The sequence below is a fragment of the Streptomyces sp. NPDC053542 genome (assembly GCF_044544685.1).
Classification (GTDB): domain Bacteria; phylum Actinomycetota; class Actinomycetes; order Streptomycetales; family Streptomycetaceae; genus Streptomyces.
Genome location: NZ_JBITXL010000007.1, coordinates 385,967 through 442,390 on the forward strand (window position 1 = coordinate 385,967; position 56,424 = coordinate 442,390).

Genomic DNA, 56,424 nt, shown 5'->3' on the forward strand with positions numbered 1-56,424 from the left:
GTCGACGACGTCGGTACCGGACACCAGTCGGCTCTTGAGGTCCGGGTGGTCGAGGTCGACACCGGTGTCCACCACGGCGATCACCGTGTCGTCCCCGCGCGCGGTCTGCCACGCCGCCGGCAGCTTCAGGGCGTCCAGTGCCCATTGCTGCCCGCGCTCGGGGTCGGGCTCGTGGTCGTCACCGCAGCCCGCGACCAGGACCGAGGCGAGCGCCGCGCAGGCCAGTACGGCGGTGGGACGGGACAACGACCCGCTCATGGGCACCTCCGGCAACGTGCGGGCTCTGTCCGGTGACGCGAGGCTGTGCGGGCGTCGGGAGCCCGCCCGCACCTGCCAGGTCTCCGGTCACACGCCGTGGAGAGCGGCGATGAGTTCGTCCTCGCGTTCCTTGGTGAGCGAGGTGTGCAGCACCGTGGGGTGGAAGGGGCGCAGCGCTTCCCGTACCCGGTCGGGAGTGGACCGCCGTACGAGCGCGAAAACCGCGGCGCGGCCCGGCTCCAGTGCGCCGGCCGTCTCCTTGATGAACGCGTCGTTCAAGCCGACGTCCCTGAGCTTGCCGGCGACGGCGCCCGTCGCGGCACCCGCAGCGGCGCCGAAGACCGGCATCAGGAAGAGCATGCCGAACAGCGTCCCCCACAGGGCACCCGTGGCGGCTCCGGTGGCGGTGGTGTTGTGGGCCTGCTGCACGTGCACCTTGCCGTCCTGGGTACGCCAGGCCAGCGCGGCGTCCTCCAGGTCCAGCAGCTCCTCGCGGGAGAGCTGACTGCTGAGCCGCATCACGGCTTCGGCCTGCTCCTTGTCGGAGAAACCGAGCACCACGAGTCCGGTCATGGATTCCTCCTGGGCGTCGGGCCGGTCGCCGGCCCCGCGTGACGTGCCTGTCGTTTCGTTGCGCGTGTCGTCGGTGGTTTCTTCGGCGACCCGTCCCGCTGTCTCTGCTGTCTCCGGTGCCGCAGCTGTTTCTGCTGTCTCCTCGTCGATTCGTGCGGCTACCGCGAGCAGCTCCGTGGCGATGGGGGCGAGCGCTTCTTCGGTGAGGAATCCCTCTGCCAGCGGCACGCCTCCCTGCTCACGGACCGCGCCCCTCAGCTTCCTCGCCCACCGGTGCTCGAGCAGCAGGAAACCCGCGGTGGTGCCTGGTTCCAAGGAGTCCGCGAGCTGCCGGATGTCGTCGGTGGCCAGGCCGAAGGCGTGTCCCGGTGCCAGGGAGGGGAACACCTCTTCCGCTCCCCGCATGCTGCCCGGGCGCAGTCCGAGCAGCGCGCTGATCGTGTCGCCCATGCCTTCTGCCTGGTAACCGACGGCGGCGAGCTCACCGCCGGCTTGTTTCTGCACGACCAGCAGGTCGAGGACCAGTATCTGGCCCGCGGCGGACAGCTCGTCCAACTCCTCGACGATCCTCCCCTCGAACGTCGCGTCCGGACCGAAGGCGATCGCCAACAGCTGTATGGGCCCGGTCTCGGTCATCGTGTCGCCTCCCTCTGTAGGCGCTGCACGTCATTCAGCAACGGATCGGGTCGGGCGGCAACCCCGTCGGAGTGACAGCACGGCGAGAGCGGCGGCATCGCGCGGCGAACCGGCCGATGTCCGAAAGACGCGAGGACTTTCCCCTGACGGATCGACGCGCCTGGACCGCGCGTACGGTTTACTTCACCCACACGCGCTCGAACACGCTCCTGATGCAAGCGGTCTGTGCCTTCACGCGCCGGCCCACGCCGGGACGCGTCCCAGCAAAACTACGGAACTCACGACGCGACGGGTCTCAGTGTGACGACCTCACCTCTACGACGATTGCTGCTGCTGCGGCACGCCAAAGCGGCCCGTCCGCCCGGGACGGCGGACCACGAGCGGCCACTGTCCGCGCGTGGCCGCCGCGATGCGCAAGCCGCTGGGCGCCTGCTGGCGAAGACGGACCGGCTTCCGGATCTGGTGTTGTGTTCCACGGCCCGCCGTACGAGGGAGACGTGGGAGCTGGCCGCGGCGGAACTGGCGGGACTGCCACCGGTGCGTCATGAGCCGCGGCTCTATCACCCGCCCGTGCCGGAACTCCTGGCAGTGGTGCATGCGGTGCCCGCGTACGTGTCGACGCTGCTCGTGGTCGGCCACAATCCGAGCCTGCGGGACACCATCCTGACGGTTGCCGCCGACGGCATCGGCGAAGAGATCCCACAAGTCCAGGAGAAGTTCCCCACCGCCGCGATCGCCGAGCTGACCTGGCACGGGACGTGGGGGCAGCTCGGTCCCCGTACGGCGCTGCTGACGGGGCTGGCCGTCGCTCGGGGAGACCGGCGGAGGCCCTCGTGAACAGTGGTGTGGGTGCCTGCGGACGGGCTGTCAGCGCTCGGTGGTGCCGAGGTCGTCGGAGCGGCCACCGGCCTTCAGACGTGACCACTGGGCGAGGGGGCGGCCGCCGGAACGCAGCCGGCCGTCCGTGCCCGTCCACCCCTGCGGCCAGCCGGCGGGGGAGTCCTCCCAGGGCTCCTGCCGTCCGTAGACCGTCCTGTCCAGCAACGCGTAGGCGTTGTCCATGGCCTCGACGCCGCGCCCGGTCGTCCAGTACGTCTCGAACACCCGGTCGCCCTGCCGCAGATAGCACGCCAGCACGAAGGGCCCCCGTCCGGCCAGCAGCGCGTCCAGGGACTCCTGGGCCGAGTACCAGGGCATGTCCCAGCCCATGAAGTCGCGGTAGCGGACGCTCTCCTCGTACGGGCCCTGGCAGAACGTGGCGTAGGTGACGTCGCGGGAATGCACCGCGGACAGATCGCGGACCTGCGTGGTGAAGAACGTGCAGCCCTCGCACTGCTCGGCGGCGGGCCGGCCGGTGTGCCACATGAAGTAGTAGGCGATCAGCTGCCGGCGGCCCTCGAACGTCTCCAGCAGCGTGACCGGCCCGTGGGGGCCCGTCAGCGTGAGGGCCGGGTCCACCTCCACCATGGGCAGCCGCCGGCGGGCGGCGGCGATCGCGTCGCCCTCGCGGGTGTGTGCCTTTTCCCGGGTCCGCAGTGCATCCACTTCGGCTTGCCAGGTGGCCCGGTCGACGACCTCGGGTGCGGCCGCGTTCGGATCGATGATCATGAGAGTCTCCTTCGTCCCTGTGGAGCGTCGTCTCTGTGGACTGTCGTCCCGGTGGACCGTGGTCCTGATGGCTTTCACCCCACCGACGAACGGCGCCGCGCGGAATCGACATCGGCGGCACAGAAATTTCCGGAGTCTTTCAGAGGGCGCGGAGGCGGTTGGCCAGATAGCGGCGCTCGGGCGCGGTCGGCGCCAGCTTCAGGGCCTCCTCGTACGCCGCCCTGGCCTCGGCGACCCGGCCGGCCCGGCGGAGCAGGTCGGCCCGGGCCGCGGGCAGCAGGTGGTACCGGCCGAGGCGGCCCGACGCCGTCAGCTCGTCGAGCAGCGCCAGGCCGGCCGGAATCCCGTACGCCATCGCGACCGCGACGGCACGGTTGAGGTCCACGACCGGCGACGGTGCCAGTCGGCTGAGCTGCGTGTACAGCGTCGCGATCTGCCGCCAGTCCGTGCTCGCTGCGTCCGGTGCGGTGGCGTGACAGGCGGCGATCGCGGCCTGCACCTGGTACGGCCCGGCACGCCGCATCGCCAGCGCCTCGTCGAGCGTCGCCACTCCCTCGGCGATCAGCGCCCGGTCCCACCGGGAACGGTCCTGGTCCTCCAGCGTGACCAGCACGCCGTCGGCCGTACGCGTCGCGCGCCGGGCCTCGTGCAGCAGCATCAGCGCGAGCAGCCCGCGCGGCTCGGGTTCGGCCGGCATCAGCCGGACCAGGACCCGGGCCGGCCGGATGGCCTCGGCCGCCAACCCCCGGCGTACGCCGTCCGCGTCGCGGCCTTGGTCACCGCCCGCGTCGAGGTCCTCGTCGTAGCCCTGGTTGAAGATCAGGTAGAGCACCGCGAGGACGGCGGCGAGCCGTTCCGGGAGGAGCTCGGCGGGCGGTACCCGGTAAGGGATCCCGGCCTCCCGGATCTTGCGCTTGGCGCGGACCAGGCGCTGCGCCATCGTGCGCTCGGTGGTCAGGAAGGCCCGGGCGATCTCGGCGGTGCTCAGGCCGGCCAGCGTACGCAGGGTGAGCGCGACCCGGGCCGGGAACGGCAGCGCCGGATGGCAACACGTGAAGATCAACCGCAGCCGCTCGTCCGGGATGTCCTCCGTCGGATCCCCCAACGGATCCCCCATTGACGCCCCGATCGGTGGCTCCTCCGGCTCGCGGTCGCGTGCCGGCCCGGCGAGTTGGCGCAGCTTGGCCGCGCCCGCGGCGTCGCGGCGCAGCCGGTCGAGCGCGCGGTTGCGGGCCGTCGTGGTGAGCCAGGCGCCCGGCCGGCGCGGCACGCCGTCGCGCGGCCAGCTCCCCAACGCGGCGGCGAACGCGTCCTGCGCGCAGTCCTCGGCCAGATCCCAGTCCCCCGTCAGCCCGATCAGGGTGGCGACGACCTGGCCCCACTCCTCCCGGTAGGCCGCCTCGACCGCCGCGCGTACCGGGTCGCCGGGCGCGGTCATTCCCAGACGGGGCGGACCTCGACCCCGCCCCGCCGCGCGTACGGATGACCGGCGGCGATCTCGATCGCCTCGTCCAGGTGCGCGCACTCGACGATCACCACACCGCCGACGAAGTCCTTGGTCTCGGCGAACGGGCCGTCGGAGACCAGGGTTTCGCCCGCGCGGACGCGGACCGTGGTCGCGTCCACCACCGGACGCAACCGGGCACCGAAGAGCGCGCCACCACGCCGTTCCAGGTCGGCCAGCCACGCCTGGTGCGCAGGGTCCGCCGCGAGCTCCTCGTTGGTCGGTGCGGCCCTCTCGTCGTCGCAGATCAGCAACACGTACTTCATGCGTGGATTCTGCCCGACCGGCTGGCTGCCCGGTGGGAGAGTCAGCCCCCGGACAGGCGGAAGCGCAGGCGGCAGATGGCCGCGTCGGTGTCGCGGCGGACCGCGTGGGCGACCACCGCGCCGCGCTGGTTCTGCAGCATCCGCTGCCACAGGCGGGCCGGTTCGACCTCCGGGATCAGCACCGTGACCCGCGTGCCGGGTTCGGCGGCCGTGACGTCGCGTACGTACGCGGCGATCGGGCGGCCCAGCGTCCGGTGCGGGTGACGGAGGCGTACCAAGGGGACACCCGGGCTCCACAGGGCCCAGTCCCGCGCCAGCGCGTCGGCCCCGGCGCGGTCCTCCGGGGCCGCGTGGCAGACGGTCACCGCACGGACCTCGTCGCCGAGGGAGACCGCGGCGGTCAGTGCCTCGCTGGTCAGCTTCGACAGGCTCGCCACGGGCACGATCACCAACGAGCGGTCCCGGCGCGGGCACTCGGGGACCCGGCCGAGTCCGAGCCGCTCGCCGATCGCCGCGTACGTACGGTGCACGGTCTCGAACGCCGCGACCAGCAGCGGCAGGGCGAGCGCGACGAGCCACGCGCCGTCGGCGAACTTGGTGGCGGTGACCACCAGCGCGGAGACGCCGGTGAGGACCGCGCCGGAACCGTTCAGTACCGCCTTGGCGCGCCACCGCGGGCCGCGCACCGCGTACCAGTGGCGGACCATGCCGGCCTGGGCGAGGGTGAAGCCGGTGAAGACGCCGATCGCGAAGAGCGGGACGAGGGCGTTGGTGTCGCCTCCGGAGACGGCGAGCAGCACCGCCGAGACCGCGGCCAGTGCCAGGACACCGTGCCGGTGGACCTGGCGGTCGGCCTCGAGCGCGAAGACGTGCGGCAGGTGGTGGTCGCGGGCCAGCAGTTTCAGCAGTACGGGCAGGCCGCCGAAGGAGGTGTTCGCGGACAGTGCGAGCAGGGTCGTCGTGGCGAACTGGACTACGTAGAAAGCCCAGTTGTGGCCCAGCGCGGCGTCCGCCAGCTGGGCGAGGACCGTGACTCCTTCGACCGGCCGCAGCCCGAACCGCGAGATCAGTACGGCGAGGCCGATCAGCATGACGCCGAGGAGCGCGCCGAGGGCGGTCTCCGCGTGCTGGGCGCGCCGGGTCCGCGGGGCGCGGAAGGACGGTACGGCGTTGGCGATGGCCTCGACGCCGGTGAGTGCGGAGCAGCCGGAGGCGAACGCCTTGAGCAGCAGCAGGGCGCCGACGGTGGTCGCGTTGTCCGCCAGTACCGAGGCGTGTCCGGCGGCGGCCGCGGTGCTCACCGGCGCCGGGCGGAACAGTCCCACCGTGATCAGCGTGAGGACCGAGACCACGAAGACCGCGGTCGGCAGGACGAAGATCCGGGCCGAGTCGGCGATGCCGCGCAGGTTGACGGCCGTGATCAGGGCGAGGACGGCCAGGCACAGCCCGAGCCGGTCGGCGTAGAGGGCGGGGAAGGCGGAGGTCAGCGCCGCGATGCCGGCCGTGACGGCCACCGCGACGTTCAGTACGTAGTCCAGGACCAGGGAGGCGGCGGCGACCAGGCCGGTGCGGCGGCCCAGGTAGGCGGTGGCCACGGCGTACGAGCCGCCGCCGGCCGGGAACGCGGCGATCACCTGCCGGTAGGAGGCGACCAGCACCGCCAGCAGTGCGGCGATCGCCAGCGTCACCGGCAGCGTGAAGCCGAGGCCGTAGCCGCCCGCGGCGGCCAGGACGAGGACGATCGCCTCGGGCCCGTACGCCACCGACGCCATCGCGTCCAGCGACAGCGCGGCCAGCCCGGTCACCGCCGTGAGCCGGTGCCGGTCACCGGGGTCGGGCGGGTCGGCGGGCTCTTTCCGCGAGGGGGCGCTGCCGGGCCCGGGCCGTGCGGGCGTACTGCCGGGCCCGGGCTCGGGCTCCGTGGTCAGGACGGACATGCGGTTGACTCCTTACATGCGCAGGTCCGCCCAGGTTCCAGCCGTTCTCGACCGGCCGGATGCCGTCCTTACGCGGTCTTCGCGCCGACGGTCCCGGTCTTCACGAGATGTTGACGGATGGCGATCGCGTGCAGTGCCGTTTCCATGTCCGAGCGCGTCGGCAGCGTCGCGGCCACCTGCGGGCGCCTCCGGGCGCCGCCGCGCCGGATGGTGAGGGGGAGCCGTGGGGCCGTGGCGAGTACGCCCGGTGCCGCGGTGGAGGCCGCGAGCGAGGGATTCAGCAGGAGACGCGTGATGCCCAGCGGGGTGGTCAGGGCCCGCAGGGCCGGCTCCGAGAGCTTGATCCACGCCTGGCCGGGGCCGAGCGTGCTGACCAGCTGGGGCAGGGTCGTGAAGCCGACGGCGGTACGTTCGCCGAGGGGAGTGCGGAACAGGCGGGCCGCGTATCCGGCAGGCCCGGGCCGGACGGGTACGTACAGTGCTCCCGTCCGGCCCTGGCCACGCGCAGCGGGCTCTTCGGCCGGTGTGACGTCTGACATGGCATTTCCTCCTTGAGGAGCTGGGGTCCTCCGGGGCGCGCCAGAAACCATGTGCCCGCTGGAGCGGAAAAACGTACGCATCCTGACGTGTTGCTGACGGAATTCCGTTTTTGGTGACGGAATGCCGAGGAATCGCAGCGGTGCGTGAAGCCAAGGGGAGTGCTTGAGGGCTCTTCTGAGCGGCCCCGGGCACGGGCGCGTACGGTGGGAGTGCGGCAGTCCGTTCGCGGCCCGGCGCTGTCAACCCCCGGCGCTCGGCCAGAATTCGGGCGGAATGAGCCCTGCCGTTATTGTCCAGTTCATGACATGACGCGCTCGTGATCTCCTCGCGGCATGAGACCAGCCGGAAGCATCAGGATCACCGTCGCTGCCATGGCCGCCTCAGCCTTACTGGCCGCCCTCGGCAGCACCGCACACGCCGCCGGGCCCGGTGCCGGCGAGGGCGCCCGCCTTCCCGGAGTACGGGTCGACCGCGACACCGCGAAGTCCGGTACCGTACGCGCCTACTGGACACCCGAGCGCAGAGCCGAGGCCATGGCCCACCCCGCCGACGCGGGCACCGCCCACACGTCCCCCGCGCGGCAGCAGAGAACCCCGACTGACGGCGCTCACCTGCCCGATGTGTCGATGTCCGCCGGCCCGACGCCCCCGAAGGACGCCCCGAGGAGCGGTGACCACACCGCGCGGCCGGCCGCCGACCCCGAACTGTCCCGGTCCCTGCGCACGCCGTTCCCGCACCGGTGGCCGTGGCGGCAGACCGGACTCCTCCTGTTCCAGCAGGCCAACGGCAAGCCCGCACAGTGCACGGCCTCCGTCATCACGCACGAGAACCGCTCCACGCTGTGGACCGCCGCGCACTGCCTCTACGACAAGAAGAGCGGCGGCTGGACCAAGAACAGCATCTTCCTGCCCGGTTCCCGGGGCGGTGACGACCCGTACGGCGGCTGGGTGAAGGACTACTCCGTCGTCCCCCAGCAGTGGATCGACGAACCGGACTACCGCTACGCGGACATGGGCGCCATGGTCGTCAAGAAGGACGCACAGCGCGGCCACCTCCAGGACGAGGTCGGCGCTTACGGGTACGAGTTCCGCTCCAACTCCCCGGACAACGACCTCGTCTTCTCCCTCGGCTACCCCGGCCGCGGCTACAACCGGCCGGACAGCGACTTCAGCGGCGAGGACCAGATGTACTGCGCCGGGGACACCGTGGACGCCTCGGAGTGGAACCCGCTGGACGAGCGGCTCCAGATGGACTGCGACATGGGCGGCGGCGCCTCCGGCGGCCCGATGGTCAAGAACCTGGTCAGCGCGCCGCAGATCGTCGGCACCAACAGCCACCGCAACGTGGACCCGTCCGGCAACTACACGGACAACCACCTGTTCTCCTCCGAACACGGCGCCCAGGCCGCCGCCGTGTACCGGGCCGTCGAGTGACTACTTGAACTCCCTGGGCCCGTCGTCGCGCAGGACCTCCCGCAGCTCCCGCTCCGTCATCCACGACTCCCGCTCGGCCTGCGTCGGCCGCTTCACCACGGCCCCGCCGCCGTCCCCGGAAGAACGGTGAAAACCGGCGAGGACCGCGACCCCGGCGGACGCGGCCAGGGCCCCCGCGAGGAGCCGCCGCGTACCCGGTTTCCAGTGGCGCATCGCATCTCCTGTGCGTCGGATGCGTCCAGGATGCCGTCCCACGGCGGCGCCCGTGAAGGGCAGGACGTACTCGGCCTCCTCAACGCGCCGTCAAGTCCCGCAGAGCGACGTTGAGTTGGAGGACATTGACCCGCGGCTCGCCCATGAAGCCCGCGACGCGGCCCTCGGTGTGGTCCTCGACCAGCCGGGCCACCCGGGCGACCGGGAGGTGGTTGCGTTCCGCGACGCGGTGGACCTGGAGCCGGGCGTACTGCGGGGAGATGTCCGGGTCCAGGCCGGAGCCGGAGGAGGTGACCGCGTCGGCGGGGACCTGGGAGGGGTGTACGCGGTAACCGGGCACGCTGTTGTCCTTGACGACAGCGGCCTTGGCGTCCTTGACCCAGGTCAGCAGCTCCGGGTTGTCGGCTGCGCGGTTGGTCGCGCCGGAGACGAGGAGCTTGTACTGCGTGTTGACGGTGTTGGTGGCGAGGCCGTTGGCGGGGCGGGGCTGGAACCACTTGAGGTCCGGCCGTGGGGTCCGCTCGCCCTTCTTCGGCGGCAGGTCGTAACGCTGGCCGATGAGCGCGGAGCCGACGACCCTGCCGTCGGCCCTGATCTCCGAGCCGTTGGCCTGGTGGGGGAAGAGGCCCTGGGCGATGCCGGTGACCGCGAGCGGGTAGAGCACGCCGCACACGACGGTCAGGAGCAGGAGGGCGCGCAGGCCCGCGCCGACGAGCCGGGCGGTGTGGGTGACCGAGTTGTTCATGACCGTGATCAGCCGATTCCGGGGATGAGGGAGAGAAGCAGGTCGATGAGTTTGATGCCGAGGAAGGGGGCGATCAGGCCGCCGAGCCCGTAGATGCCGAGGTTGCGGCGGAGCATCCTGTCCGCGCTGGTCGGCCGGTACTGAACGCCCTTCAGGGCCAGCGGTACCAACGCGATGATGACCAGCGCGTTGAAGATGACCGCGGCGAGGATCGCGGAGTCCGGCGAGGACAGCCGCATGATGTTGAGCTTGTCCAGGCCCGGGTAGACCGCGGCGAACAGCGCCGGGATGATCGCGAAGTACTTCGCCACGTCGTTGGCGATGGAGAAGGTCGTCAACGCGCCGCGGGTGATGAGGAGTTGCTTGCCGATCTCGACGATCTCGATGAGCTTGGTCGGGTTGGAGTCGAGGTCGACCATGTTGCCGGCCTCCTTGGCGGCGGAGGTGCCGGTGTTCATGGCCACGCCGACGTCGGCCTGGGCGAGCGCGGGGGCGTCGTTGGTGCCGTCGCCCGTCATCGCCACGAGCTTGCCGCCGGCCTGCTCCCGCTTGATCAGCGCCATCTTGTCCTCGGGCGTGGCCTCGGCGAGGAAGTCGTCCACGCCGGCCTCGTCCGCGATGGCCTTCGCGGTCAGCGGGTTGTCGCCCGTGATCATGACGGTCTTGATGCCCATCCGGCGCAGCTCGGTGAACCGCTCCCGCATCCCCTCCTTGACCACGTCCTTGAGGTGGATGACGCCCAGGACCCGCGCGCCGTCCGCGTCCTCGACGGCGACCAGCAGGGGCGTGCCGCCCGCCTCGGAGATGGTGTTCGCGATCCCGTCGGCGTCCTCGGGGACCGTGCCGCCCTGTTCCCGGACCCAGCTGAGTACGGAACCGGCCGCGCCCTTGCGTACCCTGCGGCCGTCGACGTCCACGCCCGACATGCGGGTCTGGGCCGTGAAGGCGATCCACTCCGCGTGTTCCAACTCCCCCTGAGTACGCTCGCGCAGCCCGTACTTCTCCTTGGCCAGTACGACGATGGAGCGGCCTTCGGGCGTCTCGTCGGCCAGCGAGGAGAGCTGGGCGGCGTTGGCGACCTCGGCGGCGGTGGTGCCGCGTACGGGCACGAACTCGGCGGCCTGGCGGTTGCCGAGGGTGATCGTCCCCGTCTTGTCCAGCAGGAGGGTGGAGACGTCGCCCGCGGCCTCGACGGCCCGCCCGGACATCGCCAGGACGTTGCGCTGGACGAGGCGGTCCATGCCGGCGATGCCGATCGCGGAGAGCAGCGCGCCGATCGTGGTCGGGATGAGGCAGACCAGCAGGGCCACCAGGACGACCATGGTCAGGTGCTTGCCGGCGTACGAGGCGAACGGCGGCAGGGTGGTCACCGCGAGCAGGAAGACGATGGTGAGGGACGCGAGCAGGATGTTCAGCGCGATCTCGTTGGGTGTCTTCTGCCGGGCCGCGCCCTCGACCAGGCTGATCATCCGGTCGATGAAGGTCTCGCCGGGTTTCGCCGTGATCCTGATGACGATCCGGTCGGACAGTACCTTCGTACCGCCGGTGACCGCGGACCGGTCGCCGCCGGACTCCCGGATGACCGGCGCCGATTCGCCCGTGATCGCGGATTCGTCGACCGAGGCCACGCCCTCGACGACGTCGCCGTCCCCGGGGATGATGTCGCCCGCCTCGCAGACGACGAGGTCGCCCACGCGCAGTTCCGTGCCGGGCACCCGCTCCTCGGCGGAGCCGGCCAGCCGGCGCGCCACGGTGTCGGTCTTGGCCTTGCGCAGGGTGTCCGCCTGCGCCTTGCCGCGGCCCTCGGCCACGGCCTCCGCCAGGTTCGCGAAGAGGACGGTCAGCCAGAGCCAGGCGCTGATCGTCCAGCCGAACCAGTCACCGGGGTCCGTGAAGGAGAACACGGTGGTCAGCACCGAGCCGATGAGCACCACGAACATCACGGGCGACTTCACTATGATGCGCGGGTCGAGCTTGCGTATCGCGTCCGGCAGCGACTCCACCAGCTGCCGCGGGGCGAAGAGGCCCGCGCCGATGCGCCCCTCGTCCTTGTGGCCGCTGGGCACATCGATGTGCGGGGCCCGGGTGGGAGCGGTTGTGGACCTCACGTCCACGTGCTTCTGGGTGTCGAGGGTCATGACGCCAGTCCTTCGGCGAGCGGGCCCAGCGCGAGGGCGGGGAAGTAGGTCAGGCCGGTGATGATCAGGATCGAGCCGACCAACAGGCCGCTGAACAGCGGCTTTTCGGTACGGAGGGTGCCCGCGGTCGCGGGGACGGGTTGCTGCTCGGCGAGCGAGCCGGCCAGCGCGAGGACGAACACCATGGGCAGGAAGCGGCCGAGGAGCATGGCCAGCCCGATGGTGGTGTTGAACCACGGGGTGTCGGCGTTGAGTCCGGCGAAGGCCGAACCGTTGTTGTTGGCGCCGGAGGTGTACGCGTACAGGATCTCCGAGAAGCCGTGCGCGCCGGGGTTGGCCATGGAGTGCGGCGGGGTGGGCAGGGCCATCGCGGCGGCGGTGAAGCACAGCACCAGCGCCGGGGTGATCAGGATGTAGCAGGCGGCGAGCTTGATCTGCCGCGTGCCGATCTTCTTGCCCAGGTACTCGGGCGTGCGGCCGACCATCAGCCCGGCGAGGAACACCGCGATCACCGCCATGATCAGCATCCCGTACAGGCCCGAGCCCACGCCGCCGGGCGCGATCTCGCCCAGTTGCATGCCCAGCAGGGTGAGGCCGCCGCCGAAGCCGGTGAGGGAGGAGTGGAAGGCGTCCACGGCACCGGTCGAGGTCAGCGTGGTGGAGACCGCGAAGATCGAGGAACCGCCGATGCCGAACCGGGTCTCCTTGCCCTCCATCGCCCCGCCCGCGGCCTGCAGCGCCGGGCCGCCGTGGTGGAACTCCGTCCACATCATCAGCGCCACGAAGCCCACCCAGATGACGCCCATCGTGGCGAGCAGCGCGTAGCCCTGCCTGAGCGAGCCGACCAGCCGCCCGAAGGTGCGCGTCAGCGCGAAGGGAATCAGGAGGATCAGGAAGACCTCGAACAGGTTGGTGAAGCCGTTGGGGTTCTCGAAGGGGTGGGCGCTGTTGGCGTTGGCGAGGCCGCCGCCATTGGTGCCCAGCTCCTTGATGACCTCCTGCGAGGCATACGCGCCGCCCTGCCACTGCTGATGACCGCCCAGGAACTGGCCGACCTCGTGGATGCCGGCGAAGTTCTGGATCGCGCCGCAGGCGACCAGGACGACCGCGCCGAGCACGGAGATCGGCAGCAGGATGCGGACGGTGCCGCGGACCAGGTCGGCCCAGAAGTTGCCCAGTTCGCCGGTGCGGGACCGCGCGAAGGCGCGTACGAGGGCCACCGCGACGGCCATGCCGACCGCCGCCGAGACGAAGTTCTGCACCGCCAGGCCGCCGGTCTGCACGACATGGCCCATGGCCTGCTCGCCGGCGTACGACTGCCAGTTGGTGTTGGAGACGAAGGAGGCGGCGGTGTTGAACGCCTGGTCCGGGTCGATCGAGGCGAAGCCGAGCGAGCCGGGCAGTGAGCCCTGGAGCCGCTGCAGCAGGTAGAGGAAGAGGACGCCCGCGGCCGAGAAGGCCAGGACTCCGCGCAGATACGCGGGCCAGCGCATCTCCGTGTCCGGGTGGGCGCCGATGCCCTTGTAGATCCACTTCTCCACCCGCAGGTGGCGGGGCGAGGAGTAGACCCGGGCCATGTAGTCACCGAGCGGGCGGTACGCGAGCGCCAGCGCGGCCGTCAGTGCCAGCAGCTGGAGCACGCCGGCAAGTACGGGGCTCATGTCTGTGCTCAGAACCTCTCGGGATCGATGAGGGCGAGGACGAGATAGCCCAGCAGGGCGACGGCCACGATGAGGCCGACGATGTTTTCGGTGGTCACAGCTGTGCGACCCCCTTGGCGACGAGGGCCACCAGCGCGAAGACCGCGAGCGTGGTGACGACGAAGGCCACGTCGGCCATCGAGAGCTCCTGAACGAGTGGGAGGGAGGAACGGACAGAGAGAGCAAACCGCCGTTCCGAGCCCCCGCACGCGCCGTTGACGGCTCCCATACGGGAGCGGGCCCGCGCTTGACGGCTTTCTAACGGGTCCCTTGCGACCTGCGGAAACGCCGACGGCCGGGTCGAGACCGACCCGGCCGTGCGCACTGGGGGCGTCAGCCCTCCGCGAGTGCCTTGAGGCCCTTCAGCGTCGCCTCCATACCCGTGCGCAGCTCGGCGAGGCGGGCCTCGATCAGCTGCTCCTCCCGGTCGGGCATCCGGGCGATGACGGCGCTGAGCCCGGAGGCGCCGGGGCCGACGCGTACCGAATGCCGTACGAGGACGTGCCGGGATCCGGGCTCCAGGAGGAAACGCCAGGTCGCGAGGGACTGCGCGGGGTCCGCCACCGGCGCGCCGAACCGGCCTCCGGTGTCCAGGACGGCCCACCCGAACTCACGCTCGGCGGTGACCGTCACGATCTGCGAGACGGTCTGCCACTCGCCGATCTTGGGGTGGCGGTTGTGTCCCGCGAAGCGTGCGCCCGGCGCGGGCGCGGTGGCGCCGTCGAGCCATTCCACGCGGTGCAGTTCGGGGCTCAGCCGGGCGGGCAGGCCGATGTCGCTGACCAGCTCCCAGACCCGCGGCGCGGCCGCCGCGATCCGTATCTCGCACTCGGCCACCGGGCCGTCGGCATAACGCATCGTGTGTCCTCGTCTCCCTCGGTCGGGGAGAAGCTACTGGCCGCCGGATCCGGAGGCGGCGGCGGGGTGGCCTCGGGCCGGGCCAGGGGCGTCCGGGGGCGGGAATCCGGACCCGCCGGGCGCGCGGCGGGCCGCCGCGACGCGGCCCCGCGGGCCCGTCGCGAGCGTTGCGGGACGCCTCCGGGCGCGTGATGATGGCTGCCTGGAAGCGGGCCGCGCCGGGCGCGGCGCGCCGGCCACAAGGGAGCGAGCCATGGCCGAACCGGGTGACCTGCGGCAGACGTACGCATTCAGCTGCACGGGATGCGGACACGCCTGGAAGCAGAGCTACGAGATCATGATCGTTACCGATGCCGAGGGCCGGCGTTCCCAGGAGTACCGCATCGACGGACGCAGGGTGCGCTCCCCGCTGACCTCGCCGGTCTGCCCGCACTGCGAGAGCCGGCACGTGCACGCGGTGCCGGTCGGGCTGGCCGAGCGCGCCCTCCAGGCGGAGACCGCGCCGCAGTCCCGTCCCGAGCGCCATGAGCACACCCCGCACCTGCCGCACGGCCCCCATTTCCACCTGCGCCGCCACTCGGACCGGACGCGCAACGAGGACGGCTGAGGACGGCTAGGGGCGCACGGCCAGGGGCGCCAGGGGCTGCGGGCCCGCCTCCGCGGAGATCCTGCAAGGCCCCTAGGGGCTGACCGCCAGCACCAGGTACGCCGCCAGCAGGGCCAGGTGGACGCCGCCCTGGAGGGGCGTGGCGCGCCCCGGGATGACCGTCAGGGTGCCGACGACCACGGTGAGGGCGAGCAGCACCATGTGCGTCGCGCCGAGACCGAGGACGAGCGGGCCGCTCAGCCAGATGGACGCGGCGGCGACCGCGGGAATGGTCAGGCCGATGCTCGCCATGGCCGAGCCGAGCCCGAGGTTCAGGCTCGTCTGCACGCGGTCGCGGGTGGCGGCCCGTACCGCCGCGATGGTCTCCGGCAGCAGGACCAGCAGCGCGATCACCACGCCGACCACGGCGGACGGCAGCCCCGCCGCGGCCACCCCCGCCTCGATCGTCGGCGACACCGCCTTGGCCAGCCCGACCACGCCGACCAGTGCCAGGGCCAGCATGCCCAGGCTGGTCAGGGCCGTGCGCCGGGTGGGCGGATCGGCGTGGTCGTCCTCGTCGATCACCGTGCCGGACGCGGTCACCGGGAGGAAGTAGTCCCGGTGCCGCACGGTCTGGGTGGTGACGAAGAGCCCGTAGAGCACCACGGCCGCGAGCGCGGCGAAGATCAGCTGCGCGGGTGCGAACTCCGGCCCCGGCTTGCTCGTGGTGAACGTCGGCAGGACGAGGCTGAGCCCGGCCAGCGTGGCCACGGTCGCGAACGCCGCGCCCGTGCCCTCCGGGTTGAACACCGCGACCCGCCGCCGCAACGCGCCCACCAGCAGGCACAGCCCGACGATGCCGTTGCAGGTGATCATCACGGCGGCGAAGACGGTGTCCCGGGCGAGCGAGGCGGACTTGCCTCCGCCGTCGGTCATCAGAGTGAGGATGAGCGCGACCTCGATGACGGTCACCGCGACGGCGAGCACGAGCGACCCGAACGGCTCGCCCACCCGGTGGGCCACCACCTCCGCGTGGTGCACCGCCGCGAGCACCGCGCCGGCCAGGAAGCACGCCACGAGGGCCACGGCCGGGCCGGGCAGCGAACGGCCCCAGGAGAGCGCGAGCAGGACGACGGCGAGTACGGGAAGGGCGGCGGTCCAGTGGCCGGCGACCGCCCGGACGGTACGCAGCATGGCTCGACCTTCTCAGAAGGCCCGGCGGGCTGCGCGCGGAAGATCCGGTGAGCTGACCGCGGAGACCCGGCGGGCTGTGTGCGGAGGACCCGGCGGGCTCCGCGCGAAGAGGGGCGCGTCCGCCCCTTCCGTATTACTGGAACACGTTCTACCGTGCGGGCGACCCCACGGGCCGTCAGTCCACGGCAGCGACGGGCCGTCAGACCGGGACAGGAGGGGCCGTGCACCTCGAATACACGCCCGAACAGCAGCGGCTGCGCGCCGAACTGCGGACCTACTTCGCCCAACTGGTGCCGGACAACGCGTACGCGCGGTACGCGGCGCCCGCCGAACGGAAACGGTTCTACCGCGAGACGGTCCGCCGCCTGGGCGCCGACGGCTGGCTCGGCGTCGGCTGGCCCGAGGAGTACGGCGGCCGCGGCCTCACGCCGATGGAGCAGTTCGTCTTCTTCGACGAGGCGGCCCAGGCAGGCGTGCCGCTGCCCCTGATGGCGCTGAACACCGTCGGCCCGACGATCATGAAGTACGGCACGGACGAGCAGAAGGCGTACTTCCTGCCGAAGATCCTCTCCGGCGAGATCGACTTCGCGATCGGATACAGCGAACCGGAGGCGGGCACCGACCTGGCGGCCCTGAAGACCCGCGCCGTACGGGAGGGGGATCAGTACGTCGTCAACGGGCAGAAGATCTGGACCACCAACGGGGACACCGCCGACTGGGTGTGGCTGGCCGTCCGCACCGACCCCGAAGCGCCGCCCCACAAGGGCATCAGCATGCTCCTCGTCCCCACCAGTGACCCCGGCTACTCCTGCACCCTCATCAACACCCTCGCAGGCCACGACACCACCGCGAGCTACTACGAGAACGTCCGCGTCCCCGTGAGCCGCCGGGTCGGCGCGGAGAACGAGGGCTGGCGGATCATCACCAACCAGCTCAACCACGAACGCGTCACCCTCGCCGCGCACGGCACGATGGCCATCCGCGCGCTGCACGATGTCCAGCGCTGGGCCATGGAGACCAAGCTCGCCGACGGCCGGCGCGTCATCGACCTGGGCTGGGTCCGCACCCGGCTGGCCCGCACGCACACGAAACTGGACGCCCTGAAGCTGCTCAACTGGCGGATGGTCGACGCCCTCCAGCGCGCCGCCCTCACCCCGCAGGACGCCTCCGCCGTCAAGGTGTACGGCTCCGAGGCGCGCCGGGACGCCTACGCCTGGCTGCTGGAGGTGGTCGGCGCCGCCGGGCCGCTGAAGGAGGGCTCGGCGGGCGCGGTGCTCCACGGCGAGCTGGAGCGCGGTTACCGCTCGGCCGTCATCTTCACGTTCGGCGGCGGGAACAATGAGATCCAGCGGGAGATCATCTCCTGGATCGGCCTGGGGATGCCCCGCGTACGCAGATGATCCCGTACGGGTGAAGGGGGTACCGCGGTGAGGGCGGACGAACCGGGCCGGCGGACCGGAGCGGACCCCGGCCTCTACGGCCCGGACTCGGTGACCTGGCAGCTGCACGGCGATCCCATGATGTGGATAGCGGGCGTCCGGGCGCTGTACCTGCAGGCGCTGCACCCGAGGGCGGTGCGCGGCGTCATGCAGAACAGCGACTTCCGCAAGGACGCCTGGGGACGGCTGATGCGCACCGCGGGCTTCGTCGGCACCACCACCTACGGGACCGCCGAGGCCGCCGAGCGGGCCGGTGCCGCCGTCCGCCGCATCCACCGCCGGCTGACCGCCACCGACCCCGTCACTGGGGAGCGGTACCCCGTCGACGAGCCGGGGCTGCTTCTGTGGGTGCACTGCGCCGAGATCGAGTCGTACCTGGAGGTCGTCCGCCGTTCCGGCCATCCCGCGGCCGACGCGCTTCAGGGGGCCGTGGGCGACGCGTACATACGGGAGAACCGCACGGCCGCCCGTCTCGTGGGCCTCGACCCGGCCACCGTGCCCGCCGACCGGGCGGAGCTCGCCGCGTACTTCGAGGAGGTGCGGCCCGAGCTGGCCGCCACCCCGGAGGCGGCGGCCGTCGACGACTTCCTGCGGCGGCCGCCCGTGCCCCTCCCGCTGGTCCCCGTACGCGCGCTGCTGTGGCGGCGGTGGCCTCGCTGGCGTACGAAGCGCTCCCTCCGTACGCGCACGAGCTGTACGGCAGGCCGGTGCCGCCCCCTGCGGCCGTCGACCGGCGGCTGCGCGCCGCGGGACGCGTACTGCGGGCGGTCCCGCCGACCGTCCGCTGGCAGCTGCCGCCGAAACACATCCTGCGCGCGGTGGCCGGACTCGGACCCGGCACCCGCCCGTCGGCCTACAAGCTGTGCCGCCCGGCCGCCATACTGAGGGCTCACGGTGCTCAGGGGGAGCCACAGGAGTGACGACGGCGACGGGGGGCGCAGCAGGCGATGGGGGAGAGCAGGCTGATCCACGGCCGTTACCGGCTGATCGATCTGATCGGGCGCGGGGGGATGGGCGAGGTGTGGCGGGCCCGGGACGAGTCCCTGGGCCGCCAGGTCGCGGTGAAGTGCCTCAAGCCGCTGGGGCAGCAGCAGGACCCGTCGTTCATGCGGGTGCTGCGCGAGCGGTTCCGGCGTGAGGCACGGGTGGCCGCGGGGCTGCAGCACCGCGGCATCACCGTCGTGCACGACTTCGGCGAGGACGACGGCATTCTGTACATCGTCATGGAGCTGCTGGACGGGCGGAATCTCAGCCAGCTTCTGGAGGACAACCGCCGGGACCCGCTGCCCGTGCCGGACTTCGTCGACATCGCCGACCAGGTGTCGGCGGCGCTCGCGTACACGCACGAGCAAGCGGTCGTGCACCGGGACCTGAAGCCGGCGAACATCGTCCGGACGGTGGACGGCACGGTGAAGATCTGCGACTTCGGCATCGCCCGGCTCGGCCACGACATCGGCTTCACCGCCCGCCTCACCGGCACCGGCGTCGCCATGGGCACCCCGCACTACATGTCGCCCGAGCAGATCGCGGGCGGCACCATCGACCACCGCAGCGACCTGTACTCGCTGGGCTGTGTGCTGTACGAACTGGCGACGGGCGTCCCGCCGTTCGAATTCGACGACGCCTGGGCCGTGCTCGTCGGCCACCGCGACACCGCGCCCGAACCGCTCCGCAAGCGCCGCCCCGACCTCCCCGAGCCGTACGAGCGCATCGTCCTGGACCTGCTCGCCAAGGACCCGGACGACCGCCCGCGCGACGCCGCCGAGCTGGGCAAGCGCATCGCCACCGCCCGCGCCCCGCAGGCGACCGCCGCCGCGCTGCCCACCTGGGCCACCGGCATGCGGATCGGGGCCGGCGCGCGGACGGCCCGCGCGCCCCGCACGTCCTCCCGGGGCGCCGTCGGCGAGCTCACCGGCTCCTGGACCGCGGGCTTCGAGCCGCGCGGCCCCGAGGGCGCCCCGCCCGCCCAGGAACGCCCCACCCCGTCGCCCGCGACGCTCGCCGCGCTCGCCGGGCGGCACAACGCCGGGCTGAGCCTGGGCCGGCTCGGGCGCTGGGAGGAGGCGGGCGAGGTGCACCGCGCTGTCGCCGTCGAACGGGAACACCTGCTCGGGCCCGACCACCGCGACACCCTCGCGAGCCGCTTCGAAGTGGCCTTCACCCTCTCGCGCTCGGGCCGCTTCGCCGACGCGCTGCGCGAGTACGAGGCGGTCGCGGAGGGCCGCGAGCGGACGCTCGGCCCCGAGCACGCCGACACGCTCGCGGCGCGCCAGGAGACCGCGTACGTACTCGGCAGGCTGGGCCGCCACTTCGAGGCGCACCAGGTCTACACGGCGGTACTGGCGGCCCGCGACCGCACCATGGGCGCCGACCACCCCGACACCCTGCGCTGCCGGCACAACCTCGCCTGCAACCTCAGCCGCCTCGGCCGCCTGGAGGACTCCTACGAGACGGCGCGGGAGGTCGCGGCGGCGCGTGCCCGGGTGCTCGGCGAACGCCACCCCGAAACCCTCGTCACGCGCTGCGAGGTGGCCTACACGCTCGGCCGGCTGGGCCGCTGGCCCGAAGCGCTGCGCACGTACCAGGAGGTGGCCGCGGCGCGCACTGAGGCGCTCGGCCCGCAGCACCCCGATACGCTCGCCGCGACCTATGAGGTCGGGATAAGCCTCGGCCGGCTCGGCCGCAGCGCGGAGGCCCTGGCGCTCTACCGGGACCTGGTGGCGGCCCGTACGGAGGCGCAGGGGGCGGAGGACCCGGAGACGCTGCGCGCCCGGCACGGCCTCGGCGTCAACCTCGGGCGGCTCGGCCGCTGGGAGGAGGCGCTGGCGGAGGCCCGTGAGGTGTGCGCGCTGCGCGAGAAGGTGCTCGGCGCCGACCACCCGGACACGCTCGTCAGCCGCCGTGAGGTCGCGGTGGCGCTGGGCTGGCTGACCCGCTGGGCCGAGGCACTCTCGGTCTACAGGGGGGTCGCCGAGGCCCGCGAGCGGGTGCTCGGGCCGGACCACCCCGACGCGCTGGCCAGCCGCACCGACGAGGCGCACTGCCTGGAACAGCTCGGCCGCGCCGCCGAGGCGGTCGGCCTGTACCGCCGGGTGGCGGCACTGCGGCAGCAGCGGGGGACGCAGGGGCGCTGAGGCGTACGGGTGACAGCCGGCGCCGAGGTGCTGCGGTGGCGGTCGGTGCGGAGGGGGAGTTGACCGAACGGGCTCGGAAGTGACCGTTCCCGTTCGCCGCCGACCGGAGGTGTACCGACCTCTGGCCGGTACTGATCGCTCCGTGCTACCAAGAGACATGCCGGAACGGACGTCCTATGACGTGATCATTGTCGGCGGCGGGCACAACGGCCTCGTCGCCGCCGCCTATCTAGCCCGCGCCGGGCGCAGCGTGCTCGTACTGGAACGGCTGGACCACACCGGTGGCGCCGCCGTCTCCACCAGGGCATTCGCCGGGATCGACGCCCGGCTCTCCCGCTACTCCTACCTCGTCAGCCTGCTGCCCCCGAAGATCGTGCAGGACCTGGGGCTGCGCTTCGCCGTCCGCAAACGCACCGTCTCCTCCTACACGCCCGCCGACCGCGACGGCCGCCCCGGCGGGCTCCTCGTGGGCGGCGGCCCGGCCCGCACCCGTGCCGCGTTCGAAGCACTGACCGGCTCGAACCGCGAGTACGAGGCGTGGGAACGCTTCTACGGGACCACCGCCCGGCTCGCCGAGCGCGTCTTCCCCACCCTCACCGAACCGCTCCCGACCCGCGCCGAACTGCGCGCCCGGATCGACGACGAGGACGCCTGGCAGGCGCTGTTCGAGCGGCCGGTCGGCGAGACGATCGAGAAGACCTTCGCCGACGACCTCGTACGCGGCGTCGTCCTGACCGACGGCCTGATCGGCACGTTCGCCTCCGCACACGATCCGTCCCTGCGGCAGAACCGCTGCTTCCTGTACCACGTCATCGGCGGCGGCACCGGCGACTGGGACGTGCCGCTCGGCGGCATGGGCGCGCTCACCGACTCGCTGGCCCGCGCCGCCCTGCAGGCGGGCGCCGAGATCGCCACCGGACACGAGGTGACCGGCCTGGCCACTGACGGAAAGACGGCCGAAGTAACGTGCCCGCAGGGCACGTTCGCCGCCCGGCACGTCCTGGTGAACGCCGCACCCCAGGAGCTGGCCGCGCTCCTCGGAGAGCAGCCGCCCGAACAGGGGCGCGGCGCTCGCCCCGAAGGCGCCCAGCTCAAGGTCAACATGCTGCTGACGCGGCTGCCCCGGCTGCGGGACGAGACCGTCGACCCGCGCGAGGCGTTCTCCGGCACCTTCCACGTCGCCGAGGGCTACGAGCAGCTGGAGACCGCGTACCAGCAGGCCGCGGCCGGCCAACTGCCCACCGCACCCCCCAGCGAGATCTACTGCCACTCCCTCACCGACCCCTCCATCCTCGCCCCCGACCTGGTGCGCCAGGGCTACCAGACCCTCACCCTTTTCGGCCTGCACACCCCGGCGCGGCTCTTCACGGCAGACAACGATGCGATCCGGGAACGCCTCCTGCGGGCCACCGTCGAACAGCTCGACGCGCACCTCGCAGAGCCGCTGGCCGACTGCCTGGCCCACGACGCCGACGGCCGCCCCTGCATCGAGGCCAAGTCCCCCCTGGACCTGGAACGCGACCTGCGCCTCCCGGGCGGCAACATCTTCCACGGCGACCTGACGTTCCCGTACGCGGAGGACGCCACGAAGGGCGTTGCGGAGGGCGTTGCGGAGGGCACGCCCGCCGCCCGCTGGGGCGTCGCCACCGCGCACCCGAATGTCCTGCTGTGCGGCGCGGGCGCCCTCCGGGGCGGCGGCGTCAGCGGCATCCCGGGACACAATGCGGCGATGGCCGTACTGGAGGGCTGACGGCACTACTGGAGAGCTGAGGGCACTACTGGAGAGCTCCGGGCCAGCTGCTCTCTAGGGGCTGGGCGCGCATACGAGGCGCAGCACCGCGTCCAGCCCGCGCACCGCCCCCGGGGCGGCGCCGGCGGGCAGTACGTAGGACCGCAGTCCGCTGCCGGCCGCGCCGCCGTCCTTGGCGGGGTGGTCGCCCACCATCAGCGTCTCGGCGGGCGCGACGCCCAACTGTCCGCAGGCGTGCGCGAACAGGGCCGGGTCGGGCTTCTCCGTGTCGTGCTCGAAGGAGTGCACCCACGCCGCGAAGTACCGGTCGAGCCCGTGGTGCGCGAAGGTCGGGCGCAGGTCCCAGCCCACGTCGCTGACCACGCCGAGCGCGATGCCGCGCCCCGCGAGGGCGTCCAGCGTCTCCGCCGCGTCCGCGTACGGGCGCCAGTGCTCCGGCGACCGCAGCTGCTCGTACAGCGCCTCCGCGACCGGCGCCAGGGCCGGCACGGACGCGTACCACGTCGTGAAGGCATGCCTGTGGGCCGCCGCGGAGACGTCGCGACCGCGCTGGGCGGCGACGACCTCCGGCTGCGTCAGACCGGCCTCCAGGCCCGTCAGCAGGGCGTCCATCGCCGCCTCGCTCACGGGGGAGCCGAGCGCCGCACGTATGCGGTCGGCGTACGAGGCGATCTGGAACAGCGTGCCGGAGAAGTCGAAGAGCACGGCGCGTACATGGGGCGGGTGCGGCGCACTGTCCGGGGAGCGCAACGGGCCCTCGGGGCCGCAGACGGGAAGAGGTCTCATGGCGGGGATCTTCCCCCGGCAGCCGTAAAGCCGACGCAGGAACTGACGTAAGAAGCGACACGGAAACTGACGTGACGTCAGAAAATCTCTTCCCTCGTGCGGCGGGCTGCGGCATCCTGCGCGCATGCAGACGGAGTTGAGCAGCACACTGGGTGTCGAGCACGCCGTCTTCGGGTTCACGCCGTTCCCCGCCGTGGCCGCGGCGATCTCCCGGGCCGGCGGGTTCGGCGTGCTCGGCGCGGTACGGTACGCCGCCGCCGACGACCTCGCGCGCGACCTGGACTGGATGCAGGAGCACACCGGCGGCCTGCCGTACGGACTGGACGTCGTGATGCCCGCGAAGAAGGTCGAGGGCGTCACCGAGGCGGACATCGAGGCGATGATCCCGCAGGAGCACCGGGCGTTTGTCGAGCGGACGCTCGAGAAACACGGGGTGCCGCCGCTGCCCGAAGGCGCGGCGCCCGGCTGGCGGATCACCGGCTGGATGGAGCAGGTCGCCCGCTCCCAGCTGGACGTCGCCTTCGACTACCCGATCAAACTGCTGGCCAACGCCCTGGGTTCGCCGCCCGGCGACATCGTTCAACGAGCCCACGATCACGGCATTCTCGTCGCCGCGCTGGCCGGCAGCCCCCGGCACGCCCGGCACCACCAGGAAGCCGGCATCGACATCATCGTCGCCCAGGGCTACGAGGCGGGCGGGCACACCGGTGAGATCGCCACGATGGTGCTGACCCCCGAAGTCGTGCGCGCCGTCGACCCGCTCCCCGTACTGGCCGCGGGCGGCATCGGCACCGGCGAACAGATCGCCGCCGGCCTCGCCCTCGGGGCGCAGGGCGTCTGGCTCGGCTCGGTCTGGCTGACCACCGAGGAGGCCGAGCTGCACTCGCCGCGGCTGACCCGGAAACTGCTCGCGGCCGGCCCCGGTGACACCGTCCGCTCGCGCGCCCTCACGGGCAAGCCCGCGCGCCAGCTCCGTACCGAGTGGACAGACGCCTGGGACGACCCGGCGGGCCCGGGGCCGCTGCCCATGCCCCTCCAGGGCCTGCTGGTCGCCGACGCGCTCTCGCGCATCCAGAAGTACGAGACCGAGCCGCTGCTCGGCACCCCCGTCGGCCAGATCGTCGGACAAATGAACGACACCCGCAGCGTGCAGGCTGTCTTCGACGACCTCACCCGCGGCTTCGAACGCGCCATTGACCGCATCAACCGCATAGCGGGTCGCGCCTGATCCGCCCGAAGGGAGCTCGGCCATGTCGCAACCCCCCAGCGGCTTCTGGGCCCAGGCAGCCGCGGACCCGGACCGCACCGTGCTGGTCGCGCCGGACGGCGAGGAGTGGACCGCAGGGCGGCTGCACGCCGCCTGCAACCGGCTCGTCCACGGGCTGCGCGCCGCGGGCCTCGAACGCGGCGACGCGTTCGCCGCCGTGCTGCCCAACGGCGTCGAGTTCTTCACCGCCTACCTGGCCGCCTCGCAGGCGGGCTTCTACCTCGTACCCGTCAACCACCACCTCGTCGGCCCGGAGATCGCCTGGATCGTGGCCGACTCCGGGGCCAAGGTGCTGATCGCCCACGAGCGGTTCGCCGAGGCGGCCCGGGACGCGGCCGACGAGGCGAAGGTGCCCGCGGAGCGCCGGTACGCGGTCGGCACGGTCGACGGCTTCCGCCCGTACGCCGGACTCCTGGCCGGACAGCCGGAAACGCCGCCCGCCGGACGCACGCTCGGCTGGGTCATGAACTACACCTCGGGCACCACCGGACGCCCGCGCGGCATCCGCCGCCCGCTGCCCGGCAAGCTCCCCGAAGAGACCCATCTCGGCGGCTTCCTCGGCATCTTCGGCATCCAGCCGTTCGACGACAACGTGCACCTGGTGTGCTCGCCGCTGTACCACACCGCCGTCCTGCAGTTCTCCGCCGCCGCCCTGCACATCGGCCACCGGCTCGTCCTGATGGACAGCTGGACACCCGAAGAGATGCTGCGCCTCATCGACACCTACAGGTGCACGCACACCCACATGGTCCCCACCCAGTTCCACCGGCTGCTCGCCCTCCCGGAGGAGACCAGGAACCGGTACGACGTCTCCTCGATGCGGCACGCCATCCACGGCGCCGCTCCCTGCCCCGACCACGTCAAACGCGCCATGATCGACTGGTGGGGGAGGTGCGTGGAGGAGTACTACGCGGCCAGCGAGGGCGGCGGCGCGTTCGCCACCGCCGAGGACTGGCTCAAGAAGCCCGGCACGGTCGGCAGGCCCTGGCCCATCAGCGAGCTGGCCGTCTTTGACGACGACGGCCGCCGCCTCCCGGCCGGCGAGCTGGGCACCGTCTACATGAAGATGGCCACCGGCGGCTTCCGCTACCACAAGGACGACGGCAAGACCGAGCAGAACCGTATCGGCGACTTCTTCACCGTCGGCGACCTCGGCCACCTCGACGAGGACGGCTACCTCTTCCTCCGCGACCGCAAGATCGACATGATCATCTCCGGTGGCGTCAACATCTACCCCGCCGAGATCGAGGCCGCGCTGCTCGCCCACCCCGCCGTCGCCGACGCCGCCGTCTTCGGCATCCCGCACGACGACTGGGGCGAGGAGGTCAAGGCCGTCGTGGAGCCCACGGACGGCCGCGTGCCGGACGAGACGCTGGCCGCCGACATCCTGGCCCACTGCGCCACCCGGCTGGCCGGCTACAAGCGCCCCAAGACCGTCGACTTCATCGCCACCATGCCGCGCGACCCGAACGGCAAGCTCTACAAGAGGCGACTGCGCGCGCCGTACTGGGAGGGCCGGGAACGCGCGCTCTGAGGCGCGTGGCCGTCCGGTGTGCAGGCGTCCCCTGAAGCGCGGCGCGGACAGTCCCGGCCGGTCGCTCTGAGGCGCGGCGCGGACAGTCCCGGCCGGTCGCTCTGAGGCGCGGCGCGGCGGCTGTGGTTCCAGAGGCTGCCGCGTCCCGGTGCCGTCTCCCTTGACCCGGGCGGAGGCTGGGCACAGGATCGCGCCATGGCAGGAGTGCGGAGCAGTACGGTCGACGGAATGCTGCGGCGGAGCGCGCGGCGGGTGCCCGAGCGCACGGCGGTGCGGTACGCCGAACGGTCCTGGACCTACCGGCAACTGGACGACGCGGTCACCGCCGCGGCCCGGCTGCTCCTCGGGGAGGGACTGCACCCCGGCGACCGGGTCGGCTCGTACGGGCACAACTCCGACGCGTACCTGATCGGATTCCTCGCCTGCGCCCGCGCCGGCCTCGTCCACGTCCCCATCAACCACCACCTCACCGGCGACGACCTCCAGTACATCGTCGAACAATCCGGCAGTGCGCTGGTCCTCACCGACCCCGCACTCGCGCATGAACTCCCGGGCGGCGTACGGGCCCTGCCGCTCCGCGACGCCGACGACGCGCTGCTCGCCCGGCTGGCACGGCTGCGCAAGGACCCCGCGGCGCTCGCCGCCCTCCCGCCGCTCGCCGACGTCGACGCCGAAACCCTCGTCCAGCTGCTCTACACCTCCGGCACTACCGCGCTCCCCAAGGGCGCGATGATGACCCACCGCGCGCTCGTCCACGAGTACGTCAGCGCCATCACCGCGCTCGACCTGGCCGAAACCGACCGGCCGCTGCACTCCCTCCCGCTCTACCACTCCGCCCAGATGCACGTCTTCCTGCTGCCCTACCTGGCCGTGGGCGCGCAGAACACCATCCTGGACGCGCCCGTGGCCGAGACCATCTTCGAACTGGTGGGCGCAGGGCGCGCGGACAGCCTCTTCGCGCCGCCCACGGTGTGGATCGGCCTGTCCCACCACCCCGACTTCACCGCGCGCGACCTGACAGGGCTGCGCAAGGCGTACTACGGCGCGTCGATCATGCCGGTCCCGGTACTGGAACGGCTCCGCGGCCGCCTCCCCGGCCTCGCCTTCTACAACTGCTTCGGGCAGAGCGAGATCGGCCCGCTGGCGACCGTGCTGGGGCCGGGCGAGCACGCGGGGCGGATGGACTCCTGCGGGCGGCCCGTGCTCTTCGTGGAGGCGCGGGTCGTCGACGAGGAGGGCCGCGACGTGCCGGACGGCACGGCGGGGGAGGTCGTCTACCGCTCGCCGCAGCTGTGCGAGGGGTACTGGGAGAAGCCGGAGGAGACCGCCGCGGCCTTCAGGGACGGCTGGTTCCGCTCCGGCGACCTCGCCGTACGGGACTCCGAGGGGTACCTCACGGTCGTCGACCGGGTGAAGGACGTCATCAACTCCGGCGGCGTGCTGGTCGCTTCGCGGCAGGTCGAGGACGTGCTGTACGAGCACCCGAAGGTCGCCGAGGTCGCGGTGATCGGACTGCCGGACGACCGGTGGATCGAGGCGGTGACCGCGGTGGTCGTACGGACGGAGGACGCGGGCGACCTCACCGAGCAGGAACTGATCGACGCCGCCCGCACCCGGCTGCCCGCCTTCAAGACGCCCAAGCGGGTCGTCTTCGTCCCCGAGCTGCCGCGCAACGCCAGCGGCAAGATCCTCAAGCGGGAACTGCGGGAGCGGTTCGGCCGACGCTGAGCGACGGGCCGACGCTGAGCGACGGGCCGGTGCCCGGTCGGCCCGGCACCCGCCCGCGCCGCGGCGGCATGCCGCCTGACCTGCGGTGACGTGTCGCTGCGGGGCGACTGTCAGTGGTGCCTGCCATGCTGAGAACCGCTCAGAAAAATGGGCGGTGCGGTCCGTACCCGGCCGGCGGGCGCACACCGTCATGACAGCAGTTCATACGCTTCGCCACACACCGAAGGATCTGCTCATGCTCTCGACCGATTACGAACCGGGCACGCCGAACTGGCTGGACCTCGGCGTCCCCGACGTGGACGCGGCCGTCGCCTTCTACAGCGAGGTGTTCGGCTGGACCTTCGAGTCCGCCGGACCGGACGCCGGCGGCTACGGCTTCTTCCGGCTGGACGGCAGGATCGTCGCCGCGATCGGCCCGCTGGTCGAGGAGGGCGCCCGCCCCTCCTGGACGGTGTACTTCCACACGCCGGACGCGGACGGCACGGCCAAGGCGGTGGAGACGGCCGGCGGCACGGTCCGCGCCGCGCCGATGGACGTCTTCACGGCGGGCCGGCTGGCGGCGTTCACCGACCCCGACGGCGCTCAGTTCGCGGTCTGGCAGCCCGGCGACACGAAGGGGCTGGAGGTCGTGATGGAGTCCAACGCCCTGTGCTGGACGGAGCTGTACACGACGGACAGCGCCAGGGTGAAGGACTTCTACAGCTCGGTCTTCTCCTGGCAGTACCAGGACCTGCCGATGGGCGAGGCGGGTGCGTACACCATCGTCGTACCGGCGGGCGTCGCGGCCTCGCCCGCGTTCGGCCAGGGCGGCATCATGCAGCTGCCCCAGGAGAACCTCGACCGCGGCTCCACGTCCGAGTGGCACCCGTACTTCGGCGTGGACGACTGCGACGCGACGGCAGCGGCGGCGACCGAGCGCGGCGCGGTCGCCCTCATCGCCCCGGTGGACGCGGAGGGAGTCGGCCGCCTGGCAATGTTCCGCGACCCGTTCGGCGCCACCTTCGCCATCATCAAGGGAGAACCGCCGACGAGCTGACGGGAACACCGCCCACGAGCTGAGGGGAACACCGCCCACGAGCTGACGGGAACGGTGAGGGGAACGGGGGGCAGGGGACGAGAACAGGCATGCCGTCGGTGAGGGCGAGGGGTGGGGAGGGGGTGGGGGGGGGAGGCCCCCAGGGGAGAGGCTCGGGTCAGGAGAGGCTCGGGTCAGGAGAGGCTCGGGTCAAGAGAAGCTCCGGTCACACGTCCCTGAGGTCCACGATGCGCTTGATCTTGCCCACCGAGCGCTCCAGCGTCTCCGGGGCGACGATCTCGACCGCCACGGTGACCCCGATGCCGTCCTTCACGGCGCGGGCGATCCGGTCCACCGCGGCCGTGCGCTGCTCGGGGGTCGCGTCGGGGCGGGCCTCGGCACGTACGGTCAGCTCGTCCAGCCGGGCCTCACGGGTCAGCCGCAGCTGGAAGTGCGGCGCGATCCCCGGGGTACGCAGCACGATCTCCTCGATCTGGGCGGGGAAGAGGTTCACCCCGCGCAGGATGATCATGTCGTCGCAGCGCCCGGTGACCTTGGCCATCCGGCGGAAGGCGGGGCGCGCGGTGCCCGGCAGCAGCCGGGTGAGGTCGCGCGTCCGGTAGCGGACGACCGGCATGGCCTCCTTGGTGAGGGAGGTGAACACCAGCTCGCCCTCCTCGCCGTCCGGGAGCACCTCTCCGGTGACCGGGTCGACGACCTCGGGGAAGAAGTGGTCTTCCCAGATGTGCAGCCCGTCCTTGGTCTCCACGCACTCCTGCGCGACGCCCGGCCCCATCACCTCGGACAGGCCGTAGATGTCGACCGCGTGGATGGCCGTCCGCTCCTCGATCTCGCGGCGCATCTCCTCGGTCCACGGCTCGGCACCGAAGACGCCGACCCGGAGGGAGGTCGTCCGCGGATCGATGCCCTGGCGCTCGAACTCGTCCAGAAGGGTGAGCATGTAGGACGGCGTGACCATGATGATCTCGGGCCGGAAGTCCTGGATCAGCTGCACCTGACGGGCGGTCATGCCACCGGACGCCGGGATGACCGTACAGCCCAGCCGCTCGGCACCGTAGTGCGCGCCGAGCCCGCCGGTGAACAGCCCGTATCCGTACGCCACGTGCACCTTGTGGCCGGGACGGGCGCCGGCGGCACGCAGCGACCGGGCCACCACATCGGCCCAGACGGACAGGTCGTGCTCGGTGTAACCGACGACGGTCGGGCGGCCCGTGGTCCCGCTGGACGCGTGGATGCGCCGTACGGCCGACTCCGGCACCGCGAACATCCCGAAGGGGTAGCCGGCGCGCAGGTCGTCCTTGCAGGTGAAGGGGAAGCGTGCGAGGTCGGCGAGGGTACGGCAGTCCTCGGGGCGCACGCCCGCCTTCTCGAACGAGGCGCGGTGGAACGGCACGTGGTCGTACGCGTGCCGCAGCGTGGCCCGCAGCCGCTCGAGCTGGAGCGCCCGCAGCTCCTCGCGCGTCAGCCGCTCCGCGTCGTCGTACGCCTCCGTGGCCATGGAGGCGTACGTCCCCGGAGCCTTCGGCCCGTCCGGTGTTCCTGCCATCCGTATGCACCGCCCGTGTCCCGTACCGGTCGCCCGGACGCCGACCGATCATTCGGTGGCCGGTGTCGGAATCAAGTAATCAGCGGGCGGCGAACACGTCAAGGGTCTTGAACCGTGCCGCCGCGGGTACCTTCGGCCCATGGCGGACGTACAGAAGGTGCAGGTGGACGGGGTCGAACTGGCGTACAGGGCGTGGGGCGAGGCGGACGCGCCCCCGGCCGTACTGCTGCACTGTCTCGGCGAGGACGGTGAGGACTGGCGCGGGGTGGTCGGCCAGCTGGCGACCACCCACCGGGTGTACGCGCTGGACCAGCGCGGGCACGGGCAGAGCGACTGGCCCGGCGAGTACGGCTTCGAGCGGTGGCGGGACGACGCGATCGGCTTCCTCCGCGAGCTGCGGCTCGACGAGGTCACCCTCATCGGCCACTCCCTGGGCGCGGTGGCCGCGCTGCTGGTGGCCGCCGAGCGGCCCGAACTGGTGGCGCGGCTGGTCCTGGAGGAGGCGGCGCCCCCGCTGCCCGCCGAGCCGCCGCAGGAGGTACCGGAAGCGCCGCCCGGCCCGGCCGCGTTCGACTGGGCGGCGAAGACCGCGGTGGTGGCGGAGCGGAACGCGCCGGATCCGCGCTGGTGGGACGGCCTCCCGCGGATCACCGCGCCGACGCTGGTGATCGGCGGCGGCGCCGACAGCCACATCCCGCAGGAGCACCTGGCCCGCATGACGGAGCTGATCCCGCACGCCGAACTGGTCACCATCGACGGCGCGGGCCACCTCGTCCACGAGGAGCGGCCGCGCGAATTCCTCGACGCGGTACAGGGGTTCCTGGCGCGGGAGGGGTGAGGCCGCGGAGCCGGCCCCGGTAGCCGTAACGGTCGTTGATCGAGTAGAACAAGGCGGTACGCCGACATCGCACGGCATCTCGTACGACCGACCGAGAAGGGCGACCCGTGCCTCTCCGCAGCCCTGACCGCCGTGGTGCACCGCGGCGCGTCCTCATCCGCCGCGCGCTGGTCACCGCCGCTGCCGCGACCGTGCTGTGCACCGGAGCGCCCGGCGCGGTCGCGGCCCCGGCGGCCCAGGCCGCTCCGTCGGCCGCGCAACCGGGCCAGTACGCCCCACACACAGGTCAGTACGCCGCACATCCGGGCCAGTACGGTGCGCTCCGCCCGATCGCCGCGCTGTCCGCCGAGCGGCTGGTCACCGCCGACCTCGTCGCGGCGGCGAAGTGGGGCACCGGCAGCCCCATCGACGACCCGGCGCGGGAGCGGCAGGTGCTCGAAGCGGTGGCCCAACGGGCCCGCGAACTGGGGGCCGACCCCGACGGCACGGTGGCCGTCTTCCGCGACCAGATCGAGGTGAACAAGATCGTGCAGCGCGGTCTGCACCGCCGCTGGGCCGCCGATCCCGCCCAGGCCCCCACCACGCGCCCGGACCTCAACGAGGTCCGCAAGGAGATCAACCGCATCAACGAGGGCCTCGTGCGCGCCCTCGCCGACTCCGCGCCCGCGCGCCGGTCCCCGTCCTGCACCCCCGTCCTGACCGTTGCCTCGGCCCATGCCGTACGGGACGATCACCTGGATCCGCTGCACACGATCGCCCTGGCACGCGCCGTGCGCTCCGTCTGCGGCCAGGCTTCCGCAGCGGAATCCGGCGTCACGGAATGAGGCCGGTTTCGGGCGTCGGAATGCGCAGTTGGGCGGCCTGGACCGCGGCGGCGTAGCGGGGGTCGGGACGCAGGCCGTTCTCGCGCAGGCACGCCTCGGTGAACTTGATGACGTGCTCGTCCTTGTGTTCCACGGCGCGCGCGATCAGTTCGCCGAAGGGCGGGACCTCGGTTTCCAGCGCGGTCTCGCGCGCCGTGTCCTCGCCGCGGCGACCACCGGTGAAGGAGAGGAGCAGCGCCACATGGAGCTGCCAGACGGCGGCAACCGTCGGCAGCCGCATTTCCGGCGGAAGGTGGGGCAGGACGATCCGGACGGCGGCGGGCAGCGTCACGCCGTGGAGCAGCGGAATGGGATAGATCTCGGTGTGGACGAGATAGAGACCGGCGAACTCGGCCGTCATCTCGCTCAGTAGCAGCTCGGGGTCCTTCGGAGCGACGGCGTGCAGCGCTTCGGTGTATCCGGGGATCTCGGAGATACGGTTGAGCCTGTCCCGTGAGATCACCCTCGCCTTCGGCGGGGCCAGAAACTCCGCCAGTTGCTCGCGCGGAATTTCCGCCACGGCCTGAGCCAGGGCGGCCTTTCCCCGGAAGTCTGCCTCCCCGGGAAGGGTGCGGTAACGGGCCGCCCAATAGGCGAGGCCACGCGCGAGTTCGGTCAGCTGTGCCCGGCTCGGCTGCGGAGTGCCGGACAGGCTGCGTACGGCGTGCGCCGTGCGGATCGCGCCGTGCGTAATGCCCGCCAGAAGGCCGGATATCAGGCGCGGCCACCACCGGACGAGTACCTCGCGCCAGGGCGCTTCGGTCAGTTCCCGGAAGAACAGCTGCTCCCAGTCCCCGGCCCGGTCGAAATCGCCCAGCGCGGAGCGCCAGGAGCCTTCGTCCGACGCATCGAGGGGAAGGAAAGGCGCGGGCCTGTCGTGATGCGGTTTGGCGCGGTAGACCTCGACCCAGGTGCCGATCTGATCACCGTGCCCGAGTGTGGCCAGCACCTCGGACGCCATGGGGCCGTGGTTGACCAGTTCGTTGCGTTCGCCGCGCTCGTATCCCAGATCGTCCAGGCGCTCCAGCGCTTCGTTGACGGCATCGAAATAGGTCACCACGGGGATCTCCTCTGCTGGTTTTCTCTTCGGGTCTTCTCTTCCGGCCTTCGCGGACATCGATGACGTGCGGGGCGTGTCAGGAGATCAGGGGAGCGAGTTCTCCGGTGAGGAGTTCCAGGTGGCGAAGGACCAGGTCGTCGGGCATTCCGGCGATGCTCGCCCAGAAGATGAGGTGCTCCACGGGCAGCCCCTCCGCCATCGCCCCGATCCGCTGCGCGGCCTGGTCCGGAGTAAGGACATCGAGCAGCTCGCGCAGTTCGCCGGAGGCCGGATCCGGCTCCAGCCACGGCAGCTGCGGCCGGCCGCTGCCCTCCGACCAGCCCTGCCGATAGGTATTTTTCTGATGGGCCAGATGCGGCGCGATCCGTATCCACGCGGCTTCGGGATCGTCCGCCAGCACAATGGGCACGAGGTCACCGACCCGCGCTGTGCTCACATCATGTCCGCCTTCTTCGAGCCCGGCCGTGTAATGCGCGAACATGGGGCGGGAGATGTGGAGATACCCCATACCGAGTCGGCCTGCCATCCGCGCGCCGCGTGGACCGTAGAACCCACCCCATATTGGTACGGGGTCCTGCAGCGGCAGCGGTGTCACGACCTTTTCGCGCCACAGTCGGCGTACTTCCGCGACGGCCTCCCCGGCACGCGTGGTCCGGCGCTCGTGCGGGACATCGAAAAGCTGGAATTCCGGTACTCGGTATCCGGCGCCGATGCCGAGTTCGAGACGGCCGCCGCTGATCAGGTCGACGATTGCCGCTTCCTCGGCCAGATGGGCGGGTGCGCGCAGCGCCGGTATGACCACCGAAGTGCCGATCCGTGCATGCTTCGTGCGCGCCGCGGCGGCCGCGGCGAAGGTGAGCGGCTGCGGCAGATAACCGTCCTCGAAGCGATGATGCTCGGTGAACCAAAGGCCCCCGATGCCGCGTCGGTCGGCTTCCTCGCAGAATTCCAGCGTACGCGCGTAGTGGTCGGCCCACGGCCGCTGCCATTGCGCGGGATTGCGCAGATCGAAGAGGAGCCCGATCCTCATTGTCGTTCTCACCTTCCGTGGCACACGGCGTGCGTGAACAGCGCTCGAAACAGCTTCTGTTGATCACGATGCGGGGGTCAAGGTTTCCCGTGTCAGGTCTGTGTCAGGTCTGTGTCAGATCTGCGTGAGGGAAGGTCATGTCGATGTCATTCCCCCCTCCGGAAGGGAATCCAGCTGTCCATCGGAAGGCGCACCGAGCGCTGCCGGTCACCTTGCTACTCTCAACTTGCGCGATGTGCGCAACTTCGAGCGGATGACGGTGACGGAGGGCAGTTGATGAACGGGGAGCGGGCGGGGACACGGGAGCGGCGCCGGCGGATGGTGGAGCTGCTGGGGGAGGGCGATGTCAGCGTGCACCGGCTGGCCGCCGAGTTCGGCGTCTCGCTGTCGACCGTACGGCGGGACCTGGCCAGCCTCGCGGACCGGGGGCGCATCACGCGTACGTACGGCGGGGCCGTCGACCACCGCCTCCCGGAGCGGTCCTGGCGCGACAAGGAGGGCGTGCAGCGCGCCGAGAAGGCCGCGATCGCGCGGGCGGCGGCGGAGCTGGTGCGGCCGGGCGACGTCGTGCTGCTGGACGCGGGGACGACCGTCGCGGGGGTCGCGCACGAGCTGCGCGACCGCACCGACGTCACGCTGGTCACCAACGGGCTCTCCACGCTGCTCGAGCTGGCCGACGCGGACGTGGAGCTGGTCGTCCTGGGCGGGCGGCTGCGGCGGCCCAACGAGGCGCTGCTGGGCGCCCGTACGCTGCGTGAGCTGCGCGGCATCACGCCGGATCTGGTCTTCCTCGGCGTCGACGGGCTGGACGCGCGGCGCGGCATCAACTGCCCCGACCACGAACAGGCCGCGCTCAAGGAGGCGATGGCGGAGTGCGCGCGGGCCTCCTGGGTGCTCGCCGACCACTCCAAGCTCGGCGGCGCGCCTTCGAAGGACGAAGGCGCCGCCCTCAGGCCCGCCTTCCCCTACTGGGCGGCGATGCCTCCCGGTACCGGACTCATGACCACAGCCGATACTGCGACGCTCGCGGCATACGAAGACGAGCGCTGGAACGTCTCGGCGGTGCACACGTATTGACGCGCCCGCGTCCGGTGGCCAAGGCTGAAGTGACGCAAACGCGCATCTTGGGATGCGCGGTTCGCTCGTTTCGGGAGGTGCCGTGCCGCAGGTCCTCGTCGTCGGAGACGATCTCACCGGGAGCAATGCCACCGGCGCGCTGTACGCCAGGCTGGGACTGCGCGCGGTCACCGTCAGCACGCTGGACCAGGTACGCCGCTTCGCCGGCCGCGCCGACGTCCTCGTCGTCAACACCGGGTCCCGGCACTGGCCGGCGGGGCGCGCGTACGACGCGGTACGGGCGGTGGTCGCGGCCGCCGGGCCCGTCCCGCTCGTCGCCAAGCGCGTGGACACCACGCTGCGCGGCAACCCGGGCCGGGAGCTGGACGCGGTACTCGACGCCCTGGCGGCGGCCGCCGCCGAGCAGCCGGCACCCGTACCCACCACTGCCCCCACTGCCCGAACCGCCCCCACCCGTGTCCTCGCCGTCCCCGCCTTCCCCGACGCCGGCCGGACCACCGTCGGCGGGCTGCACCTCGTCGACGGCGTGCCCCTCACCCGTACCGCCGTGGCAAAGGACCCCTTCGACCCGGTACGGCACTCCCGCGTGGCCGCGCTGCTCGGCGAGCAGACGAGCCGGTCCACGGCCGAACTTCCGCTGGACGTCGTGGAGGCGGGCACCGAGCAGGTCGTCGCGGCGCTGCGCGCGGCCACCGCCGACATCGTGATCGGCGACGCCACGGAGAACGCCCATCTGCACACGATCGCCGCGGCCGCCGCCCGGGTCGCTGCCGAGGACGGAGTGCGGTGGGTCGTACTGGACTCGGGCCCGTTCGGCGCCGCGTACAGTGCCGCGCTCGGCATCCGGCCGCGGGAGGCCGAGCCGCCGCGCGTCCTCGCCGTGGTCGGCAGCATCACCGAGCGCACCGGTGAGCAGCTCGACCGCGCCGCGGTGGAACTGGGCGCCGTCTGGGCCGAGCTCGACCCCGAACATCCCGAACCCGAGGCGGTACTGCGTACATTGCGGGCCGCGGCCGACGAAGGCGCGACTGTACTCGGGGTACGGGTCGCGACCGGCCCCACGCGCCCCCTACCGAACGCACGCGCTGCCGAACGCATCCTCCACGCCCTGTCCGAGACCGCCCGACGCGCGGTCACCGAACTGCGGCCGGGCGGACTGTACGCGTCGGGCGGCGACGTGGCGGCAGCCGTGACCGCGGCACTGGGCGCGGAGGGGTTCGCCATCGAGACCGAGGTGCTGCCGCTCGCCGTCGCCGGGCACCTCGTCGGCGGGCCGCACGACGGCCTGCACTTCGCCACGAAGGGCGGCCTGATCGGCGGCCCGGACGCGGCCCGCGACTGCCTGGACCACCTCCGGGTGGCCTGCATGCGCGATGCGCTGCGGGGGTGGGAGCGGGGGGTGGGGCGGGGGAGGGAATCGAACGGAACGCTGCGCCCGATTGCGCGCGGCGGCAGCTCCCCATCCCGGACATACCCGGAAGCGGCCGCGCCGTAACTGTCCGTGGCCGGGCGCTCGCCAGTCAGCGGTTCGCCGGCCGCTTGTAGGCATCCGTCAGGCACCCGTCAGCCATCCGTCAGCCATCCATGAGGCATCCGTACTCAACTGTCGTACTCACCTGTGAGGTCACCTTCATGAGCGCATCCGTCACCTCCGAAACCTCTTCCTCCCTCCCCCTTCTCGCCGTCACCCTCGGCGATCCCGCCGGTATCGGGCCCGAGATCGTTGCCCGTACGCTCGCCGATCCGGAGACCGCGGGCGTGGGGCGCGGGATCGCGGTCGGGGACGCCGCGGTGCTGCGGCGGGCCGTCGCCGTCTGCGGGCTGGACGGCGTGCGGGTCAACGCGATCGGCGCGCCCGGCGAGGCCCGCTTCGAGCCGGGGTGCATCGACGTGCTCGACCTCGGGATCGTCACCGGGGACCTGGCGTGGGGCCAGGTCAGCGCCGAGGCCGGGCGGTCGGCCGTCGCGGCGATCGAGACGGCGACCCGCATCGCGCTCGACGGCGAGGTCGACGGGATCGTCACCGCGCCGATCAACAAGGAGGCCATCTGGGCGGCGGGTTCGCAGCACCTCGGGCACACCGAGATGCTCGGCGAGCTGACCGGCGCGGCGCACTTCGACACCATGTTCGTGGTGCGCGGGCTGAAGATCTTCTTCACCACCCGGCACGTCGCGCTGCGCAAGGCGCTGGACCAGATCACCGAGGAGCGGGTCGCGGACAGCATCCGGCACGCCGTCACCGCGCTGCGCGTCTTCGGCCATGACGAGCCCCGGCTCGCCGTCGCCGCGATCAACCCGCACGGCGGCGAGGGCGGACACTTCGGGGACGAGGAGATCACCGCCCTGCGCCCCGCCGTGGAGAAGGCCGCCGCCGAGGGACTCGGCGTGTACGGGCCGGTCCCCGCCGACTCGGTCTTCCACCAGGGGCTGGCAGGGCGGTACGACGGCGTGCTGTCGCACTTCCACGATCAGGGGCACATCCCCGCCAAGACCGTCGACTTCGACGGCACGGTGTCCGTGACGGTCGGGCTGCCGATCCTGCGCACCTCCGTCGACCACGGGACCGCCTTCGACATCGCCGGTACCGGCAAGGCGTCGCCCGGCACCATGGCCGCCGCCTTCCGCGCCGCCGCGGACTTCAGCCGCTTCACCGACCGGATCCGCGCCGCATACGGGACGGGGGTCCGCCCATGACGGCCCCGATGCCGGCTCCGGCCCCGGATCACGCGCCCGCCAAGCGCTGGGTGTACGTGATCCCCGTCGCCGCGTTCATGTACATGCTGGCCTACCTGGACCGGAACAACGTCTCCGTCGTGCTGCCGTACATGCACGGCGATCTGGAGCTCTCCCATGCTGACCAGGGCCTGGTCAGCGGGATCTTCTTCGTCGGATACGTGTTCCTGCAGATCCCGGCGGCGGTGCTGGCGCAGCGCTGGAGCGCGCGGAAGACCGTGCTGATCCTGATGGTCGCCTGGGGGCTGGCGGCGATGGTCTGCGCCTTCGTCCAGACCAAGGAGCAGTTCTACGTGGCGCGGTTCGCCCTCGGCTTCTTCGAGGGCGGCGTGTGGCCCGCCGTACTGATCCTGCTCGCCTCCTGGTTCCCGCTGCGCGAGCGGGCCCGCGCCAACGCCCTCTGGATGGCCTGTCTGCCGCTGTCGTCGATCATCATGGCCCCGCTGTCCGGACTGATGCTCGACCACGCGAGCTGGCGGTGGGTGCTCTTCCTCCAGGGCGTGCCGCCGCTGGTGTGGGCCGTGGTGTGGTGGTTCGCCGTCGCGGACCGGCCCGCGCAGGCCCGCTGGATCTCCCGGGCCGAGGCAGCCCACCTGGAGAGCGCGCTGGCCGCCGACGAGGCAGCCAAGCCCGCGCCGGCGGGCGGCGGTTCGTATCTGAAGGCGGTCCGGAAGCCGCAGGTCCTGCTGCTGATCGGGGTGTACTTCTGCTGGATGACCGGCTTCTACGGGTTCAGCCTCTGGCTGCCGTCGGTCGTCAAGGAGCTGACGCACGGGGGCTCGTCGACGGAGGTCGGGCTGCTCACGGCGATCCCGTTCGTCCTCGCGCTCGCCGCGATGATCGGCAACGCCGCCTGGTCGGACCGCACGCGGCGGCGGCGTGCCGCGGTCGCCGGGCCCCTGGTGGTCGGCATCGCCGCGCTGCTGCTCGGCCAGGTGGTGGACGGCGGGTTCCCGCAGATGGTGCTGCTGTGCGTGACGGCGGTCGCGGTGTACGCGCCCTACGGGCCGTTCTGGGCGATCCCCGGCGAGCTGCTGCGCTTCGAAGTGGTCGCGGTGGCCATGGGGCTGGTCAACGCGCTCGGCAACCTGGGCGGCTTCGCCGGGCCGTACCTGGTCGGCTGGCTGACCGATGTGACGGGCACGCAGCTCACCGGGTTCGCGGTGCTCGCGGGCTTCCTGGCGGTGGCCGCCGCACTGGTGACCTTCGGGCTGCGCCCGGCGGCCACGGCGCCCCGAGGGGCTCAGCCCTCCGCCGCCACCCGCTTCGCCCAGCGGTAGTCCGCCTTGCCGCTGGGGGAGCGCTGGATGCGGTCGGTGACCACGACCGTGCGGGGGATCTTGTAACCGGCCAGCCGGGTGCGGCAGTGGGCCTGGACGGCGGCCAGGTCCACCGGGCCCGCGCCCGCCCGCAGCTGCACCACGGCCGCCACCCGGCTGCCCCAGCGGTCGTCCGGCACGCCCGCGACCAGCGCGTCGTACACGTCCGGGTGGGCCTTCAGGGCCTGCTCGACCTCCTCCGGGTACACCTTCTCGCCCCCGGAGTTGATGCACTGCGAGCCGCGCCCCAGGACCGTGACGACGCCCTCCTCGTCGACCGTCGCCATGTCGCCCAGCAGCACCCACCGCTCGCCGTCCGCCTCGAAGAACGTCTCGGCGGTCTTCGCGGGGTCGTTGTAGTAGCCCAGCGGTACGTGGCCGCGCTGCGCCAGCCGGCCGGGCTCGCCGGGCGGTACGGGGGCGTGCGTGACCGGGTCGACCACCGCCGTACGGCCGTTGACGCGCAGCCGGAAGCCGGTGTCCGGGCCCGCGTCCTCGGTGGCGGTGCCGTTGAAGCCGGACTCCGAGGAGCCGAAGTTGTTCAGCAGCATCGCGTGCGGGAGCAGGGCGCTGAACTGGGCGCGTACGGTGTCGGAGAGGATCGCGCCGGAGCTGGAGACGGCGAACAGTGAGGAACAGTCGGTACCTTTCAGGGGGCCGGCCAGGGCATCCGTCAGCGGGCGCAGCATCGCGTCGCCTACGAGGGAGACGCTGGTGACCCGCTCGCGTTCGATCGTTCGCAGTACCTCTTCGGGCACGTACTTGCGGTGCAGGACCACCTTCTGGCCGAAGTGGAAGCCGATGAACGCGGTGAGCGTCGACGTGCCGTGCATGAGCGGGGGAGTGGGGAAGAAGACCAGGCCCTCGCCGCTCGCGGCGGCCCGCTCGGCCAGCTCCTCGGGGCGGGAGACCGGTTCGCCGGTGGGGGCGCCGCCGCCCGTTCCGGAGAAGAACAGGTCCTCGTGGCGCCAGACCACGCCCTTGGGCATGCCGGTGGTGCCGCCGGTGTAGATGATGACGCGGTCGTCGGCGCTGCGCGGCCCGAAGCCGCGGCCGGGTGAGCCGGCGGCCTCCGCGTCCGTGAACCGCACTACGGGGAGCGCCGGTTCGCTTGCCCCCGGGGGCGGCGTGCCGACGCGTACGAGGTGCCGCAGACGCGGCGCTTCGGGGGCGGCGGCCGCCACCCGCTCGGTGAACTCCGCATCGAAGACCAGCGCCACCAGGTCCGCGTCCCGGTAGAGGTAGACCAGCTCGTCCTCCACGTACCGGTAGTTGACGTTGACGGGGACGGCACGGATCTTCAGGCAGGCGTAGAGGGTCTGGAGGTACTCGACGCCGTTGTAGAGGTGCAGGCCGACGTGGTCGCCGGGGCGTACGCCGGAGTCCGCGAGGTGGTGGGCGAGGCGGTTGGCCGCCCGGTCCAGCTGCGCGTAGGTGAGGCGGCGTTCGGCGCCGGTGCCCGGGATGTCGGCGTACACCAGCGCCTCGCGGCCCGGTACCGCGTCGACGATCGACTCGAAGAGGTCGGCAAGGTTGTACTCCACGTCTCCTCCTGATCGCGCGGCCGCTGATCCGGCGCTCATTAGAGCGTCCGGGGAGGAAAGGGGGAAGAGCCGTGGCCAAGAAAACTGACTGAGTGTCAGAAAAGCCTTGAAGTCGCGAGGGCGCTACTGCAACCTGTTCTCGTTCCGGAGACGGGAGGACGTCCATGGGCGGCACCGAACACGTGCTCACCGAGCGCGTCGGGGCAACGCTGGTACTCACGCTCAACCGGCCCGAGGCGAAGAACGCGTTCTCGCCCGCCATGCTCGTGGGCCTCTACGACGGCTGGCTGGCCGCCGATGACGACGACGGCATCCGGTCCGTCGTCCTCACCGGCGCGGGCGGCGTCTTCTGCGCGGGCATGGACCTCAAGGCGCTGGCCGGCGACGGCATGGCCGACGACGCGCACCGCGCCCGGATGAAAGCCGACCCCGACCTGCACTGGAAGGCGCTGCTGCGGCACCACCGGCCGCGCAAGCCCGTCATCGCCGCCGTCGAGGGCCACTGCGTCGCGGGCGGCACCGAGATCCTGCAGGGCACCGACATCCGGGTCGCGGGCGAGAGCGCCGTCTTCGGCCTCTTCGAAGTGCGGCGCGGACTCTTCCCCCTGGGCGGCTCGACCGTCCGGCTGCCGCGCCAGATCCCGCGCACCCACGCCCTGGAGATGCTGCTCACCGGACGCCCGTACAGCGCGCACGAAGCCGAGCGCATCGGACTGATCGGCCACGTCGTGCCCGATGGCGGAGCCCGCGCCAGAGCCCTGGAGATCGCCGAGCAGATCAACGCCTGCGGGCCGCTGGCCATAGAGGCGGTCAAGGCATCGGTGTACGAAGGTGCCGAGCTGACCGAGAGCGACGGGCTCGCACACGAACTCGACCTCGGCTGGCCCGTCTTCGGCACCGACGACGCCAAGGAAGGCGCCAAAGCCTTCGCCGAGAAGCGCCCGCCCGTCTACCGGCGCGCCTGACCGCCCACCGGCGCACCTGATGAGGAGCAGCCCGTGACCACCGAGACCCTCTCCGCCCCGCTCGTCGTCGAATTCCCCTTCACCCGCTCCCTCGGTCCCGTACAGAGCGCCTTCCTCACCGGGCTCCGCGAACGCACCGTCCTCGGGGTGCGCGCCGCCGACGGCACGGTGCTGGTGCCGCCCGTCGAGTACGACCCGGCCACCGCTGAAGAGCTGCGCGAGCTGGTCCAGGTGGCGGAGACCGGCACGGTCACCACCTGGGCCTGGAACCCGCACCCCACCGCCAAGCACCCCCTCGACAGGCCCTTCGCCTGGGTGCTCGTCCGGCTGGACGGCGCCGGCAGCTCCCTGCTGCACGTGCTGGACGCGCCCTCGGCGGCGGCCGTCAGCACCGGGATGCGGGTCCGCGTCCGGTGGGCGGCGGAACGTACCGGAGCCATCACCGACATCGCCTGCTTCGAACCGTACGACGGCGCCCCAGGGGACGAACCTCACGACCACAGCGGCGACTTCGCCGACGCCGTCTCCCTCGTCGCCCTCCCCGCCCGCCTCGACTACACGTACAGCCCCGGCCGTGCCCAGACCGCGTACCTACGGGCGCTCGCCGAGCGGCGCATCGTGGGCGAGCGCTGCCCCGAGTGCCGCAAGGTGTACGTGCCACCGCGCGGCGCCTGCCCCACGTGCGGCGTGCCTACCGGGGAACGCGTCGAGGTGGGCCCGAAGGGCACCGTCACCACCTACTGCGTCGTCAACATCAAGGCCAAAGGGCTGGACATCGAAGTGCCCTACGTCTACGCCCACATCGCCCTGGACGGTGCCGGGCTCGCCCTCCACGGCCGCCTCGCCGGCATCCCGTACGACCAGGTCCGCATGGGGATGCGGGTCGAGCCCGTCTGGAAGGAAGGGCAGCGCTGGCCCGACCACTACCGCCCCACCGGAGAACCGGACGCCGACTACGACACGTACAAGGAGCTGGTCTGATGCGAGAGGTGGCGATCGTCGCCTTCGGACAGTCCGACCACGTACCCGACAGCGCCGCGGTCTCCGAGGTGGAGATGCTGATGCCGGTGCTGAACGACGTGCTCGGCCGGGCCGCCCTGAAGGCCGGCGAGATCGACTTCGTCTGCTCCGGCTCCAGCGACTACCTCGCCGGGCGCGCCTTCTCCTTCACGATGGCGCTGGACGGCGTGGGAGCCTGGCCCCCGGTCGCCGAGTCGCACGTCGAGACGGACGGCGCCTGGGCGCTGTACGAGGCGTGGGTGAAGCTCCTCACCGGCGAGGCCGACACCGCGCTCGTGTACTCCTACGGCAAGTCCTCGCCCGGCGATCTCCGCGAGGTCCTCACCCGCCAGCTCGACCCGTACTACCTGGCGCCGCTGTGGCCCGACCCCGTGGCGCTCGCCGCCCTCCAGGCGCAGGCCCTCTTCGACGCAGGCGTCACCGATGAGCGTGCGCTGGCAGGAGTCGCGGCCCGCAGCCGTACCGATGCCGCCGCCAATCCCCACGCCCAGTTGCGCGGCGAGCGCCCCATGGGCGAGCACGTCGTGGCGCCCCTGAGGCGCGGCGACTGCCCGCCCATCGGGGACGGCGCGGCCGCCGTCGTCCTCGCCGCCGGGGACACCGCCCGCAGGCTGTGCGACCGGCCCGCCTGGATACGCGGCATCGACCACCGCATCGAAGCGCACGCCCTCGGAGTCCGCGACCTCACCGACTCCCCGTCCACCCGGCTCGCCGCCGAACGCGCCGGAGCCTTCGCAGGCCCCGTGGACACCGCCGAACTGCACGCGCCCTTCACCTCCCAGGAGATCGTGCTCCGCCGCGCCCTGCGGCTCGGCGACGAAGTGACGGTCAACCCCTCGGGCGGCGCGCTCGCCGCCAACCCGATGATGGCCGCGGGCCTCATCCGGCTCGGCGAGGCGGCCGCCCGCATCCAGCGCGGCGAGTCCCGGCGCGCCCTCGCACACGCCACCTCCGGCCCGTGCCTGCAGCAGAACCTGGTCGCCGTCCTGGAAGGGGAGTGAGGCCATCATGAGCGCCGTCACGAGCACCGCCACGGGCAAGGAGCCCGTGGCCGTCGTCGGCATCGGCCAGACCCGGCACGCAGCGGCCCGCAAGGACGTCTCGATCGCCGGACTCGTCCGCGAGGCCGCCCTGCGCGCCCTGGAGGACGCCCAGCTCACCTGGGCCAACATCGACGCGGTCGTCATCGGCAAGGCGCCGGACTTCTTCGAGGGCGTGATGATGCCGGAGCTGTACCTCGCCGACGCGCTCGGCGCCGTCGGCAAACCCATGCTCCGGGTGCACACCGCAGGCTCCGTAGGCGGATCCACCGCCCTTGTAGCGGCCAACCTCGTCGCCGCACGAGTGCACGGCACCGTTCTCACCGTCGCCTTCGAGAAGCAGTCCGAGTCCAACGCGATGTGGGGCCTGTCCCTGCCCGTCCCCTTCCAGCAGCCGCTGCTCGCCGGGGCCGGCGGCTTCTTCGCCCCGCACGTCCGCGCGTACATCCGGCGCACCGGCGCCCCCGACACGGTCGGCTCCCTCGTCGCCTACAAGGACCGCCGCAACGCGCTCAAGAACCCGTACGCGCATCTGCACGAGCACGACCTCACCCTGGAGAAGGTGCAGGCGTCCCCGATGCTGTGGGACCCCGTCCGGTACTCCGAGACCTGCCCCTCCTCCGACGGCGCCTGCGCGATGGTCCTCACCGGGCGCGCCGGTGCCGGGCGCGCGCCGCATCCGCCGGCGTGGGTGCACGGCGGCGCGATGCGCAGCGAACCAACTCTCTTCGCCGGCAAGGACGCCGTCTCGCCGCGCGCGGGCCGCGACTGCGCCGCCGACGTCTACCGGCAGGCCGGCGTCACCGACCCGCGCCGGGAGATCGACGTGGTCGAGATGTACGTGCCGTTCAGCTGGTACGAGCCGATGTGGCTGGAGAACCTGGGCTTCGCGGAGGAGGGCGGGGGCTGGAAGCTCACCGAGTCCGGCGTGACGGAACTGGACGGTGACCTCCCGGTGAATCCTTCGGGCGGGGTCCTCTCCACCAACCCGATCGGCGCCTCGGGGATGCTCCGCTTCGCGGAGGCGGCACTCCAGGTGCGCGGACAGGCGGGCGAGCACCAAGTGCCGGGAGCACGGCGGGCGTTGGGGCACGCGTACGGGGGCGGCTCGCAGTTCTTCTCGATGTGGCTGGTCGGCGCGGAGCCGCCCGACGCCTGACCGGTCCCGTACGGGCCGCGGCGCGGGGCGCCGGCGGGGGCCTGTCGGTCGCCGGGTGCGGTGGCTAGGCTGGCACGGACCGACTGAGCCGACCGGGTGAGGAGCGGGAAACGTGGCCGAAAGTACCACCACCGAGCAGCGGACAGCCGGCGAGAAGCAGCCCGAACTGGATCTCACGCACGCCCAGTGGCAGCCCAGCGGGCAGGGCATGGGCGACGTCCAGATCGCCTTCGTCGACGGCTTCATCGCCATGCGGGACCGGCGCAGCCCCAACGGCCCGGCCGTCGTTTTCGGCCCCGGAGAGTGGCGCGGATTTGTACGCCGCGCCCGTGACGGCGAGTTCGATCTGACCTGAGGGCGGCGGCCCGCAGGCCCGGCAGCCCGCGGCACGGCCCGGCGGCACGGCGTGGCTCGATGCGGTGCCTGCCCGGCCGGCCGCCGGTCAGGTGAGGACCACGCACCCGCGAGCCCGCAGCGCGCGCAGCGGCGGCGCGTCGTCCTCGACGGCGTTCCAGCGCAGGTCCAGCTTCTCCAGCGTCGGCCATTCCGGCAGCCAGTGGGGGACCGTGCGCAGCCGGTTGCCGCGCAGGTCCAGCCGGCGCAGCAGCGGCAGCCCGCGCAGCGCCGCGGGGACGTCGCACAGCGCGTTCTCGCGCAGTTCCAGTTCGCGCAGCTCCCGGAGGCCGGCGAAGGTGCCGGGCAGCGCGGTGAGCTGATTGCCGCGCAGCCACAGCTCCCGCAGCCGGGCGAGCCGGCCGAGCGCGGGCGGCAGGGCGGTCAGCGCGCACCGCTGGGCCCGCAGCTCGTGCAGGCCCGCCAGCCCGCCCAGCGCGTCCGGCAGCCGGCGCAGCGGATTGTCGCCGACGTTGAGATAGCCGAGACGGGCCAGCCGCCCGAGCGCGTCGGGCAGTTCGGTGAGCCGGTTGTCGTGGACGTACAGGCAGCGGGACAGCCCGGTCAGTTCGCCGAGCGCGGCGGGCAGCCGGGTGAGTGCGTTGTGCCCGAGGTCGAGGGCGTGCAGCGTGGTGAGCTCGCCGATGCGGTCGGGGAGTTCGGTGAGGGCGTTGTCGGCGAGGATCAGCACCCGCGGCCCCGGCGACGCCTCCCACACCTCCTCCGGCACGGAACCCAGCCCCGCCTTCCAGTAGTTGTACTCGTCGGACACAGGGGGTGGACCAATCGTTTGTGCGCCGGAACCGGCGTGCGATTTCAGGACTCGGCAGGCGTCCGGGGCCCCGGTACTTCTTGCCCTGCGGCCGGCGCGCCCTGTCCCGCGGCCGGCACTCCCGGGTCGGCCGCCGCGAAGAGGTCGGCCCACGGGCGGCTGCGGACCGCGGCGGTGCCGCTGTCGTCGTAGCGCGGGGTCTCCCGCGACCACACGAGATTGCCGCTGATCAGATGCCGCATGCTCGCGACATAGTGCGCCACGTGGTCGTGCACGTCGGCGGGCATCCCCAGCTCCCTGAGCGTCGCGGGCAGCACCGCGGTGAGCTCCTGGAACTGCTCCACGCGCGCGCTCGCCGTACGGGCGATCCGGCGCACCGCCTGGTCCAGCGTGCAGCCCGTCGAACGGTGCAGGATGATCACGCTGTTGTTGACGTCGCCGGCCGCCAGCTCCTTGTCCACGGACACGATGTCATTGACGAAGATGACCGCTTCGGCGGTGAGCCGGCGCAGCTCCGCCAGGGGTGGTCGGCCGTGCAGCTCACGTGGCAGGACATAACCGCCGCAGCGCTCCGCGAAGTCCAGGCAGGGCTGCACCCCTATGGAGTCGCGCCGCCCCTTGAGGTACTGCTCCAGCGGCAGTACCCCCTTTCGGGTACGGTTCTGGGCCTCCCAGTGATACGCGGAGAGGTACCGCTCCCAGTGCCCCTTGAAGCGCAACTGCCAGGCGCGCGGCGTGCCCTCGGTGATCCGCTGCCAGATGTCCCGGTACCCGGCCACCAACGGGCTGTCGGGCTCTTCGGGCAGCAGGTCCGGCGCGTCGTCCATCGTGCGCACCACCCGGTCCACGAAGTGCGCCACCGCCTCCGGGCACTGACCCAGCGGACCGTCGAACTGGTCGTCGAAGAGGAAGAACCAGGCGTTGAAGTCCGTGGCCAGGGCCAACTCGGTGGCGTCGGCGTCGGGGTAGAAGTACGCCATGAGCCGGTCCAGCCGCAGCGCGTCGTACTCGGCGGTCGCCGCCTCACCGCAGAGCATGCCGTACCCGTGCAGCCAGCCGAGGGTGTGCCGGCGGGCCGTCTCCACCCCGGGGTTGAGCCGGGCCGGGAAGGGGACGCTGAGGGGCGCGGCGCGCCGGGGGACGGGCGACAGCCGGGCCGCCTCCGCGATGATCGGGTCGTTCATGGTCCGCCTCCTTCGCGCTGCGCCCCGTGACGCAGCCAGGGGAGCCTGGGGCTCCTGCTACTACGAGTCAAGAAGGGAGCAGGTTTATCGGTCAATGAATTTCGCCACGACGCCCGCTCGCGCCACCCGCGCAGGCAGGAGGCCGCGCGCCGCGTGCCGCCGCGGACGGCGCGGAGCCGGGCGGCGCGCTCCAGCGGTCCATGGTCGAAAGTCGTTGAGGACGGCTCCGTGAGTCGCCGTCAGCGCTAGGCTCATCGCTGTATGCAGGAGGGAAGGTCAAGGTCATGGCGGAGATGATCGGGCGATCGGGCCGGGTGCGCAGGCCGATGCTCGAGCGCGAGACGGAACTGAGCGCGCTGGACGGCATGTTGACCGACCTGTGCGGCTCCGGTGACGGCGCCCAGGGCGTGCGTACGGGCGGCCTCATCGCCTTCGCCGGGCCGCCGGGCATGGGCAAGACCGCGCTGATCACCGAGACCCGCCGACGTGCCATCGCGCGCGGCTGCACGGTGCTGCTCGCCCGCGGCGGCGAGCAGGAGCAGGAGGTGGCCTTCCACGTCGTACGCCAGCTGGTGCAGCCGGTGTTCGCCGCCGAGTCCCCCGAGGAGCACCGCCGCATCCTCGGCACCTGGTACGACATCGTCGCGCCCGCCGTCGGGCTGGTCGCCGTCGACGGCGACGCCTCGCCCGACCCCCAGGGCGTCCGGGACGGCCTGGACTGGGTCGTCACGCGCTTCGCCGTGCACTTCTCGCCCGTCGTCCTCATCGTCGACGACGCGCACTGGGCGGACCCCGAATCCCTCGCCTGGCTCACGGCGTTCGCCGCCCGCGCCGAAGAGCTGCCCATACTGATCGTCGTCGGGTACCGCCCCGACGAGCTGCCGGCCGGCGCGGGACCGCTGCGCCGGATCGCCGAGCGCAGCGGCTCCCGCCCCTTCGAGCTGACCCCGCTCACCCCCACCGCCGTCCAGCGCGTGGTGAACCACATGGTCGGGGAGGGCGCCGACGAGGCGTTCTGCCGCGAGTGCTGGGCCGTCACGGGCGGCAATCCCTACGAGGTCGTCGAGCTCAGCGCCAAGATCCGCGAGCGGGGCATCAAGCCCCAGCAGGCCAACGTCTCCCAGCTGCGCGAGCTGATCACCGCCATCAAGGACAGCGGCCTCGTCGAGCGCCTGGAACGGCTCGGGACCGCCGCCGTCCGCTTCGCCTGGGCCGCCTCCGTGCTCGGTACGGAGGTCTCGCCGACGCTCGCCGCCAACGTCGCGGGCCTCGGCGCCGTCCAGGCCGCCGACGTCCTCGACCAGCTGCGCGCCGCGCGTATCCTCGCCCCCGCCCGCAAGTCCGACAACGGCAACATCCGCTTCTTCCACCCCCTCGTCGCCAGCGCCGTCTACCAGGCCATCCCCGGCGCGCTGCGGGTCGCCCTGCACGGCCAGGCGGCCGCCGCGGTCGTCGACGCGGGCCAGGGCGCGACCGCCGCGGCCCGCCACCTGCTGGAGATGCACCCCGAGCACGACGACTGGGTCGTGCAGCGCCTGCGGGAGGCCGCGGCCGAGTACTTCCGGGCCGGGGCGCCGGACGCCGCCCGCCGCTGCCTGGCCCGTGCGCTGCGCGAACCGCCCTCGCTCCAGGACCGCGCCCGGGTCCTGTTCGAGCTGGGCTGCTCCTCCCTGCTCAGCGAGCCCGCCACCACCGTGAACCACCTCCGTGCGGCCCTGGAGGAGCACGAGCTGGAGCCGGCGCTGCGGGAGACGATCACGTACAAACTGGCGCAGGCGCTGGCCCACAGTGACCGCCTGGGGGAGGCCGCCCAGGTCGTCACCGCCGAGGTCCAGCGCGCGACGAACGCGCGCACGCGGCTGCGCATGCAGGCCGAGCAGTTCATGTACAACGCGTTCCGCGCCGACGAGCAGGACTCGCCCGCCCGCTCCCGGCTGCTTGCCAAGCTCGCCGACCACGTCACCGGCCGTGACATGGCCGAGCGGTACATCCTCGGGCTGCGCGCCTGGGACGCCATGGTGCGCGGCGAGAGCGCGCAGACGGCGCTGCACTACGCCGAGCGGGCGCTGGACGGCGGGCTGCCGTGGACCGACGAGGAGTGGGGATTCGAGGTACCCGTGCTCGTCGCGCTCACCTTCATGTACTGCGACCAGCCCGGCCGCGCCGAGGAGCTGTTCCACCAGGGCATCGCCGAGTGCGAGCGCAAGGGCTGGCGCGGCGCACACCTCTCCTTCGGGTACACCCTCCTCGGCTACATCCGCTACCGCCGCGGCCGGCTCGCCGAAGCGGAGGACCTGGTCCACGGGGGCCTGCGGATCGCGCACCGGGTGGGCCAGCGGGTGCCCGCCCAGTGGTTCGCCATCGGCATCCTCATCGAGATCCTGCTGGCGCGCGGCCGCGTGGACGAGGCCCAGGAGCTGGCCGACACGTACAGCTACGGCGAGGTCGTCCCGAACGCCGTGGTGTACCCCGACTCGCAGACCGTCCACAGCGAGCTGCTGCTCGCCCGCGGCCTGCACCGCGACGCGGAGCACCAGCTCACGGCCGTCGGCAAGCGCCTGGAGCCGCGCGGCATGCGCAACCCCGCCTGGTGCCCCTGGCAGCTCCACCTCGCCCGCGCCATCTCCCTCACCGACCGGCCCAGGGCGATCGCCCTCGCCGACGAAGCGCTGCAGCGCGCCCAGGACTTCGGTACCGAGTCCGCCATCGGGCAGGCGCTGTTCTGCAAGGCCGAGGTGGTCGGCGGCGCGGAGGGCATGAAGCTGCACGCCGAGGCGGTACGCCACTTCGAGCGCTCCCCGGCCGCCTACGAGCTGGCCCTGGCGCTCGTCGAGCACGGCGCCGCGCTGCGCCGCGCCGGCCTGCCGCAGGACGCCGCCGACCGGCTCTACCGCGGCCTGGACAGCGCCCTGCACTGCGGCGCCGAGGCGCTGGTGGCCCGCGCCCGCGACGAGCTGTCCGCCGCCGGGCTGCGCCCCCTCCAGCTGCGCAGCGCCGGCACGGACACGCTCACCGCCCAGGAGCGGGCGGTGGCCGAGTGGGTCGTGCAGGGCTGGACCAAGGACCGCATCGCCGTGGAGCTGGGCACCCAGCCCCCGGACGTCAGCCGGCTGCTGTCCGGGGTGTACCGCAAGATGGGCACGGACCGTAACGGCCTGGCCCGGCTGCTGGGGAGCGAGGGCGTGGCCGCTGTCCTGCCGCCGCCCGCCGCGCCGGAAGGGTGACCGCGGGTCCCTGCGGCGGCGGCCCGGGTTTCCGGCCCGTCGGCGGCGCGGTACCGCAGGAAGGTGACCGGGCGGGCCACGTACGATGGCTGTATGTCGTTCCTCCGCCGCCGTAGCGCCGCGCCCGCAGGGCCCGATTTCGATGTGCTCGCCATGGATCCCGGTGACTGGCCGGGCAATCTCGGCGCCGGTCTGCTGCCCGCCCCCGACGGCAGCTGCCAGGGCGTCTTCCTGCGGTACGACCTCTTCGGCGGCCGCGGCCCCGCGATGATCATCGGTAACCTCCCGGAGGGCTCCCCGGCGCGCGAGCTCGGGGAGGACGAGGTGCCCTTCGAGGTGGCGCAGCTGCTGGACGCGCTGGACCACGACGAGGAGGTCACGGTCGTGGAGACCGAGGACCTCCCGGTCATGCACGACGGCAACCTGCTGATCGTCAAGCGCATCAAGTGCTCCGAGGGCCGCGTCTCCTGTGTGCAGTTCGACCGGAGCGACGGCGTGCTGGTCACGATCGCGAGCTGGGACCGCCCGATCACCGACGACCTGTACGCACTGCTGAAGCCGCTGCCGGCGGAGATGTTCCAGCAGGGCTGAGCGCCGCTGCCCCCGCCCCGGCCGGCTGTGCCCGCACCCGGCCGGCCCGGGCCTCCAGGTAGCGCCGCTCGGCAAGGCCGGCGGTGGCCTTCGCGGCGCTCCGGTAGAGCTCGTACGCCCCGGCCGTGTCTCCGGTCTTCTCCAGCAGATGCGCCCGTACGGACAGCAGCCGGTGATGCCCGGCCAGCCGCTGATCACCGTCCAAGGTGGCCAGCAGGGCCAGCCCGGCCGCCGGGCCCTCGGTCTCGGCGAGCGCGACGGCCCGGTTGAGGGTGACCATCGGGTTGGGCGCGATCCGTTCCAGGATCAGGTAGAGGGCGTGCACCTGCGGCCAGTTGGTCTCCTTCGCCGTGGCCGCGTCGGCGTGCGTGGCGGCGATGGCGGCCTGCAGCTGGTACGGACCGAGGGACGGACCGGCCAGCGACGCCTTGACCAGGTCGAGGCCCTCGTCGATCAGCTCGCGGTCCCACGTCGTACGGTCCTGCTCGTCCAGCGGCACCAGGTCGCCTTCCGCCGTCGTACGTGCCTCCCTGCGGGCATGGGTCAGCAGCATCAGCGCGAGCAGCCCGGTCACCTCACCGTCCTCGGGCAGCTGCGCGTGCACCGTCCTGGTCAGCCGGATCGCCTCGTGCGCAAGGTCGGCGCGGTGCAAGGTGCGGCCCGAGGAGGCGGTGTACCCCTCGTTGAAGATCAGGTAGAGCACGTGCAGGACGACCCGCAGCCGCTCCTCGCGCTCCGCGCCCGCCGGCAGGCTGAACGCGCTGCCGGACGCCTTGATGCGCTGCTTGGCCCGGCTGATCCTGGCCGCCATCGTCGCCTCCGGCACCAGGAACGCGCGGGCGATCTCGGCCGTGGTCAGGCCGCCGACCGCGCGCAGCGTCAGCGCGGTCTGGGAGGCCGCGGTCAGCGACGGATGACAGCACAGGAACAGCAGGACGAGCGTGTCATCGGTGTCCGGCACGTCCTCGGGCACCACCTCGGCGGCCGCCGCCGACTCCCGCTCGCGGCGCGCGTGATCGCTGCGCAGCTGGTCGATGAACCGCCGGGACGCGACCGTCATCAGCCAGCCGCGCGGATTGTCCGGCACGCCCTCGGCCGGCCACTGCACCGTGGCGGCGAGGACGGCCTCCTGCACGGCGTCCTCGCACCCTTCGAACTGACCGTGCCGGCGTACCAACGCGCCGAGGACCTGCGGCGTGAGCGCACGCAGCAGGTCCTCGAAGTCCGGTGTGCTCATGCCTCCAATTGTCCGCCGGCGCACATCACTTGACGCACCTCGACCCCCAGCCCCTCGATCGCGCTGTCCGGAATCCGCGCCGCCAGCTCGATCGCCCGCTCCTTGTTCTCGCAGTCGATCAGGTAGAAGCCGCCCAGATACTCCTTGGACTCCAGGAAGGGCCCGTCGGTGACCACCGTCCGGCCGCCTCGTACGGAGACCACGGCCGCCTGTGACGGGTCGACCAGCGGCTGTGTGCTGACCAGCTCGCCGGACTCCTTCAGCGCCTCGATGAACTTGCGGTGGCCGTCGCCCAGCGCCGCCTTCTCCTCGTCCGTCAGCGCGTCCAGTACGGCCGGGTTGATGTGCAGGCCGATCAGGAACTGCATCTCGTGCTCCTCGTGATTCGCGGGCCCCGGACGGGCCCTTCGCTCCTTGGTCGGAGCCGCCGCCCGCGTCTTGACATCCGCCGCCGGAAATTTCGCAGGAGTTTTCCGCCCCTCCGGTCGGGGCGCGGAACCGACGGCCGTTACGAGGAGTGGTCCGGCCCCGCCGGCGGTGGGGCCGTGGTCGCGCGCGGGATCAGCCGGGTCGGCAGGACGACGTGCCGGGCCTGGTCCGCTTCCGGGTCGTTGATCAGGTCGCGGGCCAGTTCGCCCGCCGCCCGCCCGATCTCCGCCGGCGACTGGGCGATCGTGGTCAGGTCCGACCACTCGGCCATCTGATGGTCGTCGAAGCCCAGGACGGAGACCCTCTCGGGCACCTCGACTCGGGCCCTGCGCAGCGTCGAGAGCACCGAGACGGCGACCTCGTCCTGCTCGGCGAAGACCGCGGTGGGCGGCTCGCGCAGGCTCAGCAGCCGTCCGACCGCCTCGGCGGTGCGGCGCTTGTGGCCGACCGGTGTGGCGACCACCAGGTCGCTGTCCAGGGGGAGGCCCGCTTCGGTGAGCGCCTGCTGGTAACCGAGCAGCCGTTCGTGGGAGCTGAAGGTGAACCCGCTGGCGCCGATCGTCTGGACGAAGCCGATGCGGCGGTGGCCCAGGTTGAGCAGATGCCGGGTGCCGCTGAGCGCACCGGCCACATCGTCGACGTACACGCTCGGCCGGCACTCGGCGCGCTGGCTGACGTAGATGACCGGCATCTGGAGGTCGTCCAGGCGGGCGGTCTCCTCGTCGGTGAGGTTGAAGGAGAAGACCATCAGCGCGTCGGCGTTCCGCCGGGCGGGCAGCCGCTCGAAGAAGGCGGCGCGCTCGGTCATGTCGGGCGTCACGTAGACGAGCAACTCCATGCCCGCGGCGCGCAGTACGGGCCCCAGACTCGACAGGGCCGAGCCGATGAACCACGAGTTGAGCGTGGGCGCGAGCACCGCTACGACCCCGGTCCTGCCGGTCACGAGGCTGGACGCCTGCCGGGAGATCACGAAGTTCAGTTCGCGGGCGGCCTTTTCGACCCGGGCGCGGACTTCCGGCGAGACGGTCGACATACCGCGCAGGGTGCGCGAGACGGTGGATGCGGAGACCCCGGCCCGTTCGGCGACGTCGGCCATCGTGGGGTGCCGTTGAGCTGGTGGCATGGGCGGACGGTAGCACAGCGTGCACGGGCTCGCGGGGGATCGTGACAGCGCTGTCACGAGTGGCGGGTCGACGGCTGCGGCAGGGCGGTTCGCGGCCTTCCTGGTGGGCCCGCCCCAGGATTCCGGCGGTAAAGGCTGCATGATGCAGCTTTGCTGGCCTGCGGATTACTGGGACGTAACGCATTGACTTCCGTTGGGTGAGCTCCTAGCTTGCTTGAAAGCGTTGTCTCATCGAGGTTGAAGCGAGCCGCTCGGAGTGAACCTCCAGAGCTTTGACCTGGTAATTCGTTAAGCGCGATAGCTGTGACAGCGCAACCACGGCTTGATTTTTCGATATCGCCGCCATCTCCCCAACCCGTGCCTCCCGGCCTCCCGCCGGTGAAGGGATAAGATCCCGCGTGACTACCGTAAGTTTCGAGAAAGTTACTCGGCGCTACCCGGGTGGCGACCGCCCGGCGGTCGACGCACTCCACCTGGACATCGCCGACGGCGAGTTCCTGGTCCTGGTCGGCCCGTCCGGCTGTGGCAAGTCCACGTCCCTGCGGATGCTCGCCGGTCTGGAGGACGTCGACGACGGCGTCATCCGCATCGGCGACCGCGACGTGACGCACCTGCCGCCCAAGGACCGGGACATCGCCATGGTGTTCCAGAACTACGCGCTCTACCCGCACATGAGCGTCGGCGACAACATGGGCTTCGCCCTCAAGGTCGCAGGCGCCCCGAAGGACGAGATCCGCCGCCGCGTACAGGAAGCGGCGAAGATCCTCGACCTGGAGCCGTACCTGGAGCGCAAGCCCAAGGCCCTCTCCGGCGGCCAGCGCCAGCGCGTCGCCATGGGCCGCGCCATCGTCCGCGAGCCGCAGGTCTTCCTGATGGACGAGCCGCTGTCCAACCTCGACGCCAAGCTGCGCACTCAGACACGTACGCAGATCGCGGCCCTGCAGCGCCGCCTCGGCACGACGACCGTGTACGTCACCCACGACCAGGTCGAGGCCATGACCATGGGCGACCGGGTCGCCGTCCTGAAGGACGGACTCCTCCAGCAGTGCGCGGCCCCGCGCGCCCTCTACGACGAGCCCGCCAATGTCTTCGTCGCGGGCTTCATCGGCTCGCCCACCATGAATCTCACCGAAGCCCGCATCGAGGGCGACGGCGTCCGGCTCGGCGGGACGCAGCTGCCGGTACCCCGCAGCGTCATCGCCGCGGTGGCCGACGAGGCGAGCGGCACCGTCACGGTGGGCTTCCGGCCCGAGGCGCTGGAGCGTGTCGCGCCCGGCGAGCCGGGCCTGGGGATGTCCGTGGCCATGGTGGAGGAGCTCGGCTCCGAGGCGTACGCGTACGGGACGCTCTTGGGCGAGAACGCCGCCGGAACCGGCGCCGATGTCGTCGCCCGCGTCAACCCGCGCACGCCGCCCGCCAAGGGGCAGCAGATCACCCTGCGCATCCGGCCGGGTGGTGCGTACTTCTTCTCGGCCAGGACCGGCGAGCGCCTCACCACCGGGTGAGCGGTGTTCGCAGCGGTTCCGTACGACCAGGAGAGACAGTGAAGACGACAATCACCAGAGCGCTGCGGGGCGCGGGTGCGGCCACCGCGGCACTCGCGGTCCTCGCCGCCTGCGGGCCCGGCCGCGGCGCGGACACCCCCGCCGGGCAGCCCACTTCCTTCGAGGGGCGCGGCCCCATCACGTACGTCGCGGGCAAGGACGCCAGCGGCTCCGTCCAGCCGGTGCTCGACCGCTGGAACAAGCTGCACCCGAAGGAGAAGGTCACCTTCGTCCAGCTGCCCACGGACCCCGACGCCCAGCGTCAGCAGATGATCCAGAATGCGCAGACGAAATCCGATGCCTATACGGTGCTGTCCCTCGACGCCGTGTGGACCTCGGAGTTCGCGGCCCATCGCTGGGTCGACCGGCTGCCGCAGGACCGTTTCCCGCTGCATCGGATGCTCGCGCCGATCGTGGAGACGGTGAAGTACCGCGGTGGCGTGTACGGCGTCCCGGACAGCTCGGACGGCGGGCTGCTGTACTACCGGTCCGACCTGCTCAAGCAGGCCGGCATCGCGAAGCCGCCCGCGACGTGGTCGCAGCTGAAGGCCGACTGCGCCAAGGTGAAGAAGCTGCCCCGGGCCAAGGGCATGTCCTGCTACGCCGGGCAGTTCCAGAAGTACGAGGGACTGACGGTCAACTTCGCCGAGGCGGTGAACTCCGCGGGCGGCATCATCACCGACGCCAAGGGCCGCCCGCATGTCGACACCCCGCAGGCCAAGAAGGGCCTGGACTTCCTCGCCGGCTCGGTCAAGGACGGCACGATCCCGAAGGAAGCCGTCACCTACCAGGAGGAGGACGGCCGCCGGGCATTCCAGTCCGGCAAACTGATCTTCGAGCGGAACTGGCCTTACATGTACCCGCTGCTGG

50 protein-coding genes and 1 pseudogene (2 of these 51 only partly in view) are annotated in these 56,424 nt (G+C 72.1%); 26 read left to right on the forward strand and 25 right to left on the reverse strand.

Features of this window, described 5'->3' with window-relative positions:
* Together ACIGXO_RS22180 and ACIGXO_RS22185 are read right to left on the reverse strand one after the other, a co-directional pair.
* On the reverse strand, window positions 1-258 hold the start of the coding sequence (locus tag ACIGXO_RS22180; protein WP_399789395.1) for a S8 family serine peptidase. Its footprint begins 708 nt before the window's first position; 258 of the gene's 966 nt are visible here — the first part of the coding sequence; its start codon is at window positions 256-258; its stop codon lies off the left edge, out of view.
* Between the two features lie 87 nt (window positions 259-345).
* Complete coding sequence (locus ACIGXO_RS22185; RefSeq protein ID WP_399789398.1) at window positions 346-1,467, reverse strand: DUF1269 domain-containing protein; 1,122 nt, start codon at window positions 1,465-1,467, stop codon at window positions 346-348.
* Window positions 1,468-1,767: 300 nt separating this feature from the next.
* Between ACIGXO_RS22185 and ACIGXO_RS22190 the strand changes: the two genes are divergently transcribed.
* Complete coding sequence (locus ACIGXO_RS22190; RefSeq protein ID WP_399789401.1) at window positions 1,768-2,304, forward strand: SixA phosphatase family protein; 537 nt, start codon at window positions 1,768-1,770, stop codon at window positions 2,302-2,304.
* A gap of 30 nt (window positions 2,305-2,334) precedes the next feature.
* Here ACIGXO_RS22190 and ACIGXO_RS22195 read toward each other — a convergent pair whose 3' ends face one another.
* The 5 genes from ACIGXO_RS22195 to ACIGXO_RS22215 form a co-directional block, all read right to left on the reverse strand.
* Window positions 2,335-3,075: a DUF899 family protein gene (locus ACIGXO_RS22195; protein ID WP_399789404.1), complete on the reverse strand. Its 741-nt coding sequence runs from the start codon at window positions 3,073-3,075 to the stop codon at window positions 2,335-2,337.
* A gap of 139 nt (window positions 3,076-3,214) precedes the next feature.
* On the reverse strand, window positions 3,215-4,513 hold the full coding sequence (locus tag ACIGXO_RS22200; RefSeq protein ID WP_399789407.1) for an RNA polymerase sigma factor: 1,299 nt from the start codon (window positions 4,511-4,513) through the stop codon (window positions 3,215-3,217).
* Entirely contained in the window at window positions 4,510-4,845 is a 336-nt protein-coding gene (locus ACIGXO_RS22205) for a YciI family protein (protein WP_399789410.1), read from the reverse strand. Before ACIGXO_RS22205 ends, ACIGXO_RS22200 begins: the two co-directional genes overlap by 4 nt.
* Before the next feature lie 41 nt (window positions 4,846-4,886).
* Window positions 4,887-6,782, reverse strand: coding sequence for an APC family permease (locus ACIGXO_RS22210; RefSeq protein ID WP_399789413.1), 1,896 nt, complete (start codon window positions 6,780-6,782; stop codon window positions 4,887-4,889).
* A gap of 68 nt (window positions 6,783-6,850) precedes the next feature.
* Complete coding sequence (locus tag ACIGXO_RS22215; protein ID WP_399789416.1) at window positions 6,851-7,321, reverse strand: SAV_915 family protein; 471 nt, start codon at window positions 7,319-7,321, stop codon at window positions 6,851-6,853.
* A 372-nt stretch (window positions 7,322-7,693) separates the two neighbouring features.
* Between ACIGXO_RS22215 and ACIGXO_RS22220 the strand changes: the two genes are divergently transcribed.
* Window positions 7,694-8,755 (forward strand): trypsin-like serine peptidase, encoded by a 1,062-nt coding sequence (locus tag ACIGXO_RS22220; RefSeq protein ID WP_399789419.1) that lies wholly within the window; start codon window positions 7,694-7,696, stop codon window positions 8,753-8,755.
* Here ACIGXO_RS22220 and ACIGXO_RS22225 read toward each other — a convergent pair whose 3' ends face one another.
* The 7 genes from ACIGXO_RS22225 to ACIGXO_RS22255 form a co-directional block, all read right to left on the reverse strand.
* Window positions 8,756-8,968 carry a hypothetical protein gene (locus ACIGXO_RS22225; RefSeq protein ID WP_399789422.1) on the reverse strand — a complete coding sequence of 71 codons (213 nt, stop codon included), beginning with the start codon at window positions 8,966-8,968 and terminating at the stop codon, window positions 8,756-8,758.
* 79 nt (window positions 8,969-9,047) lie between these two features.
* Window positions 9,048-9,713 (reverse strand): potassium-transporting ATPase subunit C, encoded by a 666-nt coding sequence (locus ACIGXO_RS22230; protein WP_399789425.1) that lies wholly within the window; start codon window positions 9,711-9,713, stop codon window positions 9,048-9,050.
* An 8-nt stretch (window positions 9,714-9,721) separates the two neighbouring features.
* On the reverse strand, window positions 9,722-11,851 hold the full coding sequence (gene kdpB, locus ACIGXO_RS22235; protein ID WP_399789428.1) for a potassium-transporting ATPase subunit KdpB: 2,130 nt from the start codon (window positions 11,849-11,851) through the stop codon (window positions 9,722-9,724).
* A complete protein-coding gene (kdpA, locus tag ACIGXO_RS22240; RefSeq protein ID WP_399789431.1) occupies window positions 11,848-13,512 on the reverse strand; it encodes a potassium-transporting ATPase subunit KdpA in 1,665 nt (554 codons plus the stop codon). The genes kdpB and kdpA overlap by 4 nt, the downstream gene beginning before the upstream one ends.
* 8 nt (window positions 13,513-13,520) lie before the next feature.
* Window positions 13,521-13,610, reverse strand: a complete 90-nt coding sequence (kdpF, locus tag ACIGXO_RS22245; RefSeq protein WP_037800831.1) for a K(+)-transporting ATPase subunit F — start codon at window positions 13,608-13,610, stop codon at window positions 13,521-13,523.
* A complete protein-coding gene (locus tag ACIGXO_RS22250) occupies window positions 13,607-13,780 on the reverse strand; it encodes a hypothetical protein (RefSeq protein ID WP_399789435.1) in 174 nt (57 codons plus the stop codon). Before ACIGXO_RS22250 ends, kdpF begins: the two co-directional genes overlap by 4 nt.
* Before the next feature lie 104 nt (window positions 13,781-13,884).
* Window positions 13,885-14,409 carry an SRPBCC family protein gene (locus tag ACIGXO_RS22255; protein ID WP_399789438.1) on the reverse strand — a complete coding sequence of 175 codons (525 nt, stop codon included), beginning with the start codon at window positions 14,407-14,409 and terminating at the stop codon, window positions 13,885-13,887.
* 253 nt (window positions 14,410-14,662) lie between these two features.
* Between ACIGXO_RS22255 and ACIGXO_RS22260 the strand changes: the two genes are divergently transcribed.
* A complete protein-coding gene (locus tag ACIGXO_RS22260) occupies window positions 14,663-15,016 on the forward strand; it encodes a hypothetical protein (RefSeq protein ID WP_399789440.1) in 354 nt (117 codons plus the stop codon).
* Window positions 15,017-15,088: 72 nt separating this feature from the next.
* Here ACIGXO_RS22260 and ACIGXO_RS22265 read toward each other — a convergent pair whose 3' ends face one another.
* Window positions 15,089-16,189, reverse strand: a complete 1,101-nt coding sequence (locus ACIGXO_RS22265) for a calcium:proton antiporter (protein ID WP_399789443.1) — start codon at window positions 16,187-16,189, stop codon at window positions 15,089-15,091.
* Between the two features lie 221 nt (window positions 16,190-16,410).
* Here ACIGXO_RS22265 and ACIGXO_RS22270 point away from each other — a divergent pair, with 221 nt between their 5' ends.
* The 4 genes and pseudogenes from ACIGXO_RS22270 to ACIGXO_RS22285 all read left to right on the forward strand — a co-directional run bounded on the left by ACIGXO_RS22270 (window position 16,411) and on the right by ACIGXO_RS22285 (window position 22,512).
* Entirely contained in the window at window positions 16,411-17,589 is a 1,179-nt protein-coding gene (locus ACIGXO_RS22270; protein WP_399789446.1) for an acyl-CoA dehydrogenase family protein, read from the forward strand.
* A 117-nt stretch (window positions 17,590-17,706) separates the two neighbouring features.
* Window positions 17,707-18,548 (forward strand): annotated as a pseudogene (locus tag ACIGXO_RS22275) (oxygenase MpaB family protein).
* 27 nt (window positions 18,549-18,575) lie between these two features.
* Complete coding sequence (locus tag ACIGXO_RS22280; protein WP_399789448.1) at window positions 18,576-20,762, forward strand: tetratricopeptide repeat protein; 2,187 nt, start codon at window positions 18,576-18,578, stop codon at window positions 20,760-20,762.
* Between the two features lie 157 nt (window positions 20,763-20,919).
* On the forward strand, window positions 20,920-22,512 hold the full coding sequence (locus ACIGXO_RS22285) for a phytoene desaturase family protein (RefSeq protein ID WP_399789451.1): 1,593 nt from the start codon (window positions 20,920-20,922) through the stop codon (window positions 22,510-22,512).
* A 54-nt stretch (window positions 22,513-22,566) separates the two neighbouring features.
* Here the strand turns inward: ACIGXO_RS22285 and ACIGXO_RS22290 are convergent, their stop codons facing one another.
* A complete protein-coding gene (locus tag ACIGXO_RS22290; protein WP_399789454.1) occupies window positions 22,567-23,298 on the reverse strand; it encodes an HAD family hydrolase in 732 nt (243 codons plus the stop codon).
* Window positions 23,299-23,422: 124 nt separating this feature from the next.
* Here ACIGXO_RS22290 and ACIGXO_RS22295 point away from each other — a divergent pair, with 124 nt between their 5' ends.
* The 4 genes from ACIGXO_RS22295 to ACIGXO_RS22310 all read left to right on the forward strand — a co-directional run bounded on the left by ACIGXO_RS22295 (window position 23,423) and on the right by ACIGXO_RS22310 (window position 28,863).
* Window positions 23,423-24,526, forward strand: a complete 1,104-nt coding sequence (locus ACIGXO_RS22295) for an NAD(P)H-dependent flavin oxidoreductase (protein WP_399789456.1) — start codon at window positions 23,423-23,425, stop codon at window positions 24,524-24,526.
* 22 nt (window positions 24,527-24,548) lie between these two features.
* Entirely contained in the window at window positions 24,549-26,099 is a 1,551-nt protein-coding gene (locus tag ACIGXO_RS22300; RefSeq protein ID WP_399789459.1) for an acyl-CoA synthetase, read from the forward strand.
* A 195-nt stretch (window positions 26,100-26,294) separates the two neighbouring features.
* Window positions 26,295-27,827: a fatty acyl-CoA synthetase gene (locus ACIGXO_RS22305; RefSeq protein WP_399789461.1), complete on the forward strand. Its 1,533-nt coding sequence runs from the start codon at window positions 26,295-26,297 to the stop codon at window positions 27,825-27,827.
* A 235-nt stretch (window positions 27,828-28,062) separates the two neighbouring features.
* On the forward strand, window positions 28,063-28,863 hold the full coding sequence (locus ACIGXO_RS22310) for a VOC family protein (protein ID WP_399789464.1): 801 nt from the start codon (window positions 28,063-28,065) through the stop codon (window positions 28,861-28,863).
* Window positions 28,864-29,068: 205 nt separating this feature from the next.
* On the opposite strand, the gene paaK is transcribed toward ACIGXO_RS22310, so the two are convergent.
* On the reverse strand, window positions 29,069-30,361 hold the full coding sequence (gene paaK / locus ACIGXO_RS22315; protein ID WP_399789702.1) for a phenylacetate--CoA ligase PaaK: 1,293 nt from the start codon (window positions 30,359-30,361) through the stop codon (window positions 29,069-29,071).
* Window positions 30,362-30,548: 187 nt separating this feature from the next.
* Here paaK and ACIGXO_RS22320 point away from each other — a divergent pair, with 187 nt between their 5' ends.
* A complete protein-coding gene (locus ACIGXO_RS22320) occupies window positions 30,549-31,247 on the forward strand; it encodes an alpha/beta fold hydrolase (RefSeq protein ID WP_399789466.1) in 699 nt (232 codons plus the stop codon).
* A 107-nt stretch (window positions 31,248-31,354) separates the two neighbouring features.
* Complete coding sequence (locus ACIGXO_RS22325) at window positions 31,355-32,071, forward strand: chorismate mutase (RefSeq protein ID WP_399789469.1); 717 nt, start codon at window positions 31,355-31,357, stop codon at window positions 32,069-32,071.
* Here ACIGXO_RS22325 and ACIGXO_RS22330 read toward each other — a convergent pair.
* A complete protein-coding gene (locus ACIGXO_RS22330) occupies window positions 32,061-33,170 on the reverse strand; it encodes a questin oxidase family protein (protein WP_399789470.1) in 1,110 nt (369 codons plus the stop codon). The genes ACIGXO_RS22325 and ACIGXO_RS22330 overlap by 11 nt on opposite strands.
* Before the next feature lie 76 nt (window positions 33,171-33,246).
* On the reverse strand, window positions 33,247-34,200 hold the full coding sequence (locus tag ACIGXO_RS22335) for an LLM class flavin-dependent oxidoreductase (protein WP_399789473.1): 954 nt from the start codon (window positions 34,198-34,200) through the stop codon (window positions 33,247-33,249).
* A gap of 276 nt (window positions 34,201-34,476) precedes the next feature.
* On the opposite strand from ACIGXO_RS22335, the gene ACIGXO_RS22340 reads away from it, so the two are divergent.
* The 4 genes from ACIGXO_RS22340 to ACIGXO_RS22355 all read left to right on the forward strand — a co-directional run bounded on the left by ACIGXO_RS22340 (window position 34,477) and on the right by ACIGXO_RS22355 (window position 39,290).
* Complete coding sequence (locus ACIGXO_RS22340) at window positions 34,477-35,277, forward strand: DeoR/GlpR family DNA-binding transcription regulator (RefSeq protein ID WP_399789475.1); 801 nt, start codon at window positions 34,477-34,479, stop codon at window positions 35,275-35,277.
* An 82-nt stretch (window positions 35,278-35,359) separates the two neighbouring features.
* Window positions 35,360-36,772 (forward strand): four-carbon acid sugar kinase family protein, encoded by a 1,413-nt coding sequence (locus tag ACIGXO_RS22345; RefSeq protein WP_399789478.1) that lies wholly within the window; start codon window positions 35,360-35,362, stop codon window positions 36,770-36,772.
* Window positions 36,773-36,909: 137 nt separating this feature from the next.
* The gene (gene pdxA / locus ACIGXO_RS22350) at window positions 36,910-37,971 is read left to right on the forward strand and encodes a 4-hydroxythreonine-4-phosphate dehydrogenase PdxA (protein WP_399789480.1); all 1,062 of its coding nucleotides are present in this window, start codon (window positions 36,910-36,912) and stop codon (window positions 37,969-37,971) included.
* Entirely contained in the window at window positions 37,968-39,290 is a 1,323-nt protein-coding gene (locus tag ACIGXO_RS22355) for an MFS transporter (protein ID WP_399789483.1), read from the forward strand. The genes pdxA and ACIGXO_RS22355 overlap by 4 nt, the downstream gene beginning before the upstream one ends.
* Here ACIGXO_RS22355 and ACIGXO_RS22360 read toward each other — a convergent pair.
* On the reverse strand, window positions 39,254-40,873 hold the full coding sequence (locus ACIGXO_RS22360) for an acyl-CoA synthetase (RefSeq protein ID WP_399789486.1): 1,620 nt from the start codon (window positions 40,871-40,873) through the stop codon (window positions 39,254-39,256). The genes ACIGXO_RS22355 and ACIGXO_RS22360 overlap by 37 nt on opposite strands.
* Before the next feature lie 164 nt (window positions 40,874-41,037).
* Here ACIGXO_RS22360 and ACIGXO_RS22365 point away from each other — a divergent pair, with 164 nt between their 5' ends.
* The 5 genes from ACIGXO_RS22365 (at window position 41,038) to ACIGXO_RS22385 (ending at window position 45,412) form a co-directional block, all read left to right on the forward strand.
* Window positions 41,038-41,838 (forward strand): crotonase/enoyl-CoA hydratase family protein, encoded by an 801-nt coding sequence (locus tag ACIGXO_RS22365; RefSeq protein WP_399789489.1) that lies wholly within the window; start codon window positions 41,038-41,040, stop codon window positions 41,836-41,838.
* A gap of 33 nt (window positions 41,839-41,871) precedes the next feature.
* Window positions 41,872-42,819, forward strand: coding sequence for a Zn-ribbon domain-containing OB-fold protein (locus ACIGXO_RS22370; protein ID WP_399789492.1), 948 nt, complete (start codon window positions 41,872-41,874; stop codon window positions 42,817-42,819).
* Window positions 42,819-43,859 (forward strand): thiolase domain-containing protein, encoded by a 1,041-nt coding sequence (locus ACIGXO_RS22375; RefSeq protein ID WP_399789495.1) that lies wholly within the window; start codon window positions 42,819-42,821, stop codon window positions 43,857-43,859. The genes ACIGXO_RS22370 and ACIGXO_RS22375 overlap by 1 nt, the downstream gene beginning before the upstream one ends.
* A 7-nt stretch (window positions 43,860-43,866) precedes the next feature.
* Window positions 43,867-45,057, forward strand: coding sequence for a thiolase domain-containing protein (locus tag ACIGXO_RS22380; protein ID WP_399789498.1), 1,191 nt, complete (start codon window positions 43,867-43,869; stop codon window positions 45,055-45,057).
* A 112-nt stretch (window positions 45,058-45,169) separates the two neighbouring features.
* Window positions 45,170-45,412 (forward strand): DUF397 domain-containing protein, encoded by a 243-nt coding sequence (locus tag ACIGXO_RS22385; protein WP_399789501.1) that lies wholly within the window; start codon window positions 45,170-45,172, stop codon window positions 45,410-45,412.
* Between the two features lie 87 nt (window positions 45,413-45,499).
* Here ACIGXO_RS22385 and ACIGXO_RS22390 read toward each other — a convergent pair whose 3' ends face one another.
* Window positions 45,500-46,222 carry a leucine-rich repeat domain-containing protein gene (locus tag ACIGXO_RS22390; protein WP_399789504.1) on the reverse strand — a complete coding sequence of 241 codons (723 nt, stop codon included), beginning with the start codon at window positions 46,220-46,222 and terminating at the stop codon, window positions 45,500-45,502.
* 44 nt (window positions 46,223-46,266) lie between these two features.
* Complete coding sequence (locus ACIGXO_RS22395) at window positions 46,267-47,406, reverse strand: isoafricanol synthase (RefSeq protein ID WP_399789507.1); 1,140 nt, start codon at window positions 47,404-47,406, stop codon at window positions 46,267-46,269.
* A gap of 284 nt (window positions 47,407-47,690) precedes the next feature.
* On the opposite strand from ACIGXO_RS22395, the gene ACIGXO_RS22400 reads away from it, so the two are divergent.
* Entirely contained in the window at window positions 47,691-50,630 is a 2,940-nt protein-coding gene (locus ACIGXO_RS22400) for an ATP-binding protein (RefSeq protein ID WP_399789510.1), read from the forward strand.
* A gap of 93 nt (window positions 50,631-50,723) precedes the next feature.
* Window positions 50,724-51,221: a hypothetical protein gene (locus tag ACIGXO_RS22405; protein WP_399789513.1), complete on the forward strand. Its 498-nt coding sequence runs from the start codon at window positions 50,724-50,726 to the stop codon at window positions 51,219-51,221.
* Here the strand turns inward: ACIGXO_RS22405 and ACIGXO_RS22410 are convergent.
* From ACIGXO_RS22410 to ACIGXO_RS22420, 3 genes are all read right to left on the reverse strand, one after another.
* The gene (locus tag ACIGXO_RS22410) at window positions 51,160-52,458 is read right to left on the reverse strand and encodes an RNA polymerase sigma factor (RefSeq protein WP_399789515.1); all 1,299 of its coding nucleotides are present in this window, start codon (window positions 52,456-52,458) and stop codon (window positions 51,160-51,162) included. The two genes, ACIGXO_RS22405 and ACIGXO_RS22410, sit on opposite strands and share 62 nt — an antisense overlap.
* On the reverse strand, window positions 52,455-52,826 hold the full coding sequence (locus ACIGXO_RS22415) for a YciI family protein (protein WP_399789518.1): 372 nt from the start codon (window positions 52,824-52,826) through the stop codon (window positions 52,455-52,457). Before ACIGXO_RS22415 ends, ACIGXO_RS22410 begins: the two co-directional genes overlap by 4 nt.
* Before the next feature lie 140 nt (window positions 52,827-52,966).
* Window positions 52,967-54,010 (reverse strand): LacI family DNA-binding transcriptional regulator, encoded by a 1,044-nt coding sequence (locus ACIGXO_RS22420; RefSeq protein WP_399789521.1) that lies wholly within the window; start codon window positions 54,008-54,010, stop codon window positions 52,967-52,969.
* Window positions 54,011-54,408: 398 nt separating this feature from the next.
* On the opposite strand from ACIGXO_RS22420, the gene ACIGXO_RS22425 reads away from it, so the two are divergent.
* Together ACIGXO_RS22425 and ACIGXO_RS22430 are read left to right on the forward strand one after the other, a co-directional pair.
* Window positions 54,409-55,515 (forward strand): ABC transporter ATP-binding protein, encoded by a 1,107-nt coding sequence (locus ACIGXO_RS22425; protein ID WP_399789524.1) that lies wholly within the window; start codon window positions 54,409-54,411, stop codon window positions 55,513-55,515.
* A gap of 38 nt (window positions 55,516-55,553) precedes the next feature.
* Window positions 55,554-56,424 carry the 5' portion of an ABC transporter substrate-binding protein gene (locus ACIGXO_RS22430; protein WP_399789527.1) on the forward strand. 440 nt of this gene lie beyond the right edge of the window, so 871 of the gene's 1,311 nt are visible here — the first part of the coding sequence; the start codon lies at window positions 55,554-55,556; its stop codon lies beyond the right edge, outside the window.

Bases quoted from the DNA above. Each gene is read 5' to 3' on its own strand.
- ACIGXO_RS22185 (WP_399789398.1), bottom strand. From the start codon at position 1,467: ATGACCGAGACCGGGCCCATACAGCTGTTGGCGATCGCCTTCGGTCCG.
- ACIGXO_RS22195 (WP_399789404.1), bottom strand. From the start codon at position 3,075: ATGATCATCGATCCGAACGCGGCCGCACCCGAGGTCGTCGACCGGGCC.
- ACIGXO_RS22200 (WP_399789407.1), bottom strand. From the start codon at position 4,513: ATGACCGCGCCCGGCGACCCGGTACGCGCGGCGGTCGAGGCGGCCTAC.
- ACIGXO_RS22205 (WP_399789410.1), bottom strand. From the start codon at position 4,845: ATGAAGTACGTGTTGCTGATCTGCGACGACGAGAGGGCCGCACCGACC.
- ACIGXO_RS22210 (WP_399789413.1), bottom strand. From the start codon at position 6,782: ATGTCCGTCCTGACCACGGAGCCCGAGCCCGGGCCCGGCAGTACGCCC.
- ACIGXO_RS22215 (WP_399789416.1), bottom strand. From the start codon at position 7,321: ATGTCAGACGTCACACCGGCCGAAGAGCCCGCTGCGCGTGGCCAGGGC.
- ACIGXO_RS22220 (WP_399789419.1), top strand. From the start codon at position 7,694: ATGGCCGCCTCAGCCTTACTGGCCGCCCTCGGCAGCACCGCACACGCC.
- ACIGXO_RS22225 (WP_399789422.1), bottom strand. From the start codon at position 8,968: ATGCGCCACTGGAAACCGGGTACGCGGCGGCTCCTCGCGGGGGCCCTG.
- ACIGXO_RS22230 (WP_399789425.1), bottom strand. From the start codon at position 9,713: ATGAACAACTCGGTCACCCACACCGCCCGGCTCGTCGGCGCGGGCCTG.
- kdpB (WP_399789428.1), bottom strand. From the start codon at position 11,851: ATGACCCTCGACACCCAGAAGCACGTGGACGTGAGGTCCACAACCGCT.
- kdpA (WP_399789431.1), bottom strand. From the start codon at position 13,512: ATGAGCCCCGTACTTGCCGGCGTGCTCCAGCTGCTGGCACTGACGGCC.
- ACIGXO_RS22250 (WP_399789435.1), bottom strand. From the start codon at position 13,780: ATGGGAGCCGTCAACGGCGCGTGCGGGGGCTCGGAACGGCGGTTTGCT.
- ACIGXO_RS22255 (WP_399789438.1), bottom strand. From the start codon at position 14,409: ATGCGTTATGCCGACGGCCCGGTGGCCGAGTGCGAGATACGGATCGCG.
- ACIGXO_RS22260 (WP_399789440.1), top strand. From the start codon at position 14,663: ATGGCCGAACCGGGTGACCTGCGGCAGACGTACGCATTCAGCTGCACG.
- ACIGXO_RS22265 (WP_399789443.1), bottom strand. From the start codon at position 16,189: ATGCTGCGTACCGTCCGGGCGGTCGCCGGCCACTGGACCGCCGCCCTT.
- ACIGXO_RS22280 (WP_399789448.1), top strand. From the start codon at position 18,576: ATGGGGGAGAGCAGGCTGATCCACGGCCGTTACCGGCTGATCGATCTG.
- ACIGXO_RS22285 (WP_399789451.1), top strand. From the start codon at position 20,920: ATGCCGGAACGGACGTCCTATGACGTGATCATTGTCGGCGGCGGGCAC.
- ACIGXO_RS22290 (WP_399789454.1), bottom strand. From the start codon at position 23,298: ATGAGACCTCTTCCCGTCTGCGGCCCCGAGGGCCCGTTGCGCTCCCCG.
- ACIGXO_RS22295 (WP_399789456.1), top strand. From the start codon at position 23,423: ATGCAGACGGAGTTGAGCAGCACACTGGGTGTCGAGCACGCCGTCTTC.
- ACIGXO_RS22300 (WP_399789459.1), top strand. From the start codon at position 24,549: ATGTCGCAACCCCCCAGCGGCTTCTGGGCCCAGGCAGCCGCGGACCCG.
- ACIGXO_RS22305 (WP_399789461.1), top strand. From the start codon at position 26,295: ATGGCAGGAGTGCGGAGCAGTACGGTCGACGGAATGCTGCGGCGGAGC.
- ACIGXO_RS22310 (WP_399789464.1), top strand. From the start codon at position 28,063: ATGCTCTCGACCGATTACGAACCGGGCACGCCGAACTGGCTGGACCTC.
- paaK (WP_399789702.1), bottom strand. From the start codon at position 30,361: ATGGCCACGGAGGCGTACGACGACGCGGAGCGGCTGACGCGCGAGGAG.
- ACIGXO_RS22320 (WP_399789466.1), top strand. From the start codon at position 30,549: ATGGCGGACGTACAGAAGGTGCAGGTGGACGGGGTCGAACTGGCGTAC.
- ACIGXO_RS22335 (WP_399789473.1), bottom strand. From the start codon at position 34,200: ATGAGGATCGGGCTCCTCTTCGATCTGCGCAATCCCGCGCAATGGCAG.
- ACIGXO_RS22340 (WP_399789475.1), top strand. From the start codon at position 34,477: ATGAACGGGGAGCGGGCGGGGACACGGGAGCGGCGCCGGCGGATGGTG.
- pdxA (WP_399789480.1), top strand. From the start codon at position 36,910: ATGAGCGCATCCGTCACCTCCGAAACCTCTTCCTCCCTCCCCCTTCTC.
- ACIGXO_RS22355 (WP_399789483.1), top strand. From the start codon at position 37,968: ATGACGGCCCCGATGCCGGCTCCGGCCCCGGATCACGCGCCCGCCAAG.
- ACIGXO_RS22365 (WP_399789489.1), top strand. From the start codon at position 41,038: ATGGGCGGCACCGAACACGTGCTCACCGAGCGCGTCGGGGCAACGCTG.
- ACIGXO_RS22375 (WP_399789495.1), top strand. From the start codon at position 42,819: ATGCGAGAGGTGGCGATCGTCGCCTTCGGACAGTCCGACCACGTACCC.
- ACIGXO_RS22380 (WP_399789498.1), top strand. From the start codon at position 43,867: ATGAGCGCCGTCACGAGCACCGCCACGGGCAAGGAGCCCGTGGCCGTC.
- ACIGXO_RS22395 (WP_399789507.1), bottom strand. From the start codon at position 47,406: ATGAACGACCCGATCATCGCGGAGGCGGCCCGGCTGTCGCCCGTCCCC.
- ACIGXO_RS22400 (WP_399789510.1), top strand. From the start codon at position 47,691: ATGGCGGAGATGATCGGGCGATCGGGCCGGGTGCGCAGGCCGATGCTC.
- ACIGXO_RS22405 (WP_399789513.1), top strand. From the start codon at position 50,724: ATGTCGTTCCTCCGCCGCCGTAGCGCCGCGCCCGCAGGGCCCGATTTC.
- ACIGXO_RS22410 (WP_399789515.1), bottom strand. From the start codon at position 52,458: ATGAGCACACCGGACTTCGAGGACCTGCTGCGTGCGCTCACGCCGCAG.
- ACIGXO_RS22415 (WP_399789518.1), bottom strand. From the start codon at position 52,826: ATGCAGTTCCTGATCGGCCTGCACATCAACCCGGCCGTACTGGACGCG.
- ACIGXO_RS22420 (WP_399789521.1), bottom strand. From the start codon at position 54,010: ATGCCACCAGCTCAACGGCACCCCACGATGGCCGACGTCGCCGAACGG.